This is a genomic window from Methanosarcina sp., assembly GCF_035390745.1.
Taxonomy (GTDB): Archaea; Halobacteriota; Methanosarcinia; order Methanosarcinales; family Methanosarcinaceae; genus Methanosarcina.
The window spans coordinates 1-46,531 of record NZ_DAOOUJ010000017.1; the positions used below are offsets into that span (position 1 = coordinate 1).

39 protein-coding genes and 1 tRNA gene are annotated in these 46,531 nt (G+C 41.5%); 17 read left to right on the forward strand and 23 right to left on the reverse strand.

The window, feature by feature from the left end:
• Positions 1–488: 488 nt before the first annotated feature.
• The 3 genes from PLL47_RS06165 to PLL47_RS06175 all read right to left on the reverse strand — a co-directional run bounded on the left by PLL47_RS06165 (position 489) and on the right by PLL47_RS06175 (position 4,000).
• Positions 489–674 carry a hypothetical protein gene (locus PLL47_RS06165; protein ID WP_324445322.1) on the reverse strand — a complete coding sequence of 62 codons (186 nt, stop codon included), beginning with the start codon at positions 672–674 and terminating at the stop codon, positions 489–491.
• A gap of 7 nt (positions 675–681) precedes the next feature.
• Positions 682–822, reverse strand: coding sequence for a hypothetical protein (locus PLL47_RS06170; protein WP_324445323.1), 141 nt, complete (start codon positions 820–822; stop codon positions 682–684).
• 616 nt (positions 823–1,438) lie between these two features.
• On the reverse strand, positions 1,439–4,000 hold the full coding sequence (locus PLL47_RS06175; protein ID WP_324445324.1) for a PocR ligand-binding domain-containing protein: 2,562 nt from the start codon (positions 3,998–4,000) through the stop codon (positions 1,439–1,441).
• Between the two features lie 520 nt (positions 4,001–4,520).
• On the opposite strand from PLL47_RS06175, the gene PLL47_RS06180 reads away from it, so the two are divergent.
• Entirely contained in the window at positions 4,521–5,516 is a 996-nt protein-coding gene (locus PLL47_RS06180; RefSeq protein WP_324445325.1) for a hypothetical protein, read from the forward strand.
• Positions 5,517–5,893: 377 nt separating this feature from the next.
• Here PLL47_RS06180 and PLL47_RS06185 read toward each other — a convergent pair whose 3' ends face one another.
• The 3 genes from PLL47_RS06185 to PLL47_RS06195 form a co-directional block, all read right to left on the reverse strand.
• Positions 5,894–6,739: a hypothetical protein gene (locus PLL47_RS06185; protein ID WP_324445326.1), complete on the reverse strand. Its 846-nt coding sequence runs from the start codon at positions 6,737–6,739 to the stop codon at positions 5,894–5,896.
• 478 nt (positions 6,740–7,217) lie between these two features.
• Positions 7,218–9,215 (reverse strand): methyl-accepting chemotaxis protein, encoded by a 1,998-nt coding sequence (locus PLL47_RS06190; protein ID WP_324445327.1) that lies wholly within the window; start codon positions 9,213–9,215, stop codon positions 7,218–7,220.
• A gap of 301 nt (positions 9,216–9,516) precedes the next feature.
• Entirely contained in the window at positions 9,517–9,840 is a 324-nt protein-coding gene (locus PLL47_RS06195) for a PAS domain S-box protein (protein ID WP_324445328.1), read from the reverse strand.
• A 221-nt stretch (positions 9,841–10,061) separates the two neighbouring features.
• On the opposite strand from PLL47_RS06195, the gene PLL47_RS06200 reads away from it, so the two are divergent.
• Entirely contained in the window at positions 10,062–12,122 is a 2,061-nt protein-coding gene (locus tag PLL47_RS06200; protein WP_324445329.1) for an SWIM zinc finger family protein, read from the forward strand.
• Positions 12,123–12,241: 119 nt separating this feature from the next.
• Positions 12,242–12,421: a ferredoxin family protein gene (locus PLL47_RS06205; RefSeq protein ID WP_324445330.1), complete on the forward strand. Its 180-nt coding sequence runs from the start codon at positions 12,242–12,244 to the stop codon at positions 12,419–12,421.
• Between the two features lie 113 nt (positions 12,422–12,534).
• Here PLL47_RS06205 and PLL47_RS06210 read toward each other — a convergent pair whose 3' ends face one another.
• The 3 genes from PLL47_RS06210 to PLL47_RS06220 form a co-directional block, all read right to left on the reverse strand.
• Positions 12,535–13,011 (reverse strand): DNA-deoxyinosine glycosylase, encoded by a 477-nt coding sequence (locus PLL47_RS06210; RefSeq protein ID WP_324445331.1) that lies wholly within the window; start codon positions 13,009–13,011, stop codon positions 12,535–12,537.
• Positions 13,012–13,096: 85 nt separating this feature from the next.
• Positions 13,097–13,888, reverse strand: coding sequence for a helix-turn-helix transcriptional regulator (locus tag PLL47_RS06215; RefSeq protein WP_324445332.1), 792 nt, complete (start codon positions 13,886–13,888; stop codon positions 13,097–13,099).
• A 257-nt stretch (positions 13,889–14,145) separates the two neighbouring features.
• Positions 14,146–15,036, reverse strand: a complete 891-nt coding sequence (locus PLL47_RS06220; RefSeq protein WP_324445333.1) for a helix-turn-helix transcriptional regulator — start codon at positions 15,034–15,036, stop codon at positions 14,146–14,148.
• Positions 15,037–15,238: 202 nt separating this feature from the next.
• Here PLL47_RS06220 and PLL47_RS06225 point away from each other — a divergent pair, with 202 nt between their 5' ends.
• From PLL47_RS06225 to mtaB, 3 genes are all read left to right on the forward strand, one after another.
• On the forward strand, positions 15,239–15,439 hold the full coding sequence (locus PLL47_RS06225) for a hypothetical protein (protein ID WP_324445334.1): 201 nt from the start codon (positions 15,239–15,241) through the stop codon (positions 15,437–15,439).
• A 495-nt stretch (positions 15,440–15,934) separates the two neighbouring features.
• Positions 15,935–16,711, forward strand: a complete 777-nt coding sequence (gene mtaC / locus PLL47_RS06230; RefSeq protein WP_324445335.1) for a methanol--corrinoid protein MtaC — start codon at positions 15,935–15,937, stop codon at positions 16,709–16,711.
• Positions 16,712–16,721: 10 nt separating this feature from the next.
• On the forward strand, positions 16,722–18,107 hold the full coding sequence (gene mtaB / locus PLL47_RS06235; protein WP_324445336.1) for a methanol--corrinoid protein co-methyltransferase MtaB: 1,386 nt from the start codon (positions 16,722–16,724) through the stop codon (positions 18,105–18,107).
• 152 nt (positions 18,108–18,259) lie between these two features.
• Here the strand turns inward: mtaB and PLL47_RS06240 are convergent, their stop codons facing one another.
• Together PLL47_RS06240 and PLL47_RS06245 are read right to left on the reverse strand one after the other, a co-directional pair.
• The gene (locus PLL47_RS06240; protein WP_324445337.1) at positions 18,260–18,994 is read right to left on the reverse strand and encodes a metallophosphoesterase family protein; all 735 of its coding nucleotides are present in this window, start codon (positions 18,992–18,994) and stop codon (positions 18,260–18,262) included.
• 245 nt (positions 18,995–19,239) lie between these two features.
• Complete coding sequence (locus tag PLL47_RS06245) at positions 19,240–21,024, reverse strand: alkaline phosphatase (RefSeq protein ID WP_324445338.1); 1,785 nt, start codon at positions 21,022–21,024, stop codon at positions 19,240–19,242.
• A gap of 518 nt (positions 21,025–21,542) precedes the next feature.
• On the opposite strand from PLL47_RS06245, the gene PLL47_RS06250 reads away from it, so the two are divergent.
• Complete coding sequence (locus PLL47_RS06250; protein ID WP_324445339.1) at positions 21,543–22,043, forward strand: phosphate-starvation-inducible PsiE family protein; 501 nt, start codon at positions 21,543–21,545, stop codon at positions 22,041–22,043.
• Positions 22,044–22,518: 475 nt separating this feature from the next.
• On the opposite strand, the gene PLL47_RS06255 is transcribed toward PLL47_RS06250, so the two are convergent.
• Complete coding sequence (locus PLL47_RS06255) at positions 22,519–23,517, reverse strand: PHP domain-containing protein (RefSeq protein ID WP_324445340.1); 999 nt, start codon at positions 23,515–23,517, stop codon at positions 22,519–22,521.
• 389 nt (positions 23,518–23,906) lie between these two features.
• Between PLL47_RS06255 and PLL47_RS06260 the strand changes: the two genes are divergently transcribed.
• The 3 genes from PLL47_RS06260 to PLL47_RS06270 all read left to right on the forward strand — a co-directional run bounded on the left by PLL47_RS06260 (position 23,907) and on the right by PLL47_RS06270 (position 26,548).
• Entirely contained in the window at positions 23,907–24,188 is a 282-nt protein-coding gene (locus PLL47_RS06260) for a hypothetical protein (RefSeq protein WP_324445341.1), read from the forward strand.
• Positions 24,185–25,315 (forward strand): UDP-N-acetylglucosamine--N-acetylmuramyl-(pentapeptide) pyrophosphoryl-undecaprenol N-acetylglucosamine transferase, encoded by a 1,131-nt coding sequence (locus PLL47_RS06265; protein ID WP_324445342.1) that lies wholly within the window; start codon positions 24,185–24,187, stop codon positions 25,313–25,315. Before PLL47_RS06260 ends, PLL47_RS06265 begins: the two co-directional genes overlap by 4 nt.
• A 93-nt stretch (positions 25,316–25,408) precedes the next feature.
• A complete protein-coding gene (locus PLL47_RS06270; RefSeq protein WP_324445343.1) occupies positions 25,409–26,548 on the forward strand; it encodes a UDP-N-acetylglucosamine--N-acetylmuramyl-(pentapeptide) pyrophosphoryl-undecaprenol N-acetylglucosamine transferase in 1,140 nt (379 codons plus the stop codon).
• 89 nt (positions 26,549–26,637) lie between these two features.
• On the opposite strand, the gene PLL47_RS06275 is transcribed toward PLL47_RS06270, so the two are convergent.
• The 5 genes from PLL47_RS06275 to PLL47_RS06295 all read right to left on the reverse strand — a co-directional run bounded on the left by PLL47_RS06275 (position 26,638) and on the right by PLL47_RS06295 (position 30,534).
• The gene (locus PLL47_RS06275) at positions 26,638–27,297 is read right to left on the reverse strand and encodes an HAD family hydrolase (RefSeq protein ID WP_324445344.1); all 660 of its coding nucleotides are present in this window, start codon (positions 27,295–27,297) and stop codon (positions 26,638–26,640) included.
• Positions 27,298–27,476: 179 nt separating this feature from the next.
• A complete protein-coding gene (locus PLL47_RS06280; protein WP_324445345.1) occupies positions 27,477–27,677 on the reverse strand; it encodes a hypothetical protein in 201 nt (66 codons plus the stop codon).
• Positions 27,678–27,772: 95 nt separating this feature from the next.
• Positions 27,773–28,201: a peptide-methionine (R)-S-oxide reductase MsrB gene (gene msrB / locus PLL47_RS06285; RefSeq protein ID WP_324445359.1), complete on the reverse strand. Its 429-nt coding sequence runs from the start codon at positions 28,199–28,201 to the stop codon at positions 27,773–27,775.
• A gap of 302 nt (positions 28,202–28,503) precedes the next feature.
• Complete coding sequence (locus tag PLL47_RS06290) at positions 28,504–29,715, reverse strand: ABC transporter permease (protein ID WP_324445346.1); 1,212 nt, start codon at positions 29,713–29,715, stop codon at positions 28,504–28,506.
• A gap of 303 nt (positions 29,716–30,018) precedes the next feature.
• Positions 30,019–30,534 (reverse strand): hypothetical protein, encoded by a 516-nt coding sequence (locus PLL47_RS06295; RefSeq protein WP_324445347.1) that lies wholly within the window; start codon positions 30,532–30,534, stop codon positions 30,019–30,021.
• 251 nt (positions 30,535–30,785) lie between these two features.
• Here PLL47_RS06295 and PLL47_RS06300 point away from each other — a divergent pair, with 251 nt between their 5' ends.
• On the forward strand, positions 30,786–30,947 hold the full coding sequence (locus PLL47_RS06300) for a hypothetical protein (RefSeq protein ID WP_324445348.1): 162 nt from the start codon (positions 30,786–30,788) through the stop codon (positions 30,945–30,947).
• Positions 30,948–30,977: 30 nt separating this feature from the next.
• On the opposite strand, the gene PLL47_RS06305 is transcribed toward PLL47_RS06300, so the two are convergent.
• Positions 30,978–33,041 carry a hypothetical protein gene (locus PLL47_RS06305; RefSeq protein ID WP_324445349.1) on the reverse strand — a complete coding sequence of 688 codons (2,064 nt, stop codon included), beginning with the start codon at positions 33,039–33,041 and terminating at the stop codon, positions 30,978–30,980.
• A 70-nt stretch (positions 33,042–33,111) separates the two neighbouring features.
• Between PLL47_RS06305 and PLL47_RS06310 the strand changes: the two genes are divergently transcribed.
• From PLL47_RS06310 to PLL47_RS06325, 4 genes are all read left to right on the forward strand, one after another.
• Positions 33,112–33,387 (forward strand): hypothetical protein, encoded by a 276-nt coding sequence (locus PLL47_RS06310; RefSeq protein ID WP_324445350.1) that lies wholly within the window; start codon positions 33,112–33,114, stop codon positions 33,385–33,387.
• Positions 33,388–33,694: 307 nt separating this feature from the next.
• The gene (locus PLL47_RS06315; protein ID WP_324445351.1) at positions 33,695–34,345 is read left to right on the forward strand and encodes a YggS family pyridoxal phosphate-dependent enzyme; all 651 of its coding nucleotides are present in this window, start codon (positions 33,695–33,697) and stop codon (positions 34,343–34,345) included.
• A 650-nt stretch (positions 34,346–34,995) separates the two neighbouring features.
• On the forward strand, positions 34,996–36,138 hold the full coding sequence (locus PLL47_RS06320) for a S1 family peptidase (protein WP_324445352.1): 1,143 nt from the start codon (positions 34,996–34,998) through the stop codon (positions 36,136–36,138).
• Between the two features lie 237 nt (positions 36,139–36,375).
• Positions 36,376–37,410 carry a hypothetical protein gene (locus PLL47_RS06325; RefSeq protein ID WP_324445353.1) on the forward strand — a complete coding sequence of 345 codons (1,035 nt, stop codon included), beginning with the start codon at positions 36,376–36,378 and terminating at the stop codon, positions 37,408–37,410.
• A gap of 129 nt (positions 37,411–37,539) precedes the next feature.
• Here the strand turns inward: PLL47_RS06325 and PLL47_RS06330 are convergent.
• Positions 37,540–37,613 (reverse strand) — tRNA-Val (locus PLL47_RS06330).
• A 261-nt stretch (positions 37,614–37,874) separates the two neighbouring features.
• Between PLL47_RS06330 and PLL47_RS06335 the strand changes: the two genes are divergently transcribed.
• Positions 37,875–38,642: an A24 family peptidase C-terminal domain-containing protein gene (locus PLL47_RS06335; protein WP_324445354.1), complete on the forward strand. Its 768-nt coding sequence runs from the start codon at positions 37,875–37,877 to the stop codon at positions 38,640–38,642.
• A 61-nt stretch (positions 38,643–38,703) separates the two neighbouring features.
• Here PLL47_RS06335 and PLL47_RS06340 read toward each other — a convergent pair whose 3' ends face one another.
• The 4 genes from PLL47_RS06340 to mutS form a co-directional block, all read right to left on the reverse strand.
• Positions 38,704–39,291: a cobalt-precorrin-7 (C(5))-methyltransferase gene (locus PLL47_RS06340; protein ID WP_324445355.1), complete on the reverse strand. Its 588-nt coding sequence runs from the start codon at positions 39,289–39,291 to the stop codon at positions 38,704–38,706.
• Between the two features lie 79 nt (positions 39,292–39,370).
• Positions 39,371–40,390 carry a cobalt-precorrin-5B (C(1))-methyltransferase gene (locus PLL47_RS06345; protein ID WP_324445356.1) on the reverse strand — a complete coding sequence of 340 codons (1,020 nt, stop codon included), beginning with the start codon at positions 40,388–40,390 and terminating at the stop codon, positions 39,371–39,373.
• A gap of 530 nt (positions 40,391–40,920) precedes the next feature.
• The gene (mutL, locus tag PLL47_RS06350; RefSeq protein ID WP_502883681.1) at positions 40,921–43,041 is read right to left on the reverse strand and encodes a DNA mismatch repair endonuclease MutL; all 2,121 of its coding nucleotides are present in this window, start codon (positions 43,039–43,041) and stop codon (positions 40,921–40,923) included.
• A gap of 53 nt (positions 43,042–43,094) precedes the next feature.
• Complete coding sequence (gene mutS, locus PLL47_RS06355) at positions 43,095–45,797, reverse strand: DNA mismatch repair protein MutS (RefSeq protein WP_324445357.1); 2,703 nt, start codon at positions 45,795–45,797, stop codon at positions 43,095–43,097.
• A gap of 357 nt (positions 45,798–46,154) precedes the next feature.
• On the opposite strand from mutS, the gene PLL47_RS06360 reads away from it, so the two are divergent.
• Positions 46,155–46,304 (forward strand): hypothetical protein, encoded by a 150-nt coding sequence (locus PLL47_RS06360; protein WP_324445358.1) that lies wholly within the window; start codon positions 46,155–46,157, stop codon positions 46,302–46,304.
• Positions 46,305–46,531 lie beyond the last annotated feature (227 nt).

Here is a 46,531-nt window from a genome sequence, read left to right on the forward strand (position 1 = left end):
ACAGCCTTTTAATTGTCAGACAAAGAGATAAAGATGCTTGGAGAACAAGTGTCAAGAGTGAGGGTGGTTATGAATTTAGAAGATGATTAAAGCTTTAAAGTAAAAATAAAACTTAATTTTGGGTTCTGAACTGTATTCTGCCCGAAATAAAGTTTAATTTTACCAGTTGTTTGCCGGAAAAATTATGGAAGTAATCTGAAAACCTGAGCTGTTGAAGCTAAAAATATTAAGTACAGCTTTCCCCAATTTTTCATTCATTTTTCTCCTTAACAATGCGGCAGGAAAATTGTTTTTCTCTGGTAACTCGAAGCCGTGAAAAGGGCTGATCTTGAACTGCTGTCTAATACCTATATGGCTCTGACCATAGATGCCAGATTGCCTTTGAGGCAATTGGCTGTCCATGGGAATGATTGAGGAGAACAGGCTGGAAGGAGCGGTAAACGAATCTTGCGGTCAGGTATTCACAAATCTTTGCTTATATTTCCGTTTTAAGTCCCTGGTGCAGACTTATTTTCAACATTAACATGCTGATCTGTGTATGGAGAAGGCACACTTACAGATGCTATTGAGGATGTACACCCGCATTTTCTGCAATAGTAGAACTCATTTGAGCCGAGTACCTGCTTTTTAATAGGTGTACCGCACCGGATACATTCTCCAGGGAATTCGGGCATGTTTTTGTCACCCGACTATCATTAAAGGCTCAAGCCTTAGAGTTTCTTTTCTTGTCCAGTACCCGCACACAGGGCAGTACTGAAAATCTTCAAAAACATAATTTTTAAGTTCGGAGCCGCACTCCGGGCATTTTTTTAGTAATCGCATTTGGTAATCTCCTGTAACTTAAAAAAGATCATAAAGTAATTTATAATTCATTTTAAAACTTACATTGAGAGGGCTGGTTCAGCCATAATCTGAAGTTCAGCAATTTGCTCACTGATAGATTCAAGCATTCCAGCCTGAACATCTGCGAAGTTTTCATCAGTGATATTCTCTGAAGGAGTAAATGCAGGTTTATTTTCCGAAGAAAAAGCTCCCTAAGGGAGAATACATAATACCAGCATTACTGCTGAAAAACGGCAAATTGAGTTTAATGTTTTTGTTTTTATTTTCATGGTATACTTCCATTATTATGTTTAGTTTCATTTTTTTTCGTTGATTTTCTTTGATCTTTTTTTAATTTATTTTTGGTCTAGTTTCTCAGAGGTTACTTGTGTCTTTTTTCCGTTATTCTGTTTGTCTTCAGGCTATCAACCTGCTGACAGTCATGAAATAAGCAGGCTAAAATATAAACATACTTTCAGAAATAAAGGGTCCAAAGTAATTAAATTTAGAAAAGAAGCTTTATAAACGCTTTGGATTCTTAAATGATCTTAAAATAGGTCTTACACACTTATCAGGAGTCTCAGAAGCCGTTTGTTTGAAAATATATATGATTTTCTTACGCTTCTATATTTCTGAAAAAGATGGAAAATTTTGTTCCATTATTTCGATTTAGATCTACATAACCGTCTATCTGCTCAATAAGCAGGTTTACAAGCTGCAGTCCAAGGGAATCTGCATTGGGGAATTCTATCTCTTCGGGAATACCTGTTCCGTTGTCCTCTACGGTGAGTATGTAGTTTAATCCGTCTTTTTCCATCCAGGAAAGGCACGGGTTGAAGTTCTCATATTTTGAGGCAAAATTTTCTTTTTTGCAGAAGCTTATGTGAATTTCCCCTGCTTTTCCATCCGGGAAGGCATGTTTCAGGGAATTTGAGACCAGCTCGTTAACGATAATGCCGAGAGGTATCGCAATATCCATATCAAGGGGAATCTTCTCGAGGTCCAGCTTCAGGTTGATTTCACTATTTTTAAGATTATATGAATCAAAAAGGACCGCAGTCAGCTTCTGAAGATAAGCTGCAAAATCAAGGGTATCCACTTCTTTTCCTCTATAGAGTTCTTCATGAATCAGGGCCATTGAAGCTACACGATTTTGACTTTCCCTGAATGATTCAAGAATTTTTTCATCGCTGAACTTTTCAGCTTCGAGGCTGAGCAGAGATGAGATCACCTGCAGGTTATTCTTGATCCTGTGGTGGATTTCTTTTATGTGGATTTCCTGTATTTTTTCCAGGGTTTCTTCAGCTTTCTTGCGCTCTGTAATGTCCTGAATTATTCCTCTGACCCTGACAGGGACATTATTCTCATCAAAAATAACTTCCCGCTCCGTATAGAGTGTGCGCTCTTCCCCATTATCCAGAATGATCCTGTGGTCAATGCCGCAGCGCTCCCCGGATAAGCTTTTCTTAATTATGTTGTCCACATCCTCCCTGTCATCCGGGTGCACATATCTCAGAAATTCTTTATAAGATGCAGCTGATTCCTGGGGGGTAAGTCCAAAGATATTATACACTTCATCAGACAGGTGTACTTTGCCAGTCAGAAGATCCCAGTCCCAGTTCCCAACGTGTGCCATTTTTTGGGCTTCAGAGAGGCTTTTCTCATTTTCTTTCAACGACTTATACGCACTTTCAAGCTGAATTGTTCGCTCTTCAACCAGTTTTTCTAAATTCTCATGTGCTTTTTTCAGGTCTTTTTCTGCTCTTTTAAGTTCTGTAATATCACGTGCAGCAGCAAAAACCCCAATAACCTCACCGTATTCGTCCTTATAAATTGAAGCATTATACAAAACAGGAGTTATACGCCCATCCTTGTGCTGAATCTCAAGAGGGTAATCCCTTACCAGACCTTCCAGGAATACATGCTGATAAACTTCTTTAGCTTTCTGAGGCTCAGTAAAATAGTCTGAGAAATCGGTACCTATGAGTTCATCTCGAGAACAGCCGGTAACCTTTTCAGTGGAATTATTGACATCGGTTATTTTTCCGTCTGGCCCTATGGTCACAAGAGGGTCCAGACCAGCTTCAATCAAACTGCGATTATAAATGTTTGACAACTTCAGAGCTTCTTCTGCTTTTTTGCGCTCTGTGATATCCTGCGTTATTCCGAAGCCGCCGATAAGCGCTTCATTTTTGTCAAACTCAAGATATGCTTTTTCACGCACCCATTTGGTCTTATCGTTCACGATGATGCGGTGCTCGATGTCGTATACTTCACCCTCCAGCCCTTCCTTCCACTTCTTATGAACGTATTCCCTATCATCCGGATGGACCGTTGAAAGAAAAGTCTCATAAGTTAAAGGGATGCCTTTTGGGATTCCGAAGATACGGTGATTTTCATCGGACCATGTCAATTTATTTTTACGCACATCCATACGCCAGCTTCCGATATTCCCCACAGTCTGGGCGCGGTCGAAATCTTCCCGACTCTTCTCCAGCGCGTTTACCAGGGAATCGCGCTCAGCCAGTGCCCGGGACAGCTTGATATTGCTGTAGCTAAGCTGCGAGAGCATGCTTGCAAAGGTCATAAAGAAGGCCATGCTGGTGTCTACAGCTTTCCTGCTTAACCTCGGGACTTTCTCAAGTGCTGTTATGTACTCCTCTTCATCAAAGCCGTATTTTCGGGCTTGAGAACGGAAGAGTTCATAGTCCAGAGTTTCATCTTCAAAAAAGAACTGCCCTGCGAATACATACCCGACATGCCGCCCACTCACCATAATAGGGGTCACCATGTCCCACATATTGTTCCTGCACCTGTACAGCTTAAACTCTCCCGGGGAAACCCCTTGGGATAGATTTGTGTTACTTTCTACGCAGTGCCTGCAGGTTTCAGGGTGAATCCTGTGGAATCTGGTACAGATGTCCTGCCACCCGGCTCCTGCCAGAACATTTCCTTTAAGGTCGTTTAAGCCTATGGGGATTTTAGTAAGTTTATAGAAATCGTCCACTAAGGGCTGAATAGCCTGGACATCAATGATTTCAGCCAGCTCAAGGTTCTCCACCTCCCGGGCGGGTGAGAGATTATTTTCCAGCTTCTTCCTGAAACATTCTTCTCTCTGGTTCAGAACTTCCTCTGCTCGTTTTCTGTCTATGCCAGAATTTCTCAGGTTGTCTCTCATATCATACCCACTCCCAGACAAGGAAGAATCCACTTTATTTTGTATTTCAAAAATATCCAGTAGCCTATTTTTCAGAAAGATCTTATTGCCTGCGATTGTCGCCATATAATTTAAAAGTTTTTATATATAAATGGCAATAAGTTTTTTCAGCAACTGCTGCTCTAAAAGCTATTTAGATTAATCAGAAGGGGTTGCAGAATTTTAATTTTCCATTTGCCTCATGTCTTAAAGCAATTTTTGATTTCTAATTGAGGTCTGTAATTTAGTTCATAACAAAAATCCATGTGTAACAAAGGTTATAATATTTTATTCACAAAATTATATAATTAATTAGTCTCTACTTATTTATCACAGAATTGGTTGGGCAAATAATTCATGTCTGGATTAATGTGACTTTAGTAACAGATGATTCAGGATCCAGATATTATTACAGAACCTGAAAATGTTACCGGACCTGAAAAATATCCTGACTATAAGCTGTAATTTACTTTGAAAAATAAAGCTAGCTGGGGGAAAATAAATGGAAAATAAGAGTAAGATCTGTTCAATAGCTTTAGCTTCAGCATTCCTGGTTTTTGTTTTTTTGATTTCAATCTCAGCCGCAGCTTCAGCGGCACAGGTTACGAAAATTGGCACCGGATACGATCCTGCTGTTTATGGTAACAGGGTAGTATGGACAAATGGGGTTGTTATTCATCTATACGACCTGACCAACAAAACAGACACTACTTTTAGTTCTTCCGGGGCATACAGCCCGGATATTTACGGTAACAGGTTAGTATGGCATGATGAAAGCAGTGGAACTCCAAGGCTTGTTGTGTACGATATATCAGCAGCCACAAAAAGTTACATCACGCAGGATGTGGACCAGTTCAGCAAACCTGCTATTTACAGTGACAGGATCGTCTGGAGTGCGAATGATAGTGTGTATCTGATGAATACATCTACATCCACACAGACTGTAATTGGAAACGGTAGTAATCCCGACATATATGATACAAAAGTGGTGTATTACTCATATTCAGAAGATCCTGAAGTGGACATAACTATCAGAATGTATGACATCGATACGAAGGAAAAAATAACTGTCACTTCATATGGAGATCCAAACATACCGCATATATGGGGCACTAACGTTATCTGGTCTGATGTATACAATCATCAGGGATATATTGTGATGTATAATACATCAACAAATAAAACTATAGATGTCACACATCAACTTGACACAGATCCTTATGGAAATGAATACGGCGCCAGTACAGGGACACATATTGCCATACACGATGATAAAATTGTATACAATAAATGTGTTGATGATTATGAAGGCAAACCTGGAGTATATGTATATAACATATCCACAGGACAGAGTACAATGGTACATAACTATCCTGAAGAAGTTTATACGACACCAGAAATATACAATAACACTGTTGTGTGGGGAATGGACAAGAACTATGTCAATGATGCTGCAGGCAATGATATCTATTTATGCGACCTTGCAGCCCAAGTTTAAAATCTCACAATAATAAAGGAAAGAGAAAAGAGATGATTTACGGGTAAGAGTTTTTAGTTTTCAGAGTTTTGATCTTGTTTTGTACTGATGTGGTCTTGGAGTTTTTATCCGGTTATCTGGCTCTCCAGAACCATGTGGAGGAGGTGTATTTGATATTTAGCAGGTAATACAATTTGAGGTGAAATTTTTCTGGAATATTGAGGTATTTGTCTTTTAATTACCCGGAAAAAGGGATGGAAGATGAATCCTTACATCTATTCCTTTCCAGTTTCCTGTCATCTCCTTTCTAACTTTCCATGTTTTCTGGTTTTTTTATCATCTCCTTTTTACTTTTTAATTTTCCATCTCGTTTTTATCATAGCTAAACCTGTCAAATCTCAGGCTTCAGTGCTGTTATCTACACTGTTTTCAGGAATTTTTCCAGGGGCCATGGGGCAGCCGCAGCCCCCGAAACCCATTCCCTGTGATGAGGACATAATTTCCATGAGGTCTTCAAGGGATTCTGCTCCGTTGATCTCTTCTATCAGAGCATTGAGTTCCGTGACCCTGCTGTTAAGTCCTTCAGTCATGTTTTCATCGGTAGTGTTCTCGCTGTCAGCTGCCATCTCTTCAAGATGTTCGACTTCCATTTCAATTGATTCAACAGCCCGGGTCTGTACATATGTGAACACAACGTTCTGCAGTTCTTCTGCACTGGAAGCTGCACTTATTTCACTGGACAGGTTTTCAAGCTCTGTTATCTGTTCGTTGAGCATCTCAGTCATGTTTTCATCGGTTGTGTCATTCAGCTGGCTGTTGAGCATTTCAGTCATATTCCCAATAGCATCAACAATTTCAGCCTGAACATCAGTGTAGTTGTCGTCAGTCACGTTCTCAACCTGGGCAAAGCTGAATAATCCGGGCATTCCGCCTGGGCCCATATTCATTCCTTCAGGCCTGCATACATGTGCTGGCATATTGCTGGACAAAACTTCCTGGAGTTCGGAAGCATCGGATGCTTCACTTACATTGGTGTAGAAGCTCTGGAGATCAGCAATTTGTTCACTTATTGATTCAAGCATTTCTGCCTGAATATCTACAAAATTTTCATCAGTTATGTTTTCTGCAGGAGTAAATGCGGGGTTATTTTCAGAAGCAAAAGCTCCTGACGTAAGGGTACATAATACCAGCATTACCGCTGCAAAACTGTAAATTGAGTGTAATGCTTTTGTTTTTATTTTCATACTATACTTCCGTTACTGATATTTAGCTCCGTTTTTTCGTGTTCCGTTTTTCCGTTTTTTAAGCAATTTTTTGTCTTGTTTTTTCAGGTGTTCTCGGTTTTCAGGTATTATTTTTGTCTTGTTTTTTCAGGGTTCTTTTTTATTGTTTTTCGGGTGTTCTTTCGGTCTTGTTTTTCAGGTGTTATGTTTTTCTTGTATTGAATCTCTGTTTGTCTTCAGGCTATCAACCTGCTGACGATCATGAAATAAGCGGGCTAAAATATAAATTTACTTTCAGAATTAAAGGGTCTAAAGTAATTAAATTTACAAAAGAAGCTTTATTGTGCCTTTGATCAGTATAAGACCCTTAAAAAGCAGGATTAATGCTTATTAAATTTCTTAAAAACCTTAAACTTGAACGTTAGCTGAATAGTATCAAAAAAGTAATTTAAGGATATGAAAAAGGAAGTGTCATATCCAGTATTGCAGCATTCAATATTCAATGCGCCTTTAAGTTCCCTTTTCTGTCAAACCCCGGCGTTTTTGCAGAAGAGAGCTGACTGTTCTTCGATTCCTCAGATACTTTGAAGTTCTCCATGAGAGCGTCAACTGTTTTCTGGGCAAGCCCGCTGACATTCTTTACCGAACTGCTTACCTGCTGCATGGCAGCAGTCTGTTCTTCGATTGCAGCCGAGGTTTCTTCGCTGCTTGCAGCATTTTCTTCGGCTGTGGATGCGGTCTCACTTATGCTTTTCTCGATATTTTCAATTTTGTTGAGCCCTTCATCTGAAAGCCTGTCAAGTTCGGCAAGCATGGAGTTTATAGTGGCAACTGCATCGGCAATTTCATGGCTCATATTCAGAGCCTGTTTAATGTTCTTGCTTCCGGTTTTAGCCTGACCGTCAGCAACATTAATAGCTTCAGTCACTTTTTTCGTCTCTTTCTGGACGTTTGTGACAATTTCATTAATTTCATCAGTGCTCTTTCTCGAATCGGCAGCAAGTTTTCTAACCTCATCGGCAACAACAGCAAATCCTCTGCCGTATTCACCGGCTCTTGCAGCTTCAATGGCTGCATTCAATGCAAGAAGGTTTGTCTGGTCAGCAATGGATTTGATTTTTCCGGTGACAGACCCTATGTTGTTGACAGCATCATCCAGAGAGTGGACGATATCTCCAAGTTTGGAGATTTCTGCAACGACCTGTTCCACATCCTCCAGTGCCTGGTTGCTTATTGCCTGGGCTTCATCGCTCTTTTTACCTGCCTGCGAAGCATAGCTGGAGGATTTGGTGGAAGAGTCGCTGAGCTTTTTAAAGATCTCCTGAGAAGCTTTTATGTCAGAAGCTGCTGTGCCGGCATGCCTTGAAAGGTTCTCCGAACCGGTTGCAATCTGCTCTGCAGCCGTTGAGATCTGCTGCATGCCGGCATTCATCTGCCCGACAGCCTCTTCGGACTGGCGGGCTTCTTCCAGCGTGGTAAGCATATCTTCAAGAATACTCGCGATAATTACTTTTAAATTAGCAACAAGTTTATTAAATTCATCAAAGGTATCTCCAAAGTCGTCATCCTTGATCTTTTCAAGGTGGGTATCAAGATCTCCTTCACTGATTTTTCTTATGCCTTCTCCAAGGTTCATAAGACAAACGTTAGTGTAATCTAAAAGGTCCTTTACCTCTTTTTCTCTGTTTTTCATCTCTGTCATATCGGTTATGATCATGAGACTACCAGTGATAATTCCATTCTCGTCTTTTACTGGCACTGCTGAGAGCACTGTATATAGCGGTTTATCTAAAGCCCTGAATTTAATGGTTTTTTCAAGATTATATACACCCTCTCCGGTTTCCATTACCTTCTCAGCAAGTGTCTTTTTTGAATTAGTCTCCAGTAATTCTGAGGGGGCTTTCCCGACGGCTTCTTTTTCGCTCTTAAATTTGCATATTTCCAAAAAATACTCATTAATATATTTTATTTTTCCGGAAGCGTCCACGTAAAGTGCGAGTGAGGGAGACGGAATGCTTCTCACAATTGCCTTCTGGGATTCTTCTCTCTGTCTTACCTGGGCAGTTACATCCAGAAAAACACCGTCAATATAAGCCACATTTCCATGCTCATCATTTACCAGATGAGCCTTCTCCTGAACGAATACGGTATCGCCGTAAGATTTTTTGATTCTGTATTCAACCTGATAGGGATTTCCGGTCTTCATTGATTTTTCTATAGCCTCATCGATTCGAGAAACATCCTCCGGAAAAACGATATCTGACCATGATAATTTTTGAGAAAGAAAGTCCGATACAGAGTATCCAGTAAGCACTTCTACATTGTTACTTATGCGGCGTATAGGCCACGAAGATTCATTTGAGACTCTGAAAACAGTTACTGGCAGGTTATCAAAAAGCCAGCTTGCCTCTATAGCTTCTGTATCTGCATCAGCAAAAAACTTTTTTTTGGAGTCTGCAGGCTCCACCTGTTTTAAATCGCCATTTAGTAAAGCCATAACCAATCTAGTCCCTGATGAGTTATATATTAACTTATAATATAAATGAATAAAGTATTTAAGTGTATAGGGGGTATAAAAATGATTGAAAAAGCTTTGCCATTACAAACTGCATAAATATTTATAGACAGATGCTGTATTATTAGTATGTTCCAGCTTGATACCGAATCAAAGGTATTGGGAGCCTGCCTGCTCGTACTCATAGTCTATATTCTCTACAAACTTATTCCTGTTTTATCGGCTAACAGCTAAAGATATACTTATCACAGAGGCATCTGCTTTTCTGATTATTCCATATCTTTTATGGAGCAGATACTATCAAAAAGCCGAAGACCAGATAGGTCCGCTTATGAACGTGGTAAAAAGTAAGTATGCGGACAGCCAGAAGAAGCGAATCCGAAAGAATCAAATCTCCTTTACCCGGGATTTTCTGGTAGGTCTCGTGCATCCATTTTATTTTATACATTTCAATTCTGGTGTATCCAATAATTTCTTTAGCCCGGAACCCTACAAGTTTTTCAAAAGCTCTGTTTACGAAAAGGTACTGAACATTCTTATCCTTACAAGCAACAGGATTTGCCATTACATTGAGAATACTATTTAAACAAAAATTTTCCTGCAGCAAGCTCTAAAATCTGCTATTCCCGTAAACCTGGTTGCAGAATTTAAGCTCGTTTTCAGCATCTGTAATGTCCCGCTATAATTCAACAGGAGATGTCATTCACAGTCCTTCAGTTTACTGATTTTTGGAAAAGAAGGTCCGGTGACAGGATAAAAAGTCATATCCATACATAAGAAACAATTCGTAATTCCTATTTTTATAGGACAATGTCGAAATAATAGTGTATGCCATCAGAAAGTATAGATTCGGATCCATTTAAAGAATTAAGGTGGAGTGACCTGCAGGACTGGGCTGGAGGAAAGGCAACTGCAAAGGGGATAAAGTATCAGGAAGAAGAGAGAGTTAAAGAGATAAAGCGGACCCCTGAAGGCAGCCTTGTAGCCCGGGTAGAAGGAACAACTGATTATTTTACGGAAATTTCCCTGATAGAAGGGAAACTGAGCTCAGTCTGCACCTGTCCTGTAGGGCATGACTGCAAACATGGGGTTGCAGCCGTACTTGAATATCTTGAACTCACAGAGCAGGGAGAAGAAGTACCCCTTGCTTCCGAAGAAGACCCTTTCGTTGCAAGAGCCAGGAAGGAATATGCCGAAGCTGAAACCTCTGTCTACGGAGCTGAAGAATCCTCAGCCAGGGCTCTGCGCGAGTACCTTCAATGTCTGACTAAAACGGAACTGATCGAAATACTGGTGGCATTTGCAGAAAAGGATACCATGCTTGGAAAATACCTCAAAGAGAGGCAGACCCTTGCAGCAGAAAACGTGGAAGAAATTGTGGGGGAAGTCTATTCCGAGATTGATGAGCTCCTGGAAGAAACCGGAAGTTCTGAGTATCCGGCTTATGAAAGTGATGTGCCTGATTTTTTAGACCTGCAGGTAGGGCTGGAAAGCCTGCTTGATTCTGGTCACCCTGATGAACTGCTTAATATCGGAAAAGAATTAATGGACAGATACGAAAAAATAGCGGACTATGACGAAGAAGGGGAGATTGGAACAAAAATATCATTCTGTATGGATGTGGTGTTTGAAGCCCTGACAAGATCCTCTCTCTCTTCCCACGAGAAAATGCTCTATATGCTTGAAATCGAGCTGAGAGATAATTACAATATTCTTAATGAACACGCTTTCTGGAAAAAAGATTTTACTCCTGAAGAATGGAAGCGTTTTGCAGAAACCCTGAAAACTAAACTGGATGAAGCTGACAGAACAGAAAATCCACTTTACATTTCCCTCTGGCAGAGGGACTATGCCGTTGACAGGTTGATTGATGCTCTTGGAAAAGCCGGGTTTTCTGAGGAGATAATTCCTACCTGTGAAAGCGAAGCCGAAAAAACAGGCAACTATGTCCGGCTTGTCAGGGTACTGCTTGACTCCGGGCAGAAAGAAAAAGCAGAAGAATGGATTTACAGGGGAATTAAAGAGACCAGAGAGTACGAATCTGAAATTTCCCACCAGCTCTGGCAGATCCTTCTTGAAATAAGAGAAGAGGAAGGAAACTGGCTTTTTGCAGCTGCTCTTGAGACAGAAGAGTTTTTCAGGTCTCTTGATATGGCTATCTATCCTGGCATGCGGGAAGCAGCAAAGAAAGCTGGAAAATGGGAGGAAGTCCGAAAGGCTGTTCTCAAATACCTGAGAAACGGAAAGCTGCCAGCCAGCCAGGTAAATAATAGAAAAGAAGACTCGGTTCTTCCGGGTATTCTCCCGAAAACAGGGCTTCTGGATATTGGTTCAATAAAGAAGATCAACCCTCCAGTCCTTGACCTTTTAATAAAGATAGCAATTAAGGAAGAAGATCCGGAAGAAGTGGTTTACTGGTACGAGGAACTTAAAAAAGGCGGAGAGGAAGTCAAAGGGTACTGGCATTCAATCTCTGAAAGTGAAATTGCAAACTCCGTGAAGGAGAAATACCCGAAAATCGCGCTTGAAATATGGAAAAAACATGCAGAAAGGCTGATATCCGAAACAAAAGTGGGCTCTTATGAAGAGGCATCTGCTTACTTCCGGAAAATAAAAGAAACTCTCGAAGCCAGCGGAAAAAAAGAAGAATGGGAAGCCTATCTCTCTGAGATAAAGAAGGCAAATAAACGCAAAAAGAGGCTTCTTGACGTTCTGGAAACACTTGGAGAAGACAGGATCATCAGTGAGTGGGGAAAGAGTGGATTTTCAGGAGGGTCGGAATCCGAGAATGAGGTGAAAGTTGATACTCAGAAGACCAAGAGTAAGAATATGAATAATCAAAAAGTTCGGGGAAAAACGATAGTGAATAAAAGCAAATCTTATATATAAAAAAAGATAAATAAAAATGGAGTCTGGAGGGTTAACCTGGATCCTGAGCTCTGACTTTGATTCAAAAATACTGATCCGAACACAATAAAACCGAATAATGAAACAAGGAGTTAAAACTAATGCCAGCAAAAGTTGACAAAGAAAAATGCACAGGCTGTGGGACCTGTGTAGAAGAGTGTCCTGTAGAAGCAATTATCATTGATGAGGATGAAGGCTTTGCGGTTGTGGACGAGGATGAATGTGTAGACTGCGGAGCCTGTGAAGAAGCCTGCCCTGCAGAAGCTATAAAAGTCGAATAATAAGGGAATTATTGTCGAAAATTTGCCCTGCGGATAAAAGCCGCAGTGATTGAGTTAAAGGAAAAAAGTGGGTGAGTTAAAGGAAAGAGTGGGGCAGCTAAAAAAGACAGCTTTCAGCGCTTAAGGGTAGTTTCCCATTCAGATTCCCTTTTTTTTGAAAATCTCCTGTTCGCTCCGCTGGAAGAGGGTAAAACCTTTGTATCATACCCCATTTCCCTCAGAAGAGGTTCATATTCTCCTGCTTTCTTGCCATTGAAACAGACAAGCCTGAGCTCCGGAACTATTTTTTTCAGACACGAAAAATCGTTTATTTCTTCGTCCCTGATCCTTGAGTCAGGGCTTCCTTCCCGGTTTCCGGCCTTAAACACATCCCAGAGTCCGATTCTGTTTCGCTTAAGGGTTTCAAGCCGTTTTTCATAAGCCATTTCCTGAAGGTTTTCCCCAATTGCCTGGCCGACCAGCTTCCAGAAGTCATTTCCTGGGTTTCCGTAGTACTGCTGTTTCCTGATGGACTCATCGCTCGGGAGGGATCCCAGAATCAGGATTTCTGTATTTTCGTCACAGACCGCAGGAAAACTTCGTTTTACCATAGTAAAAAAAAGTGGGGTTTAATATATTTTAATTTTTTGGAAAGAAATAAAATATTGTAGCCCGCTTGAAAATATAACTGCCAGCTCAGATCTGTGTGATCTGCTCTGACATGTCTCTGTAATAGTTGAAAAGTTCTTTCCCCCATCCGAGTGCGCTGTTTTCGAAACTCACCATCTCGTGGTTATAATATCTTCCGTCTTTTGAAATCATGGATAGGGAAATAAAACGGTCTGTAACAATGCTGGAAGCAAGCTCAATTTTGTCGTCACAAACAAAGAGGTAAGTGTTTTCCATATTCAGGAACTCCTCTACCCCTTTCCTGTAGTCGCGGACCAGTTTCCTGTATATTGGCCTTTCAAGAACAAGAGATACTTCAATCCCCTTTTTTGCGAGATCCAGATAAAGGCCGGGATATCCGGGACGGAAAAACGAAGAAACTTCCATTACTTTTTTAGATTTGTAAAGAGGGTCCATAATTTCCTGGGGGTAATCGAAAATATGAGTCTTATCAGGTACAAGCTCCATACATTTGCCGAGTTCCCCTATCCTGTCAAGCAGGTGCGAAGGAAGGGTACGGAGGTCCTGCCTTGCCCAATAGTCGTGGTTTTCATCAAAAACCTGGAAGGTAGAAAGTAGTGGTTCCATTTTGGGAACTATAAGTTTCCCTTTCACAGAGAGTTCGTAACTATCTCCTTTCTGTACGAGCAGCCCGTCTTTAAGCAGGATGCGGATCTGGGCCATAATAGGACTGGAACTGACTTCAAGCCTTGTCTTAATTTCTTCAATCGTTTTTGGCCCGTTTTTCAGGAGCAGAAGCAAGTTTTTCCTTTTGTCCGAAAAGAAAATAGTATCTATTAACTGCAGTTCCATACTCATTCGATTCAGCCTCCCTCCGGAAAGGAGTTTGAGATTAAATAAGGTGTTGACTGATTATCGTGAGCTATTTTAGATTGAAGAGGAGTTATCCTGCAATTAAGTAAAATTTCCAGTTTCGAAGAGTTTTCAACCACTGGAATAATTGCAGTTACTCCTGATAATCTAAATCGCTTCGTTTATTCTGGATTAAAACCTCTAAATCTTTATTAAATCTGTTGATACATCAGTGATCCAGACAGATCAATATTTTAGACAAATTAGTGTTGTAGATGCATCAGTATCTTAGATATATCAGTATGAAGATTTAACATCTCAGAATCAAATAAAGTTCCGTTTTCGGATGTGCATATTATATTGTCAATGCTTTTCTCACCCTCTACCTTTAATGCTCTTGATTTATAGAAATCAAAGAGCTCTCTTGCCCAGGAAATTGCCTGAGGTTCGGAACAGTACATATATTCATGATAGAACCTTCCCTGGCTGTCAAAGAGAGATATCATCATCCCGCGGTCAGAGACGATAAGCTCGGCAATTTTCACACCATCCTTACAGACAGATAGTTCGGTATTTTCCATCGTGGTAAATTTCCTTATTTTCCTTTCGTAGTTATGCAGAAACTTTTCAAGAACTGATTCCGTAAAAATAAGAGAGACCTCTGACTCAAGTCTTGCAAGCTTTGAATAGAGAGGAAGGAACTCAGGCCTGTAAAAGGAAGAAAAAACCATGAGGTAGCGAGAAGAGGAAAAGAAATCCAGAAGTTCAGTATTCGGTTCGAATATCTGGCTGGGATCGGCTTTGACGAGGTTGCAGTCCTTAATGTCTCCTATCCTGTCAAGAAGGTACTGGGGAATTCCGTCCAGGTCGTGTTCTATCCAGTAGTTGTTTTTTTCAACAAGGGTAAGAACGTCGACAAGAGACCTTACTTTATTGAATACCTGCTCCCCCATGTCTGTCAATTCATAACTGCCATTTTTCTGGATAACCAGGTCACTGTCTGTAAGCCTTTTGATCTGGGGTAAGATAGCTGTGGGAGAAACATCGAGGAGGACTTTAATTTCTTCCATTGTTCTGGGTTCTTCTCCAAGGAGCAGGAGGAGATCCTTTCTTTTCTGGGAACGAAATACTACGTCTATTAACTCAGGTTGCATTCAAACCACTTCTATCTCTGTTTTGTAAATATAGGATATCTTCATCTTGCGACACTGAAAATATCATGCCGCAACAAATGAAAATTTGAGGCCCTTTCGGGTTCTCTACGGCCTTAACAAAAGAAAGAGTTTGTGCCATATTTGGTGATAACCGATATGCAGAGGTATATAAAAGAATTTGGATGAATAATTTAAAACGTAAATGGAGTTAACAAAAATAATTGTGGAATTTGGAGAGTCGGATGGAGTTAATGAAAAAACAGAAACATTAGCCAGAGTTCAAAAAGAGGGGGGCATTCTAATATCAGACATTTATTTCATATGTAAAACTGTGGGGGGAAATATGATCATTGAAATTTTTGACCGGCTTTATCTAAATAATGTCATTGTTCAAAAAAAATGAGATTGTTCCGGGATTCAGATGGGCAAAAAAATATTGAGATTGTTGTTTCGAATTTGCTTCAAAAATTCAGGACTCTTTTATTAAAAAATAGCTGCTCAAAAAATATGGGGGCAGGAAGTCGCATAGTAGCCTCAAAATTTTAGACCCTGTGTTGCTCTGTAAAAATCAGGGAAAAATTTCCGCCGGTTATGGTATATGTGATGATTTCCCCTTCTTATGATGTGAATACATGTCGGCATTCTGACATGGGATACACTAAAAAAGGAAAAGTTCCGGAAACAGGAGAAAGAAAATTCTTTCGCCGGTAAGTACTGTAGAAATCTGGAATTTAACCCTTCAAAAAAGATAAGTTCCAGATATTTTTTAGAGTTCTACCACAGGAAGAAATAAGCTTTACCAGGCAAAGCCGGAACCTCTGATGCCTTATAAACCGGTAAACTGCAGATCCGGAGAGGCAAGGACCTTTTTGTTTAATCTAAATGGAGGTTTAGAAATATGTTGGACTTTACAGAGGCAAGTCTGAAAAAGGTATTAACCAGATATAATGTGGCTCTGGAAAAGGCAATGACGCCAGAAGACGCCGCAGAAGAGCTCTATCCTAAGGACAAACTTATTTACCCGATTGCAAAGGCCATCTTCGAAGGAGAAGAAGACGACGTAATCGAGGGTCTCGAAGCAGCAATTAAAGCAGGCAAGGACCCAATTGCTCTTATTGATGACGCTCTCATGGTCGGTATGGGTGTTGTCACAAGACTCTACGATGAAGGTATCATTTTCCTCCCCAACGTCATGATGTCCGCTGACGCCATGCTCGAAGGTATCGAATTCTGTAAGGAAAACTCCGAAGCTGCCCCTGTAACAAAGGGAACTGTTGTCTGCCACGTCGCAGAAGGTGACGTTCACGACATCGGAAAGAACATCGTTACTGCTCTCCTCAGGGCAAACGGCTACAGTGTTGTCGACCTCGGAAGGGACGTCCCTGTGGATGAAGTTATCAAAGCAGTTGCTGCAAACAACCCCATCATGGTCACAGGTACTGCCCTCATGACCACCACCATGTATGCATTCAAGGAAGTTAATGACAAACTCCTCGAGAAAGGATACAAGATTCCATTCGCATGCGGTGGCGGAGCAGTTAACCAGGACTTCGTATCCCAGTATGCACTCGGTGTATACGGTGAAGAAGCCGCCGACGCCCCCAAGATTGCTGACGCAATCATTGCAGGTACCAAAGATATCGCAGCATTAAGAGAGAAATTCCACAAGCACTGAGGTGAGTGAAATGGCAGCAAAAAGATTCACTAAGATGGCATACGCAAATGCAGATGAAATGACCTTCGGCGTAGCCAAGCACCCCGTAAAGGCAGGCCTTGGCCTCGAGATCGGTGCAGGCTACACAATTCCTGAAGTTAACTATGCTCCCAGACCTGAAGCCGGTGCATCCAAGGAAAAGCTCGTGAAGGAATACGAGAGGATCACCACAGACATCATGGCAAGAATGGTCCAGGTTGGTTTCCCGGCAGTTATCCTTGAAACCGAGCACGTTCAGCAGATGTCCAACAACCCCTCCTGGGGAGCAGAAGTCGCACACGCCCAGAAGACCATCATGGAAGAATACCACGATGAATACGGCATAAAGTGCGCACTCCGCCACACAATTGGTGACATCCGTGAGAACAGGGACTTCCTCCAGCTCAGAGGCGACAAGTACTCCGTCTTCCTCGAGGCTTTCGAAGAATGCGCAAAGGCCGGTGCTGACCTCCTCTCCGTTGAATCAATGGGTGGTAAGGAAGTATTCGACTACGCAGTTCTCAGGAACGACATTGCTGGTATGCTCTACGCAATCGGCTGTCTCGGCTCCATTGACATGGAACTCATCTGGACCGACATCTCCGCAATTGCAAAGAAGACCGGAACTGTCTCTGCTGGTGACACAGACTGTGCCCAGGCAAACACCGCAATGTTCATCGGCGGTGGACTGCTCGACAAGAACCTCGCACACACCCTTGCAATCCTTGCAAGAGCAATCTCTGCTCCCAGGTCCCTCGTCGCATACGAATGCGGTGCAGTAGGCCCCGGAAAGGACTGCGGATACGAGAACGTTATCGTCAAAGCCATCACCGGTATGCCAATGACCCAGGAAGGTAAGACCTCCACCTGCGCTCACTCTGACGTAATGGGTAACCTCATTATGCAGTGCTGTGACTGCTGGTCCAACGAGTCAGTTGAATACCACGGTGAATTCGGCGGTACAACTGTTCAGTGCTGGTCTGAGTCCCTTGCATACGACTGCGCCCTCATGAACACTGCTCTTGAAACCAAGAACGACAAAGTTCTCAGGGACCTCCTCATGCTCTCCGACAGGTACAGAGACCCACAGTCCTACGTGCTTGCATACGACAACGCATACAAGGTCGGTCAGGCAATTGTTAAGGACGGAGAAAACATCTACCTCAGAGCTAAGAACGCAGCAATTGCATGCTGTGACATCGTCAGCGAAGGCGCTGCAGGCAAGCTCGAGCTCTCCAGGTTCGAAACCAAAGCACTCGCAGACGCAAAGGCATCCCTGGACTCCCTCACAGACGACATGGACAAGTTCATGGACGACTGCCTTACAAAGTACAAGAGCGAAGTCAAAGTATTCCTTCCAGAGAACTACGGCTTCTAAGCCTTCTGTTCTCTTTTTTTCCTTTTTTAAATCCAGTTTTAATCCATCTATTTGTCTTATTTTTTATTTCAGAATTATATGTGGTGTGTATGAGTTATTGAAACCATATCCCCGGGGTGTACTAACTCTATCGCATTTTAGAATCATATGAATCATATAATACTGTCAACAATAAGCTCTTTTTCTCCGGATGAGAAAAATCTGGCTATTCTCAGGTGCCAGCGCGTACATTCAGGTTCCGGCGTATCAAGCTCAATAAAGTTGTAACACTGGGAGGTCTTTCCACGAATTTTTGAAGAGCAAACAGTTCCTGCACTGACAATAAACATATCGTTTAACCTCCACACCCAGGGGATGTGCCAGTGCCCGCAGAGTACAAGGTTCACGCCTGAGCGGTCCAGAAGCTCCAGAACGTCTCCCGCGTCTACAAGCACATTATTCCCTCTGCCGGTCATTGGGATTGAAATAAGGTGGTGGTGAAGGGCAAAAACCTTGAAACTGCCTTCTGAGAAAGTACTCTCTATCCAGCCGTAGTTTTCCCTTCCAATGTGCCCTTCTTCAAGTTCCGGCTGGGAAGAATCAAGCCCTACCACAGTGACCTCGCCAAAGTGTTCAAAGGAAGATCTTGACTTGAAAATGTCTTCAAAGAAAAGGTAACCTGCGTTTCTCGAGTCATGGTTTCCCGGAACTATTACCTTGTTTTTACATTCTATCCTGTCGATGAAATCTTTTGCTCCGTTATACTCGGCTGCAAACCCGTTTTCAGTCAGATCGCCGGTGATTATTACTATATCTGGAGAATTCCTGTTTATGTTTTGAAGCATTGAATCTGCGATCTCAGGGATATAGTATGCTTCTGAGAAATGAATATCTGAAAGGTGTACCATTTTTATAATATCTGATTCCTCTGTCCGTTCGTTGCTATTTTGACTTTTCTCAGAAGCAGGATGGATTGAGTTGTACATATAGTTATTCGATTTAGTCTATATGTATGTTATAAAATACGTAGCTTATATGCAATCTATATATTAAATGTAACTTTCTAGAATTGACCAGTAACTTAAGGACATGCCCCATAAGTCATGAGCAAAAAATAAGAAAAGGATGTTATTCCTTTTAATTAACTCAAATTTCAGGCAGTTTCTGCCACTCTTTTAGTTCCATTTATTGTTTTTCCATTAACCAGTGAAAGCACTTCAGAGGGAATATAGACTTTATTAGTTTCTGGAGCATAAACGACGATTCCTTCGAGCTCATAAGTTACACCGTCCTTAATTAGAAGGTTCTTACTCACCGGGAGTTCGGCATCTCCTATCCTCAGAACGGGGTTTGAGGAGTTTGCCATATCCAGCAAATATTCATCTTCATCCAGTTTCCTGTCTCCGTTGTCTCGGGAGAAAATCTCGCCTGCTTCGACAAACAGACACGAGCTTGTCTTATTCAGGTCAAATCCGAGTTCTTTAGCGATATACCCTGCAATCTCGGTATTATCCACGTGACCTGCAGGATAATGAGGACCATAAGCCCACAGGGGAACATCTTCTCCGGAGTGTCCATGAGTGGTCCATCCGATAACTGTATGGTTTTGGCTGATTACTTTACTGATTGCATAGTCAAGGGAGAGGCCTTCTCCATTGTTATACAGCTCAAGAATTTCAGTTACATCGTTGTCAGTTGCATCAATTTCCCACCAGGTTTTTAACTGGGCTTTAATGTTTTCGGAAGAGATATCCGTTCCTATTTTTTCTGCAAGACCTGAAGAGCTGAGCTTCATACCTTTGAGAGGATCAACGACATCTTCTATTGTTGTAGAGGTATAATTGGAATCAGAATCACTGCCAGTGGTCATCCCGCCGGTATTGTGGTCAGGGAAAGCCAGAACAAGGGTATGTCCATCTTTTTCTGCAAATTCAACTGCAGCTTTGACAGCTTCGTCAAAAGCAAGGAAGTCAGTGACAGCATAAGCAGGGTCATTAGCATGATTTGCCCAGTCTACCTGGCTCCCTTCCACCATAAGGAAGAAGCCGTTTCTGTCCTGAGAAAGCAGTTCAAGGGCTTTTCCGGTCATTTCTGCAAGAGAAGGTTCTTCAGGTGCAAGTTCGGCACGGTCAATGTCCGGTGCCATATGACTGCTGGCAAAAAGTCCCCAGGCTTTTCCAGAGGACAGATTTAACATCTCATCTCTGCTGTCAACATACTGGTAGCCCCTGTCAAGAAGTACTGCTGTCAGGTTTTCTCCATCTGTCCTTTTTCCGCCTTCTGCTTCAGGTACAAGATGGCGGGACCCTCCTCCGAAAACCACATCAATGTTTTCATAGACCATCTGTTCCATAATTTCATTCTCATTATCCCTGCTATCTATGTGAGAAGCAAAAGCCGCAGGTGTAGCATGGGAGACGCGTGAAGTTGCTACAAGCCCTGTAGCCTTACCTTCAAGCTTTGACCCTTCAAGCACTGTTGCAAGCGGGCTGTATTGCAGGTCTTCAGAAGGGCTTTCCAGCATACTTAAAACAGAGGCATTACCCGGCCCGACACTTACAAAGCCGTTTGTGGTCTTATATCCTGTGGCAAAAGCAGTTGCAGCTGATGAGGAATCGGTAATAACCGAATCTGTGCTGTAAGTAGAGACCATGCCGGTTATCATTTCATCAAGCATCAGAGGATTTCCGCTGTACCATCGGGCAAGGGTCTGGACACTCTGAGAACATCCATCAGGTACCAGAATAATCACATTTTTAATTTCAGCTTCCGATCCTGGACAGGATTTGCAGTTTACGGAATCAGTGAAATAAGTATAGTTGCCTGAATAATATTCATTACTCGAACCAACTTCCACAGCTGCCGCAGACCCGGCATTTCCCAGCAGCAGAAGCCCTACAAAGAGAGTTAGTAGAACGTTTGTTTCTTCAGTATCCATGAAAACTACCTCAAATTGAGAACCTGCTTTTAAGAACAGGCTCTATTTCAGACCATACTCGAATTTTTGATCTCAAATTTGAAGAAGTAGTCAGCTGTATTTGTATTTTTCACATATAAAATATATATCAAACAGTATCTAATGTAGGAAAAGTGAAGCTATATAACCTATTATTCGGCATCAGCTGTTTTTCCAAATATTTACCTTATATATTTCCACTTATACACAGCTAATTTCTACCAGCTGTGAACAAAATAAAGACATAGCCTTACAAGATTCCGTCCAGTAACTGGGTAAATATTCACTAAAATTGTGGAATGATAGTAAACGGTGTATATAAAGAAAGAATGATTTCGCATCGATTGGATACTGGAAAAAATTTGTCCATTAACAGGATGAGGCTGATGTCTATTAATAGAACAGGGATATATATTTATAAGTGAAATATATAGAATACTGCGAAAAACTCTATATATCTTGAAAAATATGAGTTGTGCAGTTGATATCAGGAGGAAGAAATGGATAGTATAAAATTATTTAAAAAAGCTACAGATGCGATCAGTACAATCTTCCTTTATATATTGCTGCTGGCATTAATTGTGGGAATGGCAAAAACCTTACTTGATATCCGCTTTATTATTTTTGAGTCCCTTGAAAGCGGCTTCAACCACATGGTAACGAGTGTGCTAACGGTCTTCATTGTTATTGACCTTTTCAAAGCTTTTGTTGATTATCACGAACATGACAGAATAAAGCTTACGGATATAACGGATGCAACAATTTTAATAGTCCTGCGTGAGATCGCTGTGGGCCTTTATTCCCAGGAATTCGGGTCTGAATTTGTTTTAAGTTTGGCGACCTTACTGCTAGTACTGGGTATAATGAGAGTACTTGCTGTCAAATATTCTCCGGCAAAACTCCGGGAATCTTATATTTTTGTTCCGCAAGAAGAGCAGCCTTCAAAAATGGGCTTGAGAACTATATTTGATCATTGCAATCCTGTTCACGACAATAATTGACCTTTTTCCTCCTGCAATAAATGAGAGCTCAATTCCCAGATAAGCGAAGTTCCTTTCTTTGCTGACTTTTCCTTCTTCTTCCTGCAAGCCAGGCGCTATGAAATAATGAGAGGTATATCTAATAAAGCCTAATTATTGTGTTTTCCAGTGGAAATAAAGGGGTTTTGAATTTGCTAAATAAGGCATATATACTTTTATTATTCTATAATGTCATTAACCATAATATATATTAATTCCCAGTTTAAACATATCACATGGAATAAATAAAAAACGAAGCAAATTAAAAGCTAAAATATTGAAAAAGAGAATATTTAGCCTGGCTGAGTTGTTAATTAGCCGTCATATACAACCTTCAAGGGCACTTATACATCCTATCCTTTGAAGTGAGATATATACAGGGTTTTCAGCTCAGTATTTTAACCAGATTAGTCTCTACCAGTTTCCATACCTTATCCCTGGGGGGCTGGCAATAGCTTTATGCTGTCAGATTAACTATTTTTTCTATCTTTGAGACCAGAGGCTTTTCAGATCTCATGTACATATAAGCAGGAAGTCCTGACCTGGAGAAATTCTGGAAAATACTCATTGCCAGGCTGTTTATTCTGGGAAACTCTCTAATTTTCTCATTTGCAAAGAAACCTATTAACCTGTCAAAAGTTCTAACGTTTGTGGTGAAACCTGTTTCTCTCCTTACATTTCTATCCATAGAATAAACCAGCTCGACCCAGGCATTCAGCTCTTTTGTCAGGTGCCGCCTGGCTCCTCCTTCAACTACTATACATGACCTGCCATTTTTGATATTCTCAAAATATTCTCTGAAAGACTCTCCTTTTGCAAGAGTATATACTGCACCCATACCACCTGTGTGGCTGTCCGTGGTCGCAGCAAGCCCTTTCCCATATTTTCGGGCAAGTGCAGCAGTAATCAGGTTTTTTTCCGTTAAGTCCTGCATGTTATATTCAACTACAGGGAACTGTTTTATTAGTTCAGGAACAGCCCGGAGGTTGGGGCGGTCTCCTATAGCAAACCAGAAAGGGTGATTGTATATATGCGGAAGGTCGTGAGCTCTGAGGTAGCGAATAAAACTTTTGAAATCATGTTCCTGATTGGCGATAGCCTCAAGTTCTCTGAATTCCTCCGAATCAAGCTCAAAAACATTAACGTGAAGGGTATGCCCTGCATTTTCAGGATCTTTGATTGAAATTTCAACCCCCGGGACAAGCCCTTCTTTATCCCAGCCCAGCAGGTCATATGCTTCGACAGTATCATGGTCTGTAAAGGTCACAAAATCAAGCCCTTTAGCCTTCGCTTTTTCAAAAAGAACAGCAGGATGCATCGCTTTTGCCGGAGGGACATCATAGGAACAGGAGGAGTGCACATGCAGATCCATCTTTTTCCATCCCTCCTGAAGCAGAGTTTCTGCAAGCTCAGAACTTACCGTTGCTTTAGGATTGTTTTCGGGTTTTTCTTGCATTAACAAGCACGACCATTTTATTCTGATTTCTCTCTGTGCAAAATATTCTAGAAAATTCTTATCAAGTTATATGGATGAAGGTCGAAATATAAAGAGATTTCGCTAAAAAATATATTTCTTATAATTAGTATGGGTATTTTGTAAAAAACAAATCTATTGTCAACAAATAAGGGTATGAAATTGTAAAATTGGGAAGAGCATATGAGAAGAAAGAGTAAAAAAGAAGAAAGAACAGGTTTTCAGGATAAAATATTCCGGCAAAATACTTGTAAATCGAGAAGCTAAGCTTGAAAGTAAGTATTTATATCTTAATACCCGTATTTAATTGCTTTTTTACATAGAAAAAAGAAAAGTATATATACCTCTCAAGCCTATCAATAGTTAGTAGCGTGGGACCAAAAATACGAACACCCAAAACATACGAACAGACCAAAAAGCATGCCATCAGTGAAGAGCTTATAATAAGTTTCCTCCCATGTTACTTCCTTACAGGTGGATTTTACCTCAAATCTCTTCTTTTTATTTTTCGATTCACACCGATTGATTTTGAAGCTTTTGAGTTTGAAGCTTTAGACCCATTTTTGAAATCTGTTAATCTGCAGGAAAGGGTTTTACTTATGAAAGATATTTACTCTTATAGGTCACGACAGAGAAGAGCGGAAGAGATATGAAAATCTTACTGTTCATATGCGGAGAAGGGCTTGGACACACAGGACGCTGCCTTTCGCTCGGAAAAGATTTTCTGGCGGCAGGGCATGAAGTTAACTTTGGAGCTTACGGCTACTCAAAGGAACTGGTGATAAAATCAGGCTATTCGGCATATGAAATCCCTTCGGAAATCAGGCTGGCTGGAGAATCCGGGACTTTTGACATCAGAAAATCCATCAAAGAAACACTGAATAATATTTCCCCGTCCGGTTTCAGGAAGATCCTCAGGTTGATTGAGGAATTGGACCCCGATGTTGTACTATCGGACGGGTACTATTCAGGCATCCTTGCTGCACAGATAAGAAAAGTCCCTGTTTACTTTATAGGGCACCAGTTCAATATGGAAGAATTTTTTCAGAAAAAAGGGCTTTTCGTAGGAGCAGCAGGGAAGTTTGCCAGAAGGTTTTACAATCATATATTCAGCAGCGTTGACGGGATAATAGTCCCTGATTATCCGCTCCCTTATTCCGTAAATAGAAAAAATTTCACCATTTCAAGGAACATTAATAGCAATATCTTTTTCAGCGGCCCTCTTATCAGGTGCAGGTACAGGGAGGCTGAGGAAAAATCATTCAGGCACCCAAATGTCCTTTCAACAATAGGAGCTTTCGGGTACAGGGCAGCCATATTCAGAAACGTTATTGAGGCTGCTAAACTGGACCCTGATATTCATTACACTTTTATTTCAGGGCCTGAAATCGACCCCGAACAGTTTCCTGAAATCCCTGGCAATGTGGAGTTTACTGGTTTTACGGACAACCCTTTCCCTTACTACAGAAGTTCGGACCTTGTAATCACTGCCGGAGGGCACGGAACCATTATGGAAAGCCTTGCTTTCGGGCTTCCTGTGCTTTCTTTTCCTGACGAAAAACACCGGGAGCAGGAAAATAATGCCGCAGTGCTAGAAGAGGCAGGGTACGGAAAACGGATGAGTTATCTGACACCTCCAGAGGTCATTCTTGCCTGTATCAGGGAAGTTCTGGAAGATGAGAGTTATAGTAAGAAAACCCGGCGGCTAATGGAACTTGCCGAAGTGCTGGACGGGCCTGCAGCTGTCAGAAAGTTTCTTGAAGGCAAATATAAGGCATAATTCCGGGAGAAAAAGCTCAAAGGAAGAAAAATTCGAAATCAGTGAGAAAAAGCAAATAGAAATAAACACATCCTGATAAACGAGGGATAAAGGATGAGAATAATGATTTTTATGTGCGGGGAAGGGCTTGGGCACACCAGCCGCTGCCTTGCACTGGGGAAAGAACTTCTTGCTGCTGGTCATGAGATAGAATTCGGGGCTTACGGTTACTCGAAGGATCTTGTAGAAAAGACAGGGTATCGGGCACAGGAAATACCTTCGGAGATAAAACTGGTTGGAAAGGCCGGAGGCCTTGACATGGCAGGTTCAATCGAAGCAACTCTCAAAAACGCCCAGCTTCTTGGAGGCCCGAAGGTTCTGAAGCTTATCAGAGATTTTAAACCGGATGTGGTGGTTTCTGACAGCTATTACCTGAGTATTCTTGCTGCTATTGTTCTTAAGATCCCTGTGTATCTTATTACCAACCAGTCGAATATGGAAGAGTTTTTCAAAAACAGGGGAGTTCCTATCAGGCTTCTCGGAGAATTGACTAAAAAGTTCTACAAGGAGGTCTTTGAAAAAACCGATAAAATAATTATTCCTGATTACCCCCTGCCCTATACAGTTTGCAGGAAAAATCTGAATTTTGCCCCCAAACTCCGGGAAAAGCTCTTTTACAGCGGCCCTCTTGTTAGGAAGAAATACGAAGAAGTAGACCGGATCTCTCTCGAAAAACCTCACGTTGTTTCCCTGATAGGAGGTTTAGGATACAGGGAACCGATTTTCTGGAAAATGCTCACAACTGCTGCACTCGATCCCGGGATTAACTATACGCTAATTTCAGGGCCAAACCTTGACCCCTCAAAGTTCATGGAAATTCCGAAAAACGTTCAGCTTCTCAGGTTTATAGAAGATCCTTTCCCGTACATCAGGAGCTCGGATGTTGTAATAGCTCCTGGCGGGCACAGTACTATAATGGAGGCTTTAAGCTTCGGGATTCCCATTCTCTCTTTTCCGGACGAAGGGCACAGCGAACAGGAGAATAACGCTGCAGTGATTGAAGAGGAAGGCTATGGAAGAATGCTCAGTTACTCCACCCCGCCCGAGGTAATTCTTGAATGCATAAGGGAAGTCCTTGAAGATCAGAAGTACAGAAACAAAGTAGAACGGCTGCAGCGGCTTGCGGCTGAGCTGGACGGCCCAAAAGCGATCAGGGAATTGCTGGAAAAAGAATCCGGGAAAAAGGTTTCCTGAAAATTTTCTCTGGCCCCTTTTTACTGCTTCTATAAAGCCTCAACCTTATTAACGGACTTGAGATAATTATCAGAAAAAAATCCAAAAACTCATTCGGTTTTCGGTTTTTCAGGTATAAGGCTCTTCAGGTAGTCCAGCAAGGCAGCATGGTTCTCGAACACAAGATCTGCATTCTTCAACTTTTCAGGTTTGAGCATACTCGCAACCGCAACACAGTAAAGCCCGGCTCTTTTGGCGGCAGTGATTCCAAGCGGAGCATTTTCAACTACAATGCACTCATTCTTTTCCAGAGCGAGTTTCTCAAGCGCCTTCAGGTATGGGTCAGGACAGGGTTTTCCATGTACCAGGTCTCCCCCGGTAATAATGACTTCGAAGCAGTCCGGAAAAAAAGAATTTGCGAATTTGCTGACGACATCAAAGTTCGACCCGGAAACCATGGCGAGCCTGAAATGTTTTTTTAATTGATTGAGGCAGGCAGGCATCCCTTCAAAGGGCTTTATGCGGTCAAACTCGAGAACTTCACGTTTTTTTAGAGGCAGCTTCTCATAATGCCGGGGCTCAGGCTCTTTTCCAGCCTTCTCAAAGACCTTTTTGATAAGACCCAGGTTGTTTGAGCCTTCAAGCTCGTAAATCTCTTCTCTGCTGATGGTGATACCTTCTTCCCTGAAGGTCTTAACCCAGGCATCTGCCTGAAACCACATGGAGTCAACAAGAACCCCATCCACATCAAAAATAATTGCTTTTAACATCTATGCAGTAGATTGCTATAATTCTTAATAAATTTTGTGAGAAATCCAAATTAAGTAACCTTTCTATATAGACACTCCCGGTAAATCTCTCTATAGACATGCCCATATCCAAAAAAACTTTGACGAAATTTTAAAAATCACTCCCTGTTTATGTACCAGGGAATCTCCTGTTTCTTTTTTCACCCGGGTTTTCGTCTCAGATATTTATCATAAAGATGTCCGCCCAGCCAGTACCCTATAAAAGCAAAGATAAGAGTCCCGGGAGCATAAACCGGATACCCTGCGCCTTCAAATCGGAAAAATATGTTGAAAAAAGCAAGGTAGAGAACCAGAAAAATTACAAATCCTCCGATTTCGGTATACTTTTTAGTAAGATTCAAATTTATCAAACCCCTTTCCCATATGTAAAACTGAAGCTTCTCTGAAGCTTTTAATTATAAAGCATTGGTGATTTAATTCTTGCAGCTTCAGAGTTTTATTCTTTACCCTTTTCCTTTGCCGCCTCATCTTCCTTCCTGAAACCAAGAGAGACAGAGTTAATGCAGTAACGCTTTCCGGTTGGTTCAGGGCCGTCTTCAAAAACGTGCCCGAGATGACTGCCGCAGCGAGCACAAACCACTTCTATCCTGTTCATGAAATAGCTGGTATCTTCCTGAAGCCGGACTCTGTCACTGGAAATTACATCATAGAAACTTGGCCAGCCACTCCCTGATTCAAATTTGGTGCTGGACGAAAATAGTTCCTGCCCGCAGGCAGCACAGGTATAGACCCCCTTTTCTTTGTTATAGTAAAGGTTGCCGGAAAAGGGCCTTTCCGTGCCTTTCTGCCTTAAAACATGGTATTGCTCCGGAGTGAGAATATTTTTCCATTCTGTGTCGGACTTCTCAATTTTGTTCTGTACCAGTAGAAAACCCCCGTTATGCATATGACTCAATTATGGCGGAAAAGACATAATCCTCCAACTCAGGGAAAAATCCTGAAGCTCCTGAAGGAAGAACATTGTACTGAAATGGATTATTAGAATATTATATGCCGGAAAAGTATAAAGAATAGTACATACTATTCAACTGAACCACATTGCAGAAATAAGAATTCGTAAGTAAGGGTTCTATGGAGGAAAAAGGGACAAGAAAAGATGCTCGGGTTTTTTTCTGACCCTGCAATTTTCAAGTTTTTTTCAACAACCTTGGGGAAACTAAGGGAATCTTATTCGTATCTTAACGAGTCCACAGGCTTCATTTTTGCTGCTTTTCTTGCAGGATAGACACCAGAGACAAAACCAACAGCAACCGCAACTATAAATCCGGCAGCTATAAGGCTTAATGGAAATACTACGGGGAGGGAAAGAAGGCTTTCCACAGTATACGCCCCTGCAATTCCGACGGCGCCTCCGAGAACGCCGCCGAAGACCCCAAGAAGAATTGACTCGATCATGAAAAGGAAAAGGATGTCAAAGCCTGTGAAGCCGAGAGATTTGAGCACTCCTATCTCTCGTGTCCTTTCTGTAACGCTTACGAGCATGATGTTCATGATCCCTATGGATCCTACCAGAAGGGAAATCAGGGCAACGGCTGTCAGGAAAGAGCTGAGGGCTGCTGCCATCATGTCGGTCTGCTCTAAAATTTCAGCCTGGTTTATGGTCATGTAGGGTCTTGAATCTTTATCCTCAAGGTCCCTTTCGGAAATCCCGAAGCTGCGGGCAAGGCGCCTGTCCACCTCATCCGAGGTATTCTGAATAGTTGCAGGGTCTTCAGCCATTGCAAAGACCCCTCCGTAGTCCGTTTCTCCAAGCATTTCGTTCATGACGCTGATAGGGATAAGGACAGCCTCGTTATCGTTATAAGCCTGAACCATTGTGTTTTCAGGATTCTGGATTATTCCTTTAATTTTGAAAGTTCTGGTGATTTTTTCGTCTTCCCCTACCCTGAAGGTTATGTCTATTGAGTTTCGTACCGAAAGGTTTCTGCCGAACTTCTCGTTTGCAACATCATACCCAACAATAGCAACATACCTATCATTGTCATTAATAAAGGAGCCTTCACTTAGCTTAGTTTTTGCAACCTCATCGTAATCCTCCCCTACCCCGCTTACCATGATGCTTTTGGTCTCAGACATGAAAGTAACTTCAGCCGTCTGCGACTTCATAGGTGAAACTCCAGAAATCCCGGGCGTGTTTTCAACTATCTTAAGCTGGTTGTCATAGAAGAGCTTTGGCTGCATTCCCTGGATATAAATGAAATTTGAGCCAATATTGTTTACCTCATTTGTAAAGTGCTGGTTGAAGCTTGCCCCAAGGGACACGTTTGCAATCACAGCCGCGACTCCTATGACGATTCCAAGTACCGTAAGTGTGGACCGCATCTTTGCGCTTGTAATGCTTCCAAGAGCTATTTTTCCTGCACTTAAAAGGGGGATCATGAATGGGGGCTCCGTTTTGGGTTATTAAGGGAAGGATAAAACTGGGATTGAAAACCAGAAATGATTTTTCTTAACTTTCTCTAAATGAAGATATCAAGCATATAAATTCTGCTAAATACTAGAACGTTAAATTGGGATTCATCACTAATTTTCAAATTACATTTGCCTTCAGACAGCCTGCTGAAAAAAAATTTTACTCGCTATGAGAAATATTAATGTAAAACTGTATTTGCAGTCCTGCATCCTGAAAAAAGAGTAAATTTGATAGGTGGGAGGGGAACTGAAAAGAAATAGGACCCTCCATTATAAAGTAACTTTTTTAGTGAATGAGCCCAACAGACCAACGACTTCATCTAATATTGCTCTTTGTTCTGCACTTTTTGTATGCTGTGCCGCAGTTTCAACTGATTCAACCATATACTCACAATTCACAGACATCCGTACTTCTGAATCAGTGATTGTTTTATTCAACGAATAAGTGTCTATATCCATATCTTTTAGAACAGCATCATTAGTAGCTATAAATGATTTGAAGTTGGAATTGTGTGCCGTAACAAAATCACATTCATTAGAATACTGTCTGGCAAGCTCGGATAATTCATTGACTTCCTTGTCTGTATAATAATCCCCTGCTGGCATGATTTCTACTGCATAATTCCATTGATTTTCTACGGCTGATAAATTCTCCAAATCCTTGTTTAATGTATCATTGTGCTGGTTATACTCTACCAGGATAGCTTTATTAGCCGAAGAATCTACACACCCAGATAAAAATAGCGAAACAAGAATAAATAATAACATAACGGCTATATTTTTCATTATTTCACCTGTACTATTTGTATTTATTTAATATGAATGTTTAAGATAAAGATCTAAAAAAATTATTCCGTTTTTATATAGTAAGTCACTCATGATTTTTTAAATATAATAAAGTTTTTAATTGATATATTCAAAGGTAAATATTATTAGAAATAATTAAAAAATCATATGATTGGTAATGTGCCAATTTTCTGTAAATATAAGTTTTAAAAGTTGTCAAATCGAAAATTCAAAATTAGTAGACTTGTTTCATGTTCCATGTACAAAAAACTGGCTTTGAATTTACAGAAAACCAGGGACACTGCTATTCCGGCTGGAGTATAAACGACTCAAGCACTGTTATTGACGAGCCAGATGCTGCAGACCTTTTTCTCATTAATGAGGAATCAAATCACCAGAATATTGTTCCATAAAATGAAAAATTAGAAAATAAGGCACGATGATTACTGTGCCTTACGAGTTTTTGACAATACGAGTCCTGCAATAATCAAAATCAATATACAGAAAGAACCCATGTCAGTAGACCCTATCTTTGGTTCCTTACTGGTTGGGAATGATACATTAACATCCTCACTTACAGTCCCATAAGTTTGAGACTTAGCACTGATTCTCACAGTGTACGTTTTTCCAGGATAGTCAGTGACTATAAAAGAGTCAGTTACCACTCCTGCAGGGTTACTTACATTGTCGTTGGTCCCTGAGATTCCGGAAGGCACAAATGTTATTCCATCACTCATAGTGCCCAGTACAAAAGTCAGGTTGCTGGACTGTGATGAAGAATCATAATAGCTTGCATTAATATAAGCTGCCGTATTGTTTATCCGTTTATATGTGCAATTTGTACTGATCACAGTCTGTATTGCAGGGATTTCAGATGTGGTACCTGAAGGTATTGTAATAGTATACTGGTCAAGGTCAGGTGTCAATGTGCTGGTGGATTTTTGTCCATCCGGAGTAATTGTTACAATTTTATATGTGACACCCTGAGTCAAATGGAAATTTGCTCTACCTTCCTTATTTGTCCAGGCACAAAAATTCGGTTTTTCATTTTTCGGGTCATTATCTGGTGAATAAATCTGAACTTCACCCCCATAAATCTTCTCGTTTGAATCAGTTAAAACATATAACTTTACATAGTGCGGTTCACAATAATCAGGTGCCTGAACCATTTTCAAATTCATTTCTGTGTTTATGCCTGTCATATTTACTGGCAGTTCAGGGCTTTTGAGATATCCTGTTGCTGAAGCAGTTAAACAGTAAGTGCCTTTTCCACTGTTCACAGTGAACTGGTAAAGCCCGTCAACATCAGTAATCTGGGTATAATTCCATGTATCATTTGATAATGTTACTACAGCGCTCTGAACAGGCTGGCCTGTAGTAGCATCTGTTAAATATCCATATACGCCAGAATAAACTGCAGCTGATTTTTTACCGCTTACTGTAAACATACTGGCGCTGCCGTATACCCATGAATTATGGACATTATCATGTGCACCGATTTTTACAGCAAAAGATCCATCATAGCTTATCGGTACATTTGCAGATGTCTGTGAGGTGTTAAGGCTGTATATTAAGTGAGAAGAATCGAATTTTGATGTGCTGTTATATACATTGAAAGAATATCTGGTTGCGTTTAAATATGTCCAGCTTATGCTTACATATCCGTTTACAGTTGAAATTGTACTTCCTTTAGCTGGAAAAGTAACGGAAGGTGCTGCAGAGCCATTGTAAACGGGTAAATTTCTTTTACCGTCATCTGCGACATACCCGCAATCTTCTGTACCCCTGGAGCTTGAATAGGAGCTTGTCACAACATTGCCGGTTGATGTAATATCCATACCATTAATTCCGTTATATGCAGGACTGTTGTAGAATATATTATTTGAAACAGTTCCTTTGCCTGAACAGGCTCCATCAGCCGGGTCCTGATAAACTGTATTTAGTTGAAGTGTTGAAAATATATTATTATAAACATTAAGACCTGTAACGTCTCCTCCCATTACTTCTACGCCGGCATTGCCGGAACCAGTGTCAGAGTAGAAAGTATTCCTGTAAATTTGAACGTTTTTCGTATTATGCACTTTAATGCAAGAATTTATAAAAGTACCCCAGCAGTTATTAAATACTGATATCCCATCACCGGCAGACCATGCATCAAAACTGTCATGTCCGGGTTTACACACTGTATTATAAACCTGAACATTGTTAGTATTTTTACTGCAGAATATAAAGTCACCCATACTGTATTGCATTTTTAAGTCGTGAATAACTGCATTTGAACAGTTACGTAAATAAACCCCTTTTTCATATTCCCTGTACCTGTTGCTTGCAGCATGCATTATACTTAATGATTCCCAGCCGCCGTCAATTAAGAAATTTGAAATTTCAATATCAGACAGATTCTCACAGTTAATAATATTTTGAGTTGCAAAATTAGAGTCGGGATTGTCACAGTAGATTACTGTTGCACCAATCCCATTTCCGTTAAGGGTTACCCCTGATTTCATTATTATGGGTGAACTTATGTGAAATGTGGTTGATGCAAGCTGTACAGTGTCACCCGAATTCGCTGATTGTATGGCAGCGTTGATAACATTCTGGTCGTCTGAGCCTGCAGGGCTAAAGGAAGTTCCCGGGCCTACATGGATAACTGCACCTGAGCAGTTTACTGAAAAAAAGCAAACAGATAAAAACAAAGAAATAAAGAGGATTTTGGTTTTCATACTTATCACTAAACTCTCTAACATTTATACTTTTTTGTATTTTTTATATTCTCCTTTTATTATCAAAACGTTAGAAAAGGAAGAAGAAAAAGAGAGTAAGCCCGCTGAGATTCGAACTCAGGACATATAATTTTTGAAAGTTATTCCTCTCCTGAATAATCTTTTCACCCGTTCTGGTAATTGCCTGATATCCCCCAAAGCTATCCTTTACAGCAGGAACACAATCATAGAGACTCCAGCGAGCCCAGAATTCCGATATTTTGGATATTCATATCTGCAAGTGACACGCCGATTAACCCGCAAGATTATAGGAATTGATTATTTGAAATGTATATCAGTTTATTTTCATTATTAATGTGTTATATTCTCGCTCCATAAAGCAATAATTAGAATCATTTAAATACAACTACTTTTGAATAAAAACAGTTAGGGACGCAATGTCAGTCTATGAAAATACAAAGTTGATCCTTGAGAATATTGGAAGCACAACACTGGTTTGCATTACCAAGACGATCGAACCTGAACGAATAAACGAAGCCATTCGGGCTGGAGCGACTATCATAGGAGAGAACCGGGTTCAGGAGTACGAGGATAAACGTGATGATATACTGCCCTGTGAGACACACCTTACAGGCCATCTGCAGACGAATAAAGTCAAAAAAGCCGTACGTCTATTTGATGTTATTCAGTCAATTGACTCCCTGAAGCTGATAAGGAATATTGACAGGAGAGCCAGGGATATTGGCAAAGTCCAGAGAGTCTATCTTCAGGTTAACATCGGCAGCGAGCCACAAAAACAAGGATTCGAACCTGATGAGATAAAAAACGCAATAAAAGAGATCCGCTCTTTAAGGAATGTCCGTGTGGAAGGTCTCATGTGCATCCCTCCTTTTGTACCCCCTGAACAAACCCGTGCTTATTTCAGGAAGATGAAGGCCCTTTTTGATGAAATGAAGCAGGAAAACCGGGACAACATCGATATCAGGACACTATCCATGGGCATGTCCAGTGATTACATGATTGCCATCGAGGAAGGAGCCACGATGGTACGTGTGGGTTCTGCCATATTCGGGAAGAGGAAGTACTGAAAGTGCTGGTTTGTGGAAAAAAACCCATCACTCAAACAAAGGCGAAGAAGAGGAGTGAAATGTATGGTGGGCCTGCTGAGATTCGAACACAGGATTTCAGCCGTTTGAAGGCTTAAAAATGAGATGCAGGCATCGTGTTTGACAAGCCAATACGATAAATCTTGCTTTCATAAGAGTTCTCATATTCATTTCCATCCCTACAAGTAATATTCTTTCTCACTTATTATATGAAATGCACATTTATTCACTTAACTAATGTTATTATAAAAAGCATTTGTTTTAATTTTGTATTGACTAACTAATTATTTGTTCCAATAACTATAAAGTTGCATACTTCTTTTTTTATGAATCTTCTTGAATGCGAGTTAAGGCAATATGCTCATATATATATTTTCTCTCCAAATCATCAAACAATAATAAGATTAAGGAATTATACAGGCTTTAAAAGAGTACGAAAATCACATTTCTTCATACTTTTTAGAAACAATTTATAATGAGTCAATACAAGGAGTTTATGGAGTTCAGAAGTACTTCCCAGGTCACCTGAACCCCATAACAGACGCCTAAGAGGCATGGTCATGTTAGCTTTGCGTTTATTTAAGCTTGCCTGATTCTGCCTCCTGGGGTAAAATAACTTAGGAGTGAAATAAATGGTAAAGAACAAAATTGGAATAGGAATGTTAATTTTGACAATACTACTTATCGGAGTAGTATTCGTAGCTTCGGCATCTGCCGATATTTCTTTTGAGACCGCATCGGAAAGTGATGTTTTTGGACTACCGGAATCAGAAGAAAGAGTGATACCTGATTTTGGTCCTCAGACTTTTAATAATCTGAGAACAGATCCCGCTATTCTGGCGACAAAAGGTCAAATTCCACAGTTTGACACTAAAGAAGAAAGGCTAAACTGGTACGAGAAACTTGATAAGAGTAAAGATCTTGTAAAAAATGATATGGAACCATATCTGTATCCAAATGGGTCATTAATAGGCTATGGTTGGGATATTAATGGCTATTTTGAAGTTATATTCTATAAAGACACAAAGATTACGGATTCTCAAATTAACGAAATCTACACTTTAATAGAGAAAAGAGCAAGTGAAGCGTCTATACAGGAAATTCCTGTTGTATTCAAAAAAGAAGATTTTCTCAAGGAAGAAGTGAGTGGTTACACTGACCGGAAGCGGCCGTTAATTGGTGCAATACAGATCGCTGTTAGAAAAAATGGTTCCACCAAATACGCAACATTAGGCTTCCCTGCTAAAAAAAGTGACGGAACAGAAGGTTATGTGACTGCAAAACACTTTGCAAGTAGTATAGATATGGCAATTCACCAACCTACATATTTATCAAATAATAACAATTTAATCGGAGATGTCGATATACTTGGAGGACATTATGCAGATGCATCTTTTATAGAATATAGTAGTGTGGAGCCAGAAATTCACGTTGATAACTCTGTAACTGAAGATGTTACTGGATTTCTTTCAACGGCTCCAGTTAATGGTTGGGTAGGCTGGACAGTGAATAAATCCGGGAGAACTACTGGTGTAACAAGTGGAACTATAACAGGCATTGGTGTTACAGTAAATCAAGATGGATGGAAGTATTATAATCAGGTAAAGGCAGCATATAGTTCTGCGGAGGGAGATAGTGGATCACCAGTCTATCGCATGTCAAGTGGTGATTTGTACATCATAGGAATTCACCACGGTTCTTTAAATGGTACTGCTTATTTCTCACCAATTTCGGGAGTTGTATCTGATTTAGGTGTTTATCCTCTTAAAGTTTAAAAGGGAAGTCACAGTAACACAAACCTAAATTTTTAACAGTGATGAGATCTGCTTACCTCTTAAAACTTAGGGGGTTATTACACTAACTTTTCAATAATATTTGGAGGGATATCCACGGTAAAACTTAAATTCATTGTTGTGTTCACAATGGAATTTCTTCTGATTTTTTACTGTATCACAGGAACTGCTTGCGGAATAAGTTCAACTGACAATAAGTCAGCTCAGTCGGGTGAGAACTTGAATGTTGAAGCTAATAATGTAGATTTCAGTTATTATAACTATTTTTTTGGTCTTAATTCATGGGGAAATACTATAATTACAAGATGTGGCAAACTTCCTGAACTGGAAACTGAAGATCAAAAAGAAAGCTGGAACTCTAATCTTGAAGAACTCAGTAATAATATAAAAGACACGGTTGCTTCCAAATACATGTATCCTCATGGCGATGTAGTTACATGTGGGATTAATGCCAAGGGATACTTTGTGATTTTATTTAAATATGGCAATGTTGATGAGTCGCTGATAAATGATATCTACACTCTAATAGATAATTCTGCAAAAGAAATGGGTATACAGGGCATTCCTGTCGAATTTGGATATGGTATTTATCAAGCTGAAATCCCACTTGATCGGAAGTATGGCATTTATCATGAGTTTGGAGAAAGTACCGAAAATCTTTCTGAATCAGATATTCACATTATTGAAGAATATATGAAAGGAAAACCTGAACAATTCAGAGGAGAAATTGCAAGTTATGGAAAAATTCCTCTCTTAAAAGATAAAACAGATATAAATTCTTGGGGAAACAAGCTGTTTTCGATTAAAAGTATCACAGAAGAAAAAATTTCTCCATATTTTGATAGAGGTCAGGTAATAGCGTACGGAATCGAGCTTACCAGATTGTTTGTAACTATTTCCGATGATTTGTCTTCAGAAGAAAAAACTGCTTTAATTGAAGAGATTTATCAGATAATTGATGAAGATGCAAGAAAGCAAAACGTGACTGATATTCCGGTGGCTTTTGAGAGTGGGCATTATCAACTTGATGAATTAGTAGCGGAAGACGTAGGGGCAGTTGAAGAACCCGCGAATTCTTCTACATCTAGAGACCATAGCGGAGAACTCAATAATTCAAACAATAGTGATTCCGAATCTGATAATGGTAGTAGCTCAGGTGGAAATGAATTCAGAAAAAATAACTCTGCTCCAAGCTTTGGATTATTGGGAAACTTGATCTGCCTGTATGCAGTACGGAAACTCAGAAAGAAATAATACTGTATTTGATGGAAAAGTTAGAGTTGTGCAGACAGAAATGAAATCTGCCTTCAAAGCAAGAGTTGAACAGCTGGAAAAGAAACTCAATAATCACTTAGAATCCGAAAAGAAATAAGAAACAGAGAGTGGGCCCGCTGAGATTCGAACTCAGGACCTCCGCCGTGTGAAGGCGACGTCATAACCGTCTAGACCACGAGCCCATGTATTGAAATTGAAAACTAAAAAGGGTTAAGCAACCATAAAATAGAACTTCTTATGTATAAGCTTATCGCTTGCGGGCTTATTTTGAGCTTTCCCGGACCTGTTCTGTAGTTAATTTTGTATTTTTCCGGCAGGCATTTTTCGTTTTGCGGCTGAAATTTCCAGTTTTATTTCAGGAATTTTCGTTCAGGCGATAAGGTAAAAAAGTAAAAAAGTAATAATGTTACTAACTATAGAAATAATTTAATTGTTTGGTTTATATGATAGAAATCCTGAAAATCCTCTTCACAATGCCGTTTTTACTCTATGCCTGCTATACCGACCTGAAGGAGCGAAGAGTTTCAAACAAGGTATGGAAATGCATGCTTGCGTCGGGTTCAGTTTTTGTGATCTATGAATCTTTTACCGGGGGAATTCCTTACATTAAATCTCTAATTCTTTCGAGTGTTATTGTTTTTATTTCGATTTACATCCTTTTCCAGCTTGGAGCCTTCGGGGGCGGGGATGCAAAAGGCTTGATAGTGCTTTCTATCCTGTTTCCTCTCTATCCTATCTTTTTGTTTTCGGGAGAAGTCTATCCCCTTTTTGGGCTGCCTCCTATAGGGCTCTTTACCTTCACAGTGCTGGGAAACGCTCTCCTGGTAACTGTCCTCGTTCCTCTCGGGATGTTCTGCTACAACCTCCTTCACTTCTCGCATGAAATGCTCAAAAATCCTCTCTACATGTTCATCGGGTACAGGACTGAAGTTTCCTCTCTGAAAAACAAGGAACATCTGGGTCTGCTTGAAAAATTCGAGCTCAATGAAAGCGGTGTCGTCACCAGGAAGTTTGCACGGACAGGGCTAGATTTTGATGCGAACCGGAAGCCTGAACTTGAGGAATACTTAAAAAAAGGGCTAATTGAAAAAGAAGTCTGGGTTACTCCGGGACTGCCTTTCATGCTCTCAATTACAGCAGGCTTTATAACCGCAGTCGTTTTCGGAGATCTGATCTTTTATGCCGTCTTTAGCTTTTTGGGGGTTAACTGAACACCCCTCGGAAAAAACCGACTATCTGAAATAAACCGGAAGCCTGTGAAAATTTCATTTTTTATCTTTTCTGCACAACAAGCAGCCCGTAAAGAATGGTTTCTGCAATCGGAGGGTTATCAGGAGTTCCTTTTGCAATCCTTTCTTCCGGATAACCGAGGTTTTCACAGGTATAAAGCTCGGCTTCTATTCCAAGCTCTTTAAGGACTTCTGCAACCTCACGGGAACCAAATGTCTCTTCCGGCAGTAGGAAGATGTTTCTTCCGTTCTTCAACTCCTGGATCAATTCGGCTTTTGCAGGCTCAAAATCTCTGCCGTGGGCTGTTATTGCACAGAGGTTTGTCAGGTTTACTTTCGTGCGGGCGCAGGCTGCCTGCATTGAAGAGATTCCGGGAATTACGGTATCTTTCTCCCCTGCAAATTTCCCGAGCCCGGAAAACATGGGGTCTCCTGTAGACAGGACAACGGCATCTGCGGGAAGGAGGTGGAGAGACTTATAGTCTTTAATCGTCTTTGCTTCGCAGGTGATATATTCCTGTGCGAGCTCAATTGCCCTTTTTGCACCGTAAACTACGGAAGCCTTCTTTATCGCCTTTATCCCTTCTTCCGTAAGCATGCCGGGCCCGACCCCGACTCCTACCACTATCATGTTTTTTCATCCCCTCTGTTCGGTTTATTCTCACTTTAATTTTACTTTAATTCTTGCTCTAATTTTTTCTTTAATTCTTTTAATTCCCACTTTTACTGTCCATAAGGACAGACCCGTCCCTGTCAATTACAACGATTCTTGCACCCTTGCCTTTCTCGACTGCCATTTCAAAAGCTTCTTTCAGGCGCTCGTGCTCAGGAGCCTTTTCAAGCATCTCAACAACTGTTGCATACCCGCTGCCCTCAAGCATCTCAGGGTTTCCCCATTTAAGGACAAGACCGGGAAGCCCGCAGATAACAACGTCGCCTGAAGAATAACCGAGCCCTTCTGAGATCCTGCTCCCTACCATCACAACAGTATATTCAGGGAAAAGCATGTGAGAATACTTCATTCCTATCCGCCCTGTGGTCAGAACCACTTTGTCCGTGCAGCGGATCAGGTCTCCTCTCATTTCTCCTAGGTGGTCGTTCCAGGGCTCAACAAAACCTGTGCTTCCGAGGACGGAAATTCCGCCTTCAACTCCTATCCTGCTGTTCAGGGTTTCTTTCCCTACCCTTTCACCTTCAGGAATTGAAATAGTGACTTCTGCTCCTTTCAGGCCCAGTTCTTCAACGGCTTCCTTTACGGCTGCTGTTATCTGTTCCATTGGCTTCGGGTTTATAGCCGGTTTGCCTCTTGGGACCTGGAGGCCTTCTCTTCTTACAATCCCTATGCCTTTTCCTCCAAGGATGCGAATTCCTTCAATTTCTCTGGCTTCGCCGACAAATTCAAGCCCGCGTGTAATATCGGATTCGTGGTCATTGGGGATCTTCTTTACAACAGCGCGTCCCGGGGAAGACTCGCTGACTTTAAGGTGGGCTCTCAGTCCGACCGGAGTAGGGACGGATACGCTGTCAATCTTTCTCTTAAGGGAAAGGACAGCGGCTTTTGCAGCAGCACTGGCTGTGGTTCCTGTTGTATATCCCCGTTTAAGTACGGAACCATCGCTCAGGACCACGACCATGCCGGATGCCACGTTTTTTTCAAGTTCTTCCCTGGGAATCCCTGTGCGGGAAATCCATTCTTCAGGGATCTTGAAATTGTTAACAGGATCTATCATGGAAGAATACTCGGAGGTTTTTTGTTATAAATGTATTGACCTGAATACCGGATAAGAATTCGAAGAAAGAGCCTCTCTAACCTCAGATAACGCCCCAGTATCATGTAATATAACAGAACAATATGGAAATACAAAATAATTATAGAAAAGAGTGGCATCATTCCAGGAGTGGAATTTTTTTTCGTTTTTCTGGAAGTTGGGGTGTTTCTCTTGGGGGGTTTGAATGGGGGGTGTCCATTCTTTACTGGGGTTTGGGGGGTTGGGGTGTGAAAAATATTCTTTTGGAATGATGCCAGTGGGGTCAGTACTGGACCGACATCTACTCTACATATCAGTTATATTATATAAATCTATAGGAAATAATGATATATTTCCAGTTTAAACCAGTTTGATCTCTTCAAAATCAATAATCAGTATTCTTTCTATATATTCTATCGAAAGAATCCGTTTTTTATATTTATGTCCTCTCTTCCTAACAGCTCTTCTTTTCTGATTTTTTCGCTTTTTTTTCGTTAGGTAGTCAAAGTTCTTTACGGAGTTCTTGCAAACATCCTGTCCAGTTCGCCTTTCGTAAAGGTTATGACTGTAGGCCTTCCGTGAGGGCAGGAGTAGGGGTTTTCAGCGGTCCTGAGCTGCTCTATCAAATCTTCCATCTGCTTTGGGGTGCAGGCTGCCCCTCCTTTAATTGCTGCCCTGCATGCAAGGGTCTTGCTAACCTTTTCCGATATTCCTGTCTCTTTTTTGACCTTTCCTTCAGCCAGCAGGTCAGATATCATGTCATGAATTACATCAGTATCTTCAAGCCGTCCGAAAACCTCGGGCACAAAGGTGACTACATAGGTATTGTCCCCAAATTCCGAGATCCCGAAACCGTATTCCTCAAGGTAGGGTATGTATTCTTCCATGAGCACTTTTTCTTTCGGGGTGAGTTCTATCATTACGGGAGCGATCAGTTCCTGCACTCTGGATTTTTTGCTTCTCATGACCTGCTCGTAAAGGATGCGTTCATGGGCTGCATGCTGGTCAATAACTACAAGGTCTTCCCCTTTTTCAGCGAGGATATACATTCTGGAAACCTGGCCTATAATTCGGATGTCTTCGAGAAGGTCGGTATTTGCTTTTTGCTTCGGCTTCTGGCTTTGCTTTTCCTCTGCACCTGTTTTTTCGCTTACCTTCTCCTCGGGCTTCTTACTTTCCAGTTCTTTTTCTTCTACCTCTTTTTCTTCAGCCTTTATCTCTTTCGTCTTTCCTGCAAACTCAAGGAGGCGCTCGGATTTTTTCAACCTTCTTTCAGTGTCCTTTACAGGATAGGTGTAAGCCTCGAACTTCTCTCTAAGGATTCTATTTCCTCTGTCTAGAATTCCTGTTCCTTCTGAAACTGATAAAATCCCATTTTCTAATTCGATTGCTTTTCCAGCTGCTTTCTCTACCTTTATCTCGTCTGCCGCTTTTTTCTCAGGCATCAATTCCAGGTTGTCCGGTTTCTGAACCTTCTCTGATGGCTTCGGAACCTCAAATGTTTTCTGTAACCTCTTTACTTCTTTTTCCCTGATCTCCGGAGCAAGTCCGTGTTCCGAAAGGACCTTTTCAACTGCACGGATAACTGCATCCCCAATTTCCTTTTCCCGGCTGAAGCGGACTTCGGCCTTGCGGGGATGGACGTTTACATCCACTTCTCCCGGATCGAGGGTAAGGGCAAGCACTGCCACAGGATATCGTCCTTTGGGCATTTTTGTATAATACCCTTCACGGACGGCTGTAGTGATGGTTTTCGAGGTTACAGGGCGGGTGTTTACGAAAAGGAAAAGCTGGTCGCTGTCTCCTCTGTTCAGCTCCGGTTTTGAGATATAGCCCCGGATTTTAAATTTTTCTGTCCCATACTCAAGCGGCAGCATTGCCCGGGCGGTTTCAGGTCCCAGCAGGTTTACCATGCTGTTAAAAGAGTCACTTGATCCTGTATTCCTCAGAACAGGCTTTCCTTCGCTGAAAAGGGTGAAGGAAATTCCCGGATTAGCAAGGGCAAGCCTCATAACGGTATCAGTGATATGGGCAAGTTCCGTACGGTCGGTTTTCAGGTATTTTCGCCTTGCAGGCGTGTTATAAAAGAGCTCTTTTACATGCACAGACGTTCCCGGAGCAGTGCCTGCGTCAGAGGTTTCCTCTACTTTTCCTCCGTGGATTACAATTTTTGTGCCTGCAATATCTTCCGGTGGACGGGTAAGGATTTCCACCTTTGCTATGGCAGTAATGGAGGCAAGAGCTTCCCCCCTGAAACCCATTGTAGAGATCCTATCCAGATCCTCTATTTTCGTGAGTTTGCTTGTTGCGTGTTTTTTATATGCAAGGAGAGCATCGTCTCTGCTCATCCCGCAGCCGTTGTCCCTGATAAGGATGGAATGTTTTCCTCCTTTCTCAACTTCAATGCGGATTTCCGTTGCTCCTGCATCGATTGAGTTGTCTACGAGTTCCTTTACCACGGATGCGGGGCGCTCTATTACTTCTCCAGCTGCGATCTTATTTATCGTGTCCCTGTCAAGAATCCGGATTTTATTTTTCTGTTTTTCCATCTTCTCTTCCAGCTTTTTCTCAGCTTGCTTTTCTGTTTGATCTTCCGCTATATCTTCAACCTGCTCTTTCATCTGTCCTTCCATCTTTAATTCTATTCGTTTTCCTGCTTATTATTTCAGTTTTCTTCCCGCTTCTTTTAACCAAGCAGTTTTTTCAGCTCATGAAGTTTGTTCAGTGCTTCTATTGGCGTCATTTCATCCACATTCGTCTTTTTCAGGGCTGCTTCTACAGGGCTCAGCCCCCTTTTTACTTCTGAATTCCCGCTGCTGCTCCCCGGGTCAAAAAGAAGCATCTGGGTATAGCGGGCGGCTGCTTTGCCTTTTCTCTTCTTCCCGCTTTCGCTGTCTTCGGCTTCATCAAGCACGCTTTCCCTTTCGAGTTCCCTGAGGATCTCGTTTGCCCTTTCGATAACTTTTTCCGGAACTCCAGCAAGCTTTGCAACATGGATCCCGTAACTCCTGTCTGTTGCTCCCGGCACGATTTTCCGCAGGAATACTAATTCGTGGCCTTCTTCTTTTACTGCAATATGGTAATTTTTTACCCTTTTTAATTTCTCTTCAAGGGCTGTGAGCTGATGGTAATGGGTTGCAAAAAGTGCCCTTACACCTACCTTTCCTCTGTTGTGCAGGAACTCAACGACTGCTTTTGCAATGCTGTACCCGTCATAGGTGCTCGTTCCCCTGCCTATTTCATCGAGCAGCACAAGGCTTTTCGGGCTTGCGTTATTCAGGATATTTGCCAGTTCCACCATTTCGACCATAAAAGTGCTCTGCCCGCTTGCAAGGTCGTCAAAAGCACCTATCCTTGTAAAAACCTGGTCTATAATACCTATTGAGGCATAGGATGCCGGGACAAAGGAACCAGCCTGAGCCATAATTGCAATAAGGGCGGTCTGACGCATATAGGTGGATTTTCCTGCCATGTTAGGACCAGTAACCAGCAAAAACTGATTCTCCTTGCAGTCCATTTCCGTATCATTAGGGACAAAACCGCCTGCGACCGTACTTTCGACCACAGGATGCCTCCCGTCCCTGATAAGGATCTTGCAGTCTTCGGTGATCTGCGGGCGTGTGTAATTGTTATTTTCCGCAACCTCGGCAAGGTCTGCGAGGACATCAAGCGTACCTATCCTTTCCGCTGTCTGCTGGAGTTCCTTTGCATGGGCGGAAAGGGTCTCTGTGATTTCGGTGAAGATTTCATACTCCAGAGCCACGGCTTTATCGTTTGCTGTAAGTATCAGGCTTTCTTTTTCTTTGAGCTCAGGCGTAAAGAAGCGTTCCGCATTTGCCATGGTCTGTTTTCTTATATAGTCATCAGGCACCTGGCTGCTGTTTGCATTGGTAACCTCTATGTAATACCCGAAGACCTTATTGTATCCTACTTTCAGGGACCTGATCCCTGTCCTGTCCTTTTCTTTCTGCTGGAAGGCTGCAATCCACTGTTTGCTGTTGCTTGAAATATCCCTGAGATTGTCAAGTTCCTCGCTGAACCCGGGTTTTATCATTCCGCCTTCCCGGACGCTTACAGGAGGCTCTTCAACAATTGCTTTTTCTATCATTTCAGCCAGTTCTTCCAGTTCTGAAAAAGATGCAAGCCCTTCCGCAATTTCTTTTAATACCTTTGAACCGGCTTTTTCCAGAAGGCAGTCCCGGATAGAGGGCACAGCATCAAGGGATTTTTTCAGGGCTACGAGGTCCCTTGCATTGGCGTTTCCGTAGACTATCCTGCCCACGAGGCGTTCGATATCCCTCACGTCCGAAAGCCAGTCCCGGATATCGTAGCGGAGCAGAGGGTCTCCTGCCAGCTCTTCGACTGCGTCCAGCCTGAGGTTGATTTCTTCTACGGAGAGGAGAGGCTTTAAAAGCCATTTTTTCAGGATGCGGTTCCCCATCGGCGTCCGGGTGCAGTTCAGGGTCCTGTAAAGGGAATTATGGTCTCCTTCATCCCTTACATTTTTCACGATTTCAAGGTTGCGTAGGGTAATGGAGTCGAGAATCATGAATTCGGTGTTTGAGTAGGTCCTGAGGGTATTGATATGGGCAAGGTCTCTCATCTGGGTTGTCTTTGCATATTCAAGGGCAGCCCACGCTGAATAGACTGCAAGTTCCAGTTTTTCACAGCCCATCCCCTCAAGGGTTGAGACCCTGAAGTGAGTTTTCAGTTTTTCCCCTGCTTCTTCTATCCCGAAGATTTCCGGCGAAAATTGCTGTACAACCGTCTGTTCCTTTAGCCTGTCAACGAGTTCCGAATTCCCATACAGGGTTGGAGGAAGGATGCATTCCGAAGGCTTCATACGGGCAAGTTCGCTGAGTAATTTTTCAAAGTGCTCGGAGTCTGTGAACTGAGTTGTGAGGAACTCTCCTGTTGAGATATCCAGGAAAGAAAGCCCGAATTCCATCTCTTTTTCCCCTCTTTTTCCGGGCTTTCCGATCTCTCTTCCTGCAACTGCCATAAGGTAGTTATTTGACGCATCCGAGAACATGGAAGAATCTATTGCTGTTCCCGGGGTTACTACCCTGACAACACCCCTCTTTACGACACCTTTTGCCTGCTTCGGGTCTTCGAGCTGTTCACAGATGGCTACTTTGTATCCTTTGTTTATCAGCCTTGGAAGGTATGTGTCAATGGCATGGTAAGGAATTCCTGCAAGCGGCATTCTCTCTCCTGATCTGTCCTTTCCCCTGGCTGTTAGCGTAATTTCAAGCTCTTTTGCAATGGTTTTTGCGTCCTCTCCAAAGGACTCGTAGAAGTCTCCCATCCGGAAGAAGATCAGGGTGTCAGGATATGCCTGTTTGGCTTCGTAATACTGGCGCATTGCAGGTGTCATCATTTCGGTCATTTTCTTACTCACTGTAAACCTTGAATCTATAAATCTTGAATATTGATATTTGAATCTGGAACAGATCTTTAGTCTGGAAAGAGGGTAAACCGGGTACATGGCTGATTATATTTACTTATCAGCCCGGCTTTTCCCACATCTCAGTTTGAATAGAATTTGGTGATATAAGTTTGCGTATGATTCTGGTTTTAAATGGATATCTGTTTGAATATCCGTTAAAAATACCATGCCTTTATCTTGAATCATGCTTCTTATATATAATTTAACAATTCGATATTGTAAGCCTGTTCAAAGGAGGGAATTACCCTGAGCCGCGAAAAATTAGTTGAGGTCTGTCCTGTCTGTGGGAATCCGGACGTGTACTACGAGGTTGGCGGGTATGCAGGTGCGGTTTACCACTGCAAAGAATGCGGGTATGTTGGAGCTTTTGTTATCGAGGCTAATGAGGAAATGATTGAGAAAATCAAAGAGAAGTATACACGGGAAAGGGAGAAAGAGGAACACTGATATTAATTATTTCATGTTAATCTGTTATTCGAGTCCTTTTTATCTCAATTCTTGTTTTTATGTAATTTCGTGCCTTTTGCAGCCTTCTGGAAGATGGAAAAATATAACTGATTCTTTTGTAATGTCAGATTCTTTTGTAATACCGTCTTTTAAATCTGTTATTTTTTCCGGGCTAGTTACAAAATCTGCGTTTTTAATCTGCTGGCTTCCTTAAGTAAATTCTGAAT

Bases quoted from the DNA above. Each gene is read 5' to 3' on its own strand.
- PLL47_RS06165 (WP_324445322.1), bottom strand. From the start codon at position 674: ATGCCCGAATTCCCTGGAGAATGTATCCGGTGCGGTACACCTATTAAA.
- PLL47_RS06170 (WP_324445323.1), bottom strand. From the start codon at position 822: ATGCGATTACTAAAAAAATGCCCGGAGTGCGGCTCCGAACTTAAAAAT.
- PLL47_RS06175 (WP_324445324.1), bottom strand. From the start codon at position 4,000: ATGAGAGACAACCTGAGAAATTCTGGCATAGACAGAAAACGAGCAGAG.
- PLL47_RS06180 (WP_324445325.1), top strand. From the start codon at position 4,521: ATGGAAAATAAGAGTAAGATCTGTTCAATAGCTTTAGCTTCAGCATTC.
- PLL47_RS06185 (WP_324445326.1), bottom strand. From the start codon at position 6,739: ATGAAAATAAAAACAAAAGCATTACACTCAATTTACAGTTTTGCAGCG.
- PLL47_RS06190 (WP_324445327.1), bottom strand. From the start codon at position 9,215: ATGGCTTTACTAAATGGCGATTTAAAACAGGTGGAGCCTGCAGACTCC.
- PLL47_RS06200 (WP_324445329.1), top strand. From the start codon at position 10,062: ATGCCATCAGAAAGTATAGATTCGGATCCATTTAAAGAATTAAGGTGG.
- PLL47_RS06205 (WP_324445330.1), top strand. From the start codon at position 12,242: ATGCCAGCAAAAGTTGACAAAGAAAAATGCACAGGCTGTGGGACCTGT.
- PLL47_RS06210 (WP_324445331.1), bottom strand. From the start codon at position 13,011: ATGGTAAAACGAAGTTTTCCTGCGGTCTGTGACGAAAATACAGAAATC.
- PLL47_RS06215 (WP_324445332.1), bottom strand. From the start codon at position 13,888: ATGAGTATGGAACTGCAGTTAATAGATACTATTTTCTTTTCGGACAAA.
- PLL47_RS06220 (WP_324445333.1), bottom strand. From the start codon at position 15,036: ATGCAACCTGAGTTAATAGACGTAGTATTTCGTTCCCAGAAAAGAAAG.
- PLL47_RS06225 (WP_324445334.1), top strand. From the start codon at position 15,239: ATGGAGTTAACAAAAATAATTGTGGAATTTGGAGAGTCGGATGGAGTT.
- mtaC (WP_324445335.1), top strand. From the start codon at position 15,935: ATGTTGGACTTTACAGAGGCAAGTCTGAAAAAGGTATTAACCAGATAT.
- mtaB (WP_324445336.1), top strand. From the start codon at position 16,722: ATGGCAGCAAAAAGATTCACTAAGATGGCATACGCAAATGCAGATGAA.
- PLL47_RS06240 (WP_324445337.1), bottom strand. From the start codon at position 18,994: ATGGTACACCTTTCAGATATTCATTTCTCAGAAGCATACTATATCCCT.
- PLL47_RS06245 (WP_324445338.1), bottom strand. From the start codon at position 21,024: ATGGATACTGAAGAAACAAACGTTCTACTAACTCTCTTTGTAGGGCTT.
- PLL47_RS06250 (WP_324445339.1), top strand. From the start codon at position 21,543: ATGGATAGTATAAAATTATTTAAAAAAGCTACAGATGCGATCAGTACA.
- PLL47_RS06255 (WP_324445340.1), bottom strand. From the start codon at position 23,517: ATGCAAGAAAAACCCGAAAACAATCCTAAAGCAACGGTAAGTTCTGAG.
- PLL47_RS06265 (WP_324445342.1), top strand. From the start codon at position 24,185: ATGAAAATCTTACTGTTCATATGCGGAGAAGGGCTTGGACACACAGGA.
- PLL47_RS06270 (WP_324445343.1), top strand. From the start codon at position 25,409: ATGAGAATAATGATTTTTATGTGCGGGGAAGGGCTTGGGCACACCAGC.
- PLL47_RS06275 (WP_324445344.1), bottom strand. From the start codon at position 27,297: ATGTTAAAAGCAATTATTTTTGATGTGGATGGGGTTCTTGTTGACTCC.
- PLL47_RS06290 (WP_324445346.1), bottom strand. From the start codon at position 29,715: ATGATCCCCCTTTTAAGTGCAGGAAAAATAGCTCTTGGAAGCATTACA.
- PLL47_RS06295 (WP_324445347.1), bottom strand. From the start codon at position 30,534: ATGAAAAATATAGCCGTTATGTTATTATTTATTCTTGTTTCGCTATTT.
- PLL47_RS06300 (WP_324445348.1), top strand. From the start codon at position 30,786: ATGTTCCATGTACAAAAAACTGGCTTTGAATTTACAGAAAACCAGGGA.
- PLL47_RS06305 (WP_324445349.1), bottom strand. From the start codon at position 33,041: ATGAAATCAGGGGTAACCCTTAACGGAAATGGGATTGGTGCAACAGTA.
- PLL47_RS06310 (WP_324445350.1), top strand. From the start codon at position 33,112: ATGGCAGCGTTGATAACATTCTGGTCGTCTGAGCCTGCAGGGCTAAAG.
- PLL47_RS06315 (WP_324445351.1), top strand. From the start codon at position 33,695: ATGTCAGTCTATGAAAATACAAAGTTGATCCTTGAGAATATTGGAAGC.
- PLL47_RS06320 (WP_324445352.1), top strand. From the start codon at position 34,996: ATGGTAAAGAACAAAATTGGAATAGGAATGTTAATTTTGACAATACTA.
- PLL47_RS06335 (WP_324445354.1), top strand. From the start codon at position 37,875: ATGATAGAAATCCTGAAAATCCTCTTCACAATGCCGTTTTTACTCTAT.
- PLL47_RS06340 (WP_324445355.1), bottom strand. From the start codon at position 39,291: ATGATAGTGGTAGGAGTCGGGGTCGGGCCCGGCATGCTTACGGAAGAA.
- PLL47_RS06345 (WP_324445356.1), bottom strand. From the start codon at position 40,390: ATGATAGATCCTGTTAACAATTTCAAGATCCCTGAAGAATGGATTTCC.
- mutL (WP_502883681.1), bottom strand. From the start codon at position 43,041: ATGGAAGGACAGATGAAAGAGCAGGTTGAAGATATAGCGGAAGATCAA.
- mutS (WP_324445357.1), bottom strand. From the start codon at position 45,797: ATGACCGAAATGATGACACCTGCAATGCGCCAGTATTACGAAGCCAAA.